Origin of the sequence: Xanthomonas sp. LMC-A-07 (assembly GCF_030208825.1) — a bacterium.
Taxonomy (GTDB): domain Bacteria; phylum Pseudomonadota; class Gammaproteobacteria; order Xanthomonadales; family Xanthomonadaceae; genus Xanthomonas; species Xanthomonas campestris.
Genome location: NZ_JARVTF010000002.1, coordinates 115344 through 157982 on the forward strand (window position 1 = coordinate 115344; position 42639 = coordinate 157982).

34 protein-coding genes, 1 other RNA gene and 1 pseudogene (1 of these 36 cut by a window edge) are annotated in these 42639 nt (G+C 62.0%); 15 read left to right on the forward strand and 21 right to left on the reverse strand.

Annotated features, from left to right (window positions below; all coding sequences use genetic code 11):
- A pseudogene (locus QRM89_RS01555) lies at nucleotides 1-945 on the forward strand (IS3 family transposase) (it extends 139 nt beyond the left edge of the window).
- A 38-nt stretch (nucleotides 946-983) separates the two neighbouring features.
- On the opposite strand, the gene QRM89_RS01560 reads toward QRM89_RS01555, so the two are convergent.
- From QRM89_RS01560 to QRM89_RS01605, 10 genes are all read right to left on the reverse strand, one after another.
- On the reverse strand, nucleotides 984-2930 hold the full coding sequence (locus QRM89_RS01560; protein ID WP_285447129.1) for an acyltransferase family protein: 1947 nt from the start codon (nucleotides 2928-2930) through the stop codon (nucleotides 984-986).
- A gap of 253 nt (nucleotides 2931-3183) precedes the next feature.
- Nucleotides 3184-4512, reverse strand: a complete 1329-nt coding sequence (locus tag QRM89_RS01565) for a glycosyltransferase (protein ID WP_343237665.1) — start codon at nucleotides 4510-4512, stop codon at nucleotides 3184-3186.
- 64 nt (nucleotides 4513-4576) lie between these two features.
- Nucleotides 4577-7480 carry a polysaccharide pyruvyl transferase family protein gene (locus QRM89_RS01570; protein WP_285447131.1) on the reverse strand — a complete coding sequence of 968 codons (2904 nt, stop codon included), beginning with the start codon at nucleotides 7478-7480 and terminating at the stop codon, nucleotides 4577-4579.
- Between the two features lie 25 nt (nucleotides 7481-7505).
- Entirely contained in the window at nucleotides 7506-8795 is a 1290-nt protein-coding gene (locus tag QRM89_RS01575; RefSeq protein WP_285447132.1) for an ABC transporter ATP-binding protein, read from the reverse strand.
- A complete protein-coding gene (locus QRM89_RS01580) occupies nucleotides 8785-9612 on the reverse strand; it encodes an ABC transporter permease (protein WP_343237666.1) in 828 nt (275 codons plus the stop codon). Before QRM89_RS01580 ends, QRM89_RS01575 begins: the two co-directional genes overlap by 11 nt.
- A gap of 87 nt (nucleotides 9613-9699) precedes the next feature.
- Nucleotides 9700-10884: a cystathionine gamma-synthase gene (locus QRM89_RS01585; protein ID WP_285447133.1), complete on the reverse strand. Its 1185-nt coding sequence runs from the start codon at nucleotides 10882-10884 to the stop codon at nucleotides 9700-9702.
- 90 nt (nucleotides 10885-10974) lie between these two features.
- Nucleotides 10975-12345, reverse strand: coding sequence for a pyridoxal-phosphate dependent enzyme (locus tag QRM89_RS01590; protein ID WP_058562715.1), 1371 nt, complete (start codon nucleotides 12343-12345; stop codon nucleotides 10975-10977).
- A 237-nt stretch (nucleotides 12346-12582) separates the two neighbouring features.
- The gene (locus QRM89_RS01595; RefSeq protein WP_019237985.1) at nucleotides 12583-12801 is read right to left on the reverse strand and encodes a YdcH family protein; all 219 of its coding nucleotides are present in this window, start codon (nucleotides 12799-12801) and stop codon (nucleotides 12583-12585) included.
- A gap of 341 nt (nucleotides 12802-13142) precedes the next feature.
- Nucleotides 13143-14033 (reverse strand): hypothetical protein, encoded by an 891-nt coding sequence (locus QRM89_RS01600; RefSeq protein ID WP_115003884.1) that lies wholly within the window; start codon nucleotides 14031-14033, stop codon nucleotides 13143-13145.
- Nucleotides 14030-14413 carry a DUF4398 domain-containing protein gene (locus QRM89_RS01605; RefSeq protein ID WP_011035838.1) on the reverse strand — a complete coding sequence of 128 codons (384 nt, stop codon included), beginning with the start codon at nucleotides 14411-14413 and terminating at the stop codon, nucleotides 14030-14032. The genes QRM89_RS01600 and QRM89_RS01605 overlap by 4 nt, the downstream gene beginning before the upstream one ends.
- A gap of 98 nt (nucleotides 14414-14511) precedes the next feature.
- Between QRM89_RS01605 and QRM89_RS01610 the strand changes: the two genes are divergently transcribed.
- The gene (locus QRM89_RS01610; RefSeq protein ID WP_115003883.1) at nucleotides 14512-15645 is read left to right on the forward strand and encodes a PilT/PilU family type 4a pilus ATPase; all 1134 of its coding nucleotides are present in this window, start codon (nucleotides 14512-14514) and stop codon (nucleotides 15643-15645) included.
- Nucleotides 15646-16166: 521 nt separating this feature from the next.
- Here the strand turns inward: QRM89_RS01610 and maiA are convergent.
- Nucleotides 16167-16829 carry a maleylacetoacetate isomerase gene (gene maiA, locus QRM89_RS01615; protein WP_285447134.1) on the reverse strand — a complete coding sequence of 221 codons (663 nt, stop codon included), beginning with the start codon at nucleotides 16827-16829 and terminating at the stop codon, nucleotides 16167-16169.
- A gap of 43 nt (nucleotides 16830-16872) precedes the next feature.
- Nucleotides 16873-17862, reverse strand: coding sequence for a fumarylacetoacetate hydrolase family protein (locus QRM89_RS01620; protein WP_076056696.1), 990 nt, complete (start codon nucleotides 17860-17862; stop codon nucleotides 16873-16875).
- A 379-nt stretch (nucleotides 17863-18241) separates the two neighbouring features.
- On the opposite strand from QRM89_RS01620, the gene QRM89_RS01625 reads away from it, so the two are divergent.
- The 3 genes from QRM89_RS01625 (at nucleotide 18242) to QRM89_RS01635 (ending at nucleotide 20624) form a co-directional block, all read left to right on the forward strand.
- Nucleotides 18242-19630 (forward strand): DEAD/DEAH box helicase, encoded by a 1389-nt coding sequence (locus tag QRM89_RS01625; protein ID WP_011035834.1) that lies wholly within the window; start codon nucleotides 18242-18244, stop codon nucleotides 19628-19630.
- A gap of 115 nt (nucleotides 19631-19745) precedes the next feature.
- Nucleotides 19746-20099: a 6-carboxytetrahydropterin synthase QueD gene (queD, locus tag QRM89_RS01630; RefSeq protein WP_008576903.1), complete on the forward strand. Its 354-nt coding sequence runs from the start codon at nucleotides 19746-19748 to the stop codon at nucleotides 20097-20099.
- 189 nt (nucleotides 20100-20288) lie between these two features.
- Entirely contained in the window at nucleotides 20289-20624 is a 336-nt protein-coding gene (locus tag QRM89_RS01635; RefSeq protein WP_285447135.1) for a phasin family protein, read from the forward strand.
- A 153-nt stretch (nucleotides 20625-20777) separates the two neighbouring features.
- On the opposite strand, the gene bioD is transcribed toward QRM89_RS01635, so the two are convergent.
- The gene (bioD, locus tag QRM89_RS01640) at nucleotides 20778-21452 is read right to left on the reverse strand and encodes a dethiobiotin synthase (protein WP_285447136.1); all 675 of its coding nucleotides are present in this window, start codon (nucleotides 21450-21452) and stop codon (nucleotides 20778-20780) included.
- A 271-nt stretch (nucleotides 21453-21723) separates the two neighbouring features.
- Between bioD and QRM89_RS01645 the strand changes: the two genes are divergently transcribed.
- Both QRM89_RS01645 and QRM89_RS01650 read left to right on the forward strand, forming a co-directional pair.
- A complete protein-coding gene (locus tag QRM89_RS01645) occupies nucleotides 21724-22206 on the forward strand; it encodes a GAF domain-containing protein (protein ID WP_285447137.1) in 483 nt (160 codons plus the stop codon).
- Entirely contained in the window at nucleotides 22203-22595 is a 393-nt protein-coding gene (locus QRM89_RS01650; protein ID WP_011035830.1) for a TfoX/Sxy family protein, read from the forward strand. The genes QRM89_RS01645 and QRM89_RS01650 overlap by 4 nt, the downstream gene beginning before the upstream one ends.
- A gap of 32 nt (nucleotides 22596-22627) precedes the next feature.
- Here QRM89_RS01650 and QRM89_RS01655 read toward each other — a convergent pair whose 3' ends face one another.
- From QRM89_RS01655 to dinB, 4 genes are all read right to left on the reverse strand, one after another.
- Entirely contained in the window at nucleotides 22628-23578 is a 951-nt protein-coding gene (locus QRM89_RS01655; protein ID WP_285447138.1) for an alpha/beta hydrolase-fold protein, read from the reverse strand.
- A gap of 71 nt (nucleotides 23579-23649) precedes the next feature.
- Nucleotides 23650-25908: a TonB-dependent siderophore receptor gene (locus tag QRM89_RS01660; protein WP_285447139.1), complete on the reverse strand. Its 2259-nt coding sequence runs from the start codon at nucleotides 25906-25908 to the stop codon at nucleotides 23650-23652.
- A gap of 264 nt (nucleotides 25909-26172) precedes the next feature.
- Complete coding sequence (gene gph, locus QRM89_RS01665) at nucleotides 26173-26823, reverse strand: phosphoglycolate phosphatase (protein ID WP_285447140.1); 651 nt, start codon at nucleotides 26821-26823, stop codon at nucleotides 26173-26175.
- A gap of 136 nt (nucleotides 26824-26959) precedes the next feature.
- Nucleotides 26960-28039, reverse strand: coding sequence for a DNA polymerase IV (gene dinB, locus QRM89_RS01670; protein WP_011035828.1), 1080 nt, complete (start codon nucleotides 28037-28039; stop codon nucleotides 26960-26962).
- Between the two features lie 206 nt (nucleotides 28040-28245).
- On the opposite strand from dinB, the gene fabA reads away from it, so the two are divergent.
- Entirely contained in the window at nucleotides 28246-28761 is a 516-nt protein-coding gene (fabA, locus tag QRM89_RS01675; RefSeq protein ID WP_042596506.1) for a 3-hydroxyacyl-[acyl-carrier-protein] dehydratase FabA, read from the forward strand.
- On the forward strand, nucleotides 28761-29969 hold the full coding sequence (gene fabB / locus QRM89_RS01680) for a beta-ketoacyl-ACP synthase I (RefSeq protein ID WP_285447141.1): 1209 nt from the start codon (nucleotides 28761-28763) through the stop codon (nucleotides 29967-29969). The genes fabA and fabB overlap by 1 nt, the downstream gene beginning before the upstream one ends.
- A gap of 270 nt (nucleotides 29970-30239) precedes the next feature.
- Here fabB and QRM89_RS01685 read toward each other — a convergent pair whose 3' ends face one another.
- From QRM89_RS01685 to QRM89_RS01700, 4 genes are all read right to left on the reverse strand, one after another.
- Nucleotides 30240-30932 carry an SH3 domain-containing protein gene (locus QRM89_RS01685; RefSeq protein WP_285447142.1) on the reverse strand — a complete coding sequence of 231 codons (693 nt, stop codon included), beginning with the start codon at nucleotides 30930-30932 and terminating at the stop codon, nucleotides 30240-30242.
- A 77-nt stretch (nucleotides 30933-31009) separates the two neighbouring features.
- Nucleotides 31010-31077, reverse strand: a non-coding RNA gene (locus QRM89_RS01690) — sX9 sRNA.
- A gap of 146 nt (nucleotides 31078-31223) precedes the next feature.
- Nucleotides 31224-33248 (reverse strand): M3 family metallopeptidase, encoded by a 2025-nt coding sequence (locus QRM89_RS01695; RefSeq protein WP_285447143.1) that lies wholly within the window; start codon nucleotides 33246-33248, stop codon nucleotides 31224-31226.
- Between the two features lie 186 nt (nucleotides 33249-33434).
- Nucleotides 33435-34538: a PLP-dependent cysteine synthase family protein gene (locus tag QRM89_RS01700; RefSeq protein ID WP_011035824.1), complete on the reverse strand. Its 1104-nt coding sequence runs from the start codon at nucleotides 34536-34538 to the stop codon at nucleotides 33435-33437.
- Between the two features lie 130 nt (nucleotides 34539-34668).
- On the opposite strand from QRM89_RS01700, the gene QRM89_RS01705 reads away from it, so the two are divergent.
- The 6 genes from QRM89_RS01705 (at nucleotide 34669) to QRM89_RS01730 (ending at nucleotide 42490) form a co-directional block, all read left to right on the forward strand.
- Entirely contained in the window at nucleotides 34669-35100 is a 432-nt protein-coding gene (locus QRM89_RS01705) for a CopL family metal-binding regulatory protein (RefSeq protein ID WP_285447151.1), read from the forward strand.
- A gap of 97 nt (nucleotides 35101-35197) precedes the next feature.
- Entirely contained in the window at nucleotides 35198-37006 is a 1809-nt protein-coding gene (locus QRM89_RS01710) for a copper resistance system multicopper oxidase (protein WP_285447144.1), read from the forward strand.
- Between the two features lie 290 nt (nucleotides 37007-37296).
- Nucleotides 37297-38487: a copper resistance protein B gene (locus QRM89_RS01715; protein WP_285447145.1), complete on the forward strand. Its 1191-nt coding sequence runs from the start codon at nucleotides 37297-37299 to the stop codon at nucleotides 38485-38487.
- Between the two features lie 400 nt (nucleotides 38488-38887).
- Complete coding sequence (gene gloA, locus QRM89_RS01720; protein ID WP_115003870.1) at nucleotides 38888-39412, forward strand: lactoylglutathione lyase; 525 nt, start codon at nucleotides 38888-38890, stop codon at nucleotides 39410-39412.
- A gap of 341 nt (nucleotides 39413-39753) precedes the next feature.
- Entirely contained in the window at nucleotides 39754-40512 is a 759-nt protein-coding gene (locus QRM89_RS01725) for a hypothetical protein (RefSeq protein WP_285447146.1), read from the forward strand.
- Nucleotides 40513-40618: 106 nt separating this feature from the next.
- Complete coding sequence (locus QRM89_RS01730; protein WP_285447147.1) at nucleotides 40619-42490, forward strand: peptidoglycan-binding protein; 1872 nt, start codon at nucleotides 40619-40621, stop codon at nucleotides 42488-42490.
- Nucleotides 42491-42639: the final 149 nt, after the last annotated feature.

Here is a 42639-nt window from a genome sequence, read left to right on the forward strand (position 1 = left end):
CATGGATGCGTCGCTGATGTCCAGCTCAAGGGGCTGCAGGATGAGAACCGGCGCCTGAAGAAGATGTACGCCGAATCGCAAATGACTGCCGAAGTCCTTCGTGAGGCGATGGCAAAAAAATGGTGAGGCCATCTCAATGCCGGGAAATGGCCCGATGGGCGGTGGCGAACTAGGCGATGAGCATCCGGCGCGCCTGCCAGGCGTTTGAGGTCAGCCAGACCTGCTACCGCTACCAAGCCAAGGCCAGCGAGGAGAACGTCCAGATTGCCGATGGCTTGTCCGGTTGACCACGACCTATCGTGAATGGGGGTTCGGCCTATGCTTTCTGCACCTGCGCAACGTGAAGGGCTTTGGCTGGAACCACAAGCGGGTGTACCGAATCTATCGGGAGCTGGAGTTGAACCTGCGGATCAAGCCGAAGAAGCGTCTGGTACGCGAACGGCCAGAGCCGTTGGCGGTGCCGGAGACGATCAACCAGGCCTAGTCGATGGACTTCATGCACGACCAGTTGGCTGATGGTCGCAGCTCCCGGTTATTCAACGTGCTCGACGACTTCAATCGCGAGGGTCTGGGCATCGAGGTCGATCTGTCGCTGCCATCGGCCCAGGTGATCCGCTCTTTGGAGCAGATCATCGACTGGCGCGGCAAGCCAAACGCCATTCGCTGCGACAACGGCTCGGAGTACATCAGCGGCGCGCTGCTAGCTTGGGCACAGCAGCGCGGCATTCGGATCGAGCACATCCAGCCGGGAAAACCGCAGCAAAATGCCTGCGTCGAACGTTACAACCGCACCGTCCGCTACGCTTGGCTGGCCACAACGTTGTTCGACACCATCGAGCAGGTTCAGCACAAGGCCACGCGCTGGCTATGGACGTAAACCATGAGCGCCCCAACATGGCGCTCGGCGGCATCACCCAGGTAATGAAATTGGCAATAGCCGCGTAGCTCCAATTTTGGCGAACCTTAAAAGCCGGGGGATTACCCTAGTCGCCAAGCCGCATGATGCTGACTGGGACCTTTTCCTCCTCTATCGCTGCTAAACCTAAGGCTCGCGACCCCACCATACTGAGATGCCCGCGATCAAAATAAATCAGTTTAGCGCTCTTCAATGCTGAACACGATCCGTCTATGCATATCTGATTTCGCACGCTAAAAAAAGAAACATTAGGATACTTGCTGGCCAGCCGCATCAGCTTTTTATTGACTTCCGTCTCACCCAGGTCTCGATAAGTCATCCTACCCGCGCAATTCATCAGTGGAATCCGTAAACTCTTCGATTCACACATGCGCTCCAGATCATTAAAAACCGGTATTTTCAATGCGATAACCACATTGACCCCAGCCTCCGCAAGTTCCTTTATGGTGCTTTCGAATCTCTCCTCGCCTTTGAAACTCGCGTAGGACTCCCAACTTGCACCGATGATAACATGCTTGTACGCCTTGGATGCTCTCAATGCCTCTGCATTAAATTTTTCGCATGATTCAATGAGCGTTGCCGGCACCAACCCGTTTAAGTTGCCTTTTAGAGGTGGACATGCCGAGAGAGAAATATTCCTGAACGAAAAATTGTATTTTCCAGCAATGGCATCCAGATAGCCAATGTAGTGAGCGGCATTAGAATCGCCCCACAGCAATGTATTGGGAGATTTCTCCAAGTCCCCTAGTACACATTCTTTCTTCGACCATAAGGTAGGGTCGTAACTGGACATTTGGCAATTATAGTAGAATTCGTATGCTGGTTTTGTATCGTAGCTCAATAGCTCCAAGCGCGACATGTAAGCTTTATTGCTTTTCGTGGGCAAAAGCCCGTTGCTATTAATCAAAAATAAAGCACACCCAAGGACGAGACAACCGCTCACAATTGGGATGTACGTACTCTTAATCCTTTTCATGAGGTAAAGGTGTCGGAAGGGAGTCTCGATCAACTGATAAGAGAACTCCGTTAGGATCAGTGTAACACCTACGCAAATGACGACACCCCCGGTTGTCAATTCGCCATATGCATAACGCCACAGCGCAAGTACCGGCCAATGCCACAAGTACAATGAATAAGAACGTAATCCTATATATCGAAAAATAGATCCTGAAAACAGGCATGATGTCCAGCTTGTTGAGTTTGCCCCCGACGCAATCAGTAATGCGGCGCCGATCGTTGGGAAAAGCGCAACAAAACCTGGAAATCCGTTAGTTTCCTTGAGATTAAACACAGCCCCTGCCAAGAGAATAAATCCGACAAAACCCAAGGCATTCGATATCGTGGTGGATTCTTTATGTCGCCAGTCTTGCCAGAAAAAAAGGAGGCTACCTATCAGGAATTCACCGCATCGGGCAGGGAGCATGTAATAGGCAAATGAAGGATCCCTCGCAATGTAGAATTCGCCTACTAAAAATGAAACTAGTGCCACAAATCCACATGTAATAACAACTAGCCTCTTTCCTCCTATCCTCAGAAGGAGAAGCATCAATACAGGCTGCACCAAGTAAAATTGCTCTTCAACCCCCAATGACCACATGTGTAACAAAGGGACTGTTTCCGAGGATGCGGCGAAATAGCTATTATCTAGGAACAGCCAAAAATAAACGTTTGCGGAATACAAAAGAGTGGCCGCAACCGACTCCGAAAGCCCTACGACGTCTGCGGGCAACAGAAAAAAATAGCCAAAGACCAATGTACTTCCTGCTACAAAGGTGGCTGCCGGCAATATTCGCCGAATCCGACGGGAATAGAAATCTAGAATTTTGAAATCACGCCAATCCCTGTATATAATGCCAGTGATCAAATATCCCGAAATAACAAAGAATATGTCGACCCCTACAAACCCCCCGGGGAGTACACTTTTCTCAAAGTGATAAATCACCACCGCCAGCACTGCCAAGGCTCTGAGTCCGTCGATATCACGACGATAGCGATCCGTTGCATTTCCTTGCATCTTTTTACCTTGACCGGTGCCGAGATTAGAATTTAGGCAGCGTAGAGTCTGCCTTCATAAATTCTATCACTGAATTAGTCACACCTGAAGCCTTCTGTTCAGTTAGTGATCTCTAAAAAGTCCTTTCAGTCGCTCTGTAATGGCTCTAAGACGGCGACAGCACGACCGATGTGGTTTGCCTCATCCTCCGATCGCATTGATCAGACCGCTTTCTAGCGCGGGCTGTTAGGGTCTCGCATCTGTATTCTATTATTCAGAGGTTAGCTAAACTGTTGACACACACATCCTCAAATTTCAGCGCGAGCTGGTCCCATCGATACTCTTGAAAGACCTCTGGCCCCAACCTCAAACCGGCTTCCAACTGACCTCGTTGCTTCAACACAGATAGCTCCTCAAGAGCGCTGGCAATGGATGCCACGTCATCCTGAGTGACAAAGCCGCACTTTTCCCGCCTGACTATTTCTGCGCCCGCGTCCATCACGTCGGGTTGCACATGAAAAACAGGCCGTCCTGTACCAAGGTATTCCATCAGCTTTCCGGGAACCTGCGTCATACCAGCATTACCGATGCTGACAAGCATGTCCGCGTCCAGCTGCAGGGCAACCGCGGCAGATTGGGAAAGCTGCCCGATATAATGCAAGCTATCGGGATGTTCTTGAAAGCTGGAGAGGACAGAAGCAGGTAATGCTGGACCGGCCACAGTTAACCGACATCCAGGCACTCGCAGCACCGCGCTAACCAGGTTACTCGGGTCGCGAAATGGGTAGAAGCGCCCTGTGTAGACCAAATGCACCCCAGCACCGCGCGCGTGTCTGCGGGCTGAGTTCAGGGCAGCCAACGCGAACCCCTGCGGAATCAGGTGATACTTCTCTGCCTGGCCATGCCTACAAGCCAGCAATCGCGCGGTTGCCTCTGATGTGATTACCACCGCGCGTGCATGTCCACAAACTTCTTGTTCTAGCTTGAATGCACGACGCCGCCAAAATTTAGGTGTGTAGGGCGCACAGATTGGATCTCCCAGTTCCGCGACTAACGGAATGCCCGACATTCTTGAAATCTCCAAACCCACCCTAACACTGGCCGCGGGCTCATGCGATACCAAAATGAGATCCGGCTTCCAGAGCAACTGACGTCTTCCCTCGATGAGAGCACCAGCGCACCATGCTGACCTCCCATCGGGAAACCAAAAAAAGTCAGCGAATCGCCTAACACGTTCAATCAAGCGCCCCTTCCAATTCAGTCCATTCGATGCAAAAAACTCACCTTCGCGTCTGACCTTGTCAGGATTTTCAACAGGCAGCACAGCCCTACGACGAGCAGAAATGCGATCGATTGTAGATTCCAGCTTACCCGGCGAAGTCCTGAGAATAGTGACTCCGCGAAGGTCTGGACTCCCGGTCATGGACCCAGATGCAACCGTGCGCGTCAATACTCTGATGTCATGTCCACGCCTGGCAAGTTCCTCCGTCAGTCGGGTGATTCGAAGCGCTTGCGGAGATGGATTGGGCCAGTAGTCGTGCGCACAGACCAAAATGCGCATTATCCGGCCTCTTTCAGAATTTGCCGCATTCACGAATCGCATAGCCTGCTTTATTCTGTAATTGGACTAACGTGCGCCGAAATTTCCGGCGCACGTCACGCGAATTTCATTTACGCACTAGGTTGAATGCGGCAGCCATGGCCTGTGCTCGACTCTCCCAACTATTCTCATCTGCCATTTGCGCCAGTCGCTTCCGGAGCGCCGCGTTATCTTTTTCTGCCAACGCCTGATTGATCGCTTCGCTCAACCCTCCCACGGAACCGCCACGGTAGACCTCCGGGTGAGCTACACATTCATCCATCCACTCTGTTACGACGACCGGCTTTTCCAACGCAAAGTACTCAAAAAGCTTCAAAGGCGACGTCGTTCTTGCGATTTCACCTTTCTCAAAAGGAATGAAACAAACGTCGAAAGTCTTCGCGTAAGCTGGCAATATCTTGTAATTAACCGCACCTAGATAAAGGACATTTTCGTACTGCGGCAACCGCTGCGCGCCGCCGTAATAATCCGGCCCGATAAACACAAAACCGCAGTCGGTACGCAATTTAACCAGCTCATCTATGCCTTCATACCACAACCAAGGCGCAAGCGCTCCGAAGTATCCCACGACGCTTTTGTACTTTTCCCGAAACAAGCTCAGCGCATCAGGTAACTTAGTTTGCAGATGCGAAGGGTTTCGGTAATGGAGCGTGTCCACACCATTTTGCGCCACGATCACACGTGATGTACCGACCGCATCGACGGCTTCCTTTGCAAGCGCTGCAGCAGACGCAACCACGACATCTGCCCCGCCGCCGAACGCCCAGTTCTTAAGATTGACCAAACGCGCGATATTTTCCGGCTCGCCGCTGATTTGGGGGTCAATATGATCGATGTACTCGTACATGATCACATTGGACCGGCCCAGCGCAGCAAATCGTTCCGGCGTATGGGCGTAAGCTGTACTGTATAGTGATCGAACCGCCCCAGTGATACGGTCTACCTCCTGACTATTAGTCAGCCAAAGATTTGGTAGCACCTCGCGAAAACCATCGACATTGTCACCAGCCCAATTATCAGTGCGGTAAATCACTAAATACCCTAGCCGGGCCATTGCTGCTGACACGTGCTGAGGACGCTGATACAGTGGCACATCCCAATCAATGACTAGTTCTTGAATGAACACTCCCCTGAATGTTTCGCGACGAGACAGCACGCGCTCAGAGAACTCAGCCCAGCTAACGTCCAAAGACATAGCAGCTGCTGCCACAGGACCCGTTGGCTGATCGATCTGGGGCGCACGTCGCATACGCCGCAGTTCGTTCCATTCCGCTCTAGGCGAACGCAGGAAGCGGCTCAATGAACGTAGCGGCCTTGTAACACGCCAAGACGAGGACTGGCGCAGCGCTGCAGCCTCATCAAGAGCTTTTCTTAGTTGAAGTTCGGCAGTGCGCATACGGCCTGCCTCGATTTCCAACTCGACCTTCAAGGCGGCAATTGTTTGTTCGCTGGCAGCACATTCAGTACGCGAACTCTCCAACGCATTCCGTATCGAGGATGACGTCGATGCGATCCATAGCTCGAACGGGTCTAGCTCCCCCTCCATATGGAGTTGGGCCGGCGAAACCTCGGCACAACGACCAATTTCCATCAGTTCGAAGTGGAGGCGACTGAGCACATGTTGCTTTTGCTCAAGCTGTCGCTCAAGCGCCTTGAGCGCGCCCGAAAAGCTGATTTGCTGGGATTGAAACTGCTCGGCCCTCACATTTTCCTGCTCAGCATGTAGCTGGATCAGGCCCCTATTCTGCTGATCTAGTACATCAAGCAAGCGTTGGTGCCGCTGCTGACTCCACCAGCCGAGCCAGTCAAATCGCTCGCCATGCCAACGCCTGTCCCGCGGCACGTCACGCATGCTTTCATGCAAAACTCGCCGATGCGCTTCAGCCCCTTGCCTAAGCAATAACAAGCGATCAATTGAAACCGTAGGCTCACCTCTTTCAGCCGATTTCCACCACTGGCAGAACACATGACTCCATCTATCAGGCTGGTCGGTGAGCTGCAACCGATGGTCTACAGGGACGCCGGCCTGCTCAGAAGCCGCGCTGAGTTTTGGATCGTATTCAATGCACAGCGTGGGAAGTTGCATTTGCAATCCCACTATCTGCGCATGCAGACGCATGCTGATAAGCGCATGGCAATCGCGCATCGCCTCTATTGCATCGTTGGGCGAATTAATACTCACGACCTCATGCGTAACACCAGACCCCACCGCGCCCGACAATGTCTGGATAAAGTGGACATCCGAGCTAGATCTACCAGGCACAGAGCGACTCTGATATGGCAGCCACACCAAAGTAACCTCTTGATCCAGCAGCGTGGCGCGAACTGAATCTACAAATTTTGACTGCCAACCAGATACGGGCTCCCAAGGCCGCATGACTACACCAACTCGAATGCCACGTGCAGGCGGCTTGCCAGCCGTTGGCAATGTCATTGGCAGAGCCCAGATCGGGTCTGGCGCGACTACGGGAACAAGATTTACCCCTAAGTCGGCAAGCAATTTCTTAGAGCCGTCATCGCGAACCGAAATCTGATCGGTTAGCGAAAACACTTCTGAAAGGAGAGAACGAGATTCGGCCTGTTCGATCGGCCCCACGCCTTGCGCGCATGCAAGAGTGCGCATACCGAACTGGCGCGCAAGCATAAGCAGCCTTGCGTACGTCGCCACATCCGGCTTATTGAAATCGTACATTCCTGTAATCGTGAGCGGCTGATACGTCTGAAACAAACCTCCGCCACCGAGTACAAAGAGGTCCGCATTGGAAAACTCTCTTGCAAGGCCTTCAACATCAGCGATATCAACAGCATCGATACCTAATAACTTACTCGTGTAAGCGGGATCCAGGCTAATGGCGACCACTTCGCCATTGGCTTCACGCACCCAGTCACGGAACGTTGAAAGCAACAGCTCGTCGCCCACATTTCCTGCCCCATACCAACCACATACGATAACTTTAACTACAGACGTCATGCGCTTACCTATAAAAATTTCAATGTCACAGCGTGGCGACCTGCACGCGCGGCTGCGGGGCTAGCCAACCTGCCCCACCCATTGGCTCGGAGACTACGTCAAAGTGACCTGCATATGGCAGCCTGTGCGTGCGTCTATATTCGCCGTTCTCGATTAGGCCGACACCTATGGCCAAGATGTATCGATTGCCCGAGAAATTCGCCTTTAGTGCCCAATTAACCTCATAGATGCCAGGCAGCATTGCATCAACTTGCACATTCATCGACTGAGTGGTGGCGCTCCATAGCGCAATGCCATCGGTACTAGTGATCTGAACGCCGAAGCAAGGCATCTCTACCTGCTCGTCCACCTTTACCCTGACTTTGACATGGAGCCAGTCATCTTGGTTGACCGCAGCAACTGCAGCGCCTTGCTCGTCGCAAAGCGCTACCGACTGAATGGAGATTCTAGACACCCCCTCCCCACCTGCACGATTGCTTAAATCGTGTTCAAACCGTTCTTCCGCGCTCGTGCCCACATCGGCCGGAAGGTCGAAGGTAATCCCCCCCTCTTCGGCAACTACGTCATCAGCATAAACCTTAACTACATCGCGACATGCGCCATCCATGACCATCTTGCCGCGACGAAGATAGATTCCGCGATCGCAGTATTCGATAAGCGCATTGGCTGAGTGTGTCACCAAAAGGATCGAGACACCTTCTCGCTGCATACTTCTTATCCGATTTAGACACTTCTGCTGAAAGGCCGTATCTCCTACCGACAGCGCCTCATCAACAACCAGAATATCCGGATCCACGTGGATGGCTGTAGCGAAAGCCAACCTGACCACCATACCACTTGAGTAAGTCTTAATCGGCTGATCAATAAAACGCCCTATGTCGGCAAATTTTTCAATATCCGAATACCGCGCATCAATTTCTTTCGGACTTAAGCCGAGAATTGCTGCATTGAGATAGACATTTTCTCGACCGGTAAAATCCGGATTAAATCCTGACCCTAGTTCCAGCAGTGCAGCAATTCGTCCGCGCGTGACAATTTTACCCTGCGTTGGAGTCAGAGTTCCGCACACCATCTGAAGGAGCGTGGATTTCCCGCACCCGTTACGACCAATGATGCCAACTGTCTCTCCGCGACCGACCTTGAAATTCACCGACTCAAGGGCATGAAAATCCGTGTAATAGCCACGCGCAGATAACCCGAGCAGCCGCCGAAGTCGCGGCAACAAGAATTGTTTGAGTCGATCCCGCGGCGTGTCATAGATGAAGTATGACTTACTGAGATTATCAACCTCTATGACTGGCATGTCAGAGGACATCAGCAAACCCCTTCCTGGTCTTCTGGAACCACGCATAGCCTAACCAAGCAAAAATTATCGTAGCCGGCACGAACCAGCTCCACAATTGCCAGTTAATGCCTCCCCTCCAGATCATCACAGCTCGAACCTGTTCCACGACCAGTGTCAGAGGATTGGCCAGGATGAAAGGCCTATATTTTTCCGGCATAGCTGCAACAGAGTAAAATATAGGAGACATAAACATTAGGACCGTAATCAATACACCCACCACCTGGGAAACGTCACGCATGTAAACGCCGATCGACCCAAGAAACCAAGTTAAACCAAGCGTAATGAAAACCAAAGGAAGCAGAGCTACCGGCGTCCAAATTATCTCCCAAGACGGAAGGCCAAATAGCACTAAATAAAAACACAACCAGACCGTCATGCTAATCAGCATATGAAACCCTGCGGACAAGACATTCACTACCGCAAGGATCTCAAGCGGAAAAACAACCTTCTTCACATAATTGGCATTACCGACAATCATCGTCGGCGCTCGCCCTAGACATTCCGCAAAAAAATTGAAAGCGAGCAAGCCTGTGAACAACACCAACGCAAACTCAGTCTTTGACCCGGTTCCACCTTGCCAGCGGGCGCCGAACACCACCGAGAAAACAAAGGTGTACACCGCCAGCATCATTAATGGAAAAAAGAACGACCACATTAATCCCAAAAAGGATCCACGATATCGACCAACAACATCACGCTTTGCCAGAGCGATGACCAAGCTTTTCTTGGCGACAAGGCTTTTCAGCAATGCGAACGGACTTACGCTGCCCACAGCAATTTCAGTCACAAAAAACTCCTATCTGCAAAACTACACATATCATTGACGTTCTGCCTTGAGCATATGTCCTATGCGACATCATCGACGCATTGCCACTCAAGCCAGTGCTGCCGACAGATCCCCACGCAAATCCTCCACATCCTCAACCCCCACGCTCAACCGCACCAACGCATCGCTGATGCCCAGCTGCTCGCGGCGGTCCACCGGGATGGAGGCGTGTGTCATGACCGCGGGATGGTTGACCAGGCTCTCCACGCCGCCGAGCGATTCGGCCAGGGTGAACAGTTCGGTCTTTTCGCAGAAGCGCTTGGCTGCCTCAAACCCGCCTTTGAGCACGATCGAGACGATGCCGCCGAAGCCGGACATCTGCCGTTGCGCCAGGGCGTGCTGCGGGTGCGAGGCCAAGCCGGGATAGATCACCTTTTCGATCGCGGGATGTGTTTCCAGCCATTGCGCCAGCGCCAGGGCGTTGTCGCAATGCGCGCGCATGCGCAGCGGCAAGGTCTTGAGGCCACGCAGGGCGAGGAAGCTGTCGAACGGGCCTTGCACGCCGCCAATGGAGTTCTGCAGGAAGGCCATCTGTTCGGCGAGTTCGGCGTTGTCGCCGACCACCGCGATGCCGCCGACCATGTCGGAGTGGCCGTTGAGGTACTTGGTGGCCGAATGCACGACGATGTCGGCGCCCAGGCTGAGCGGGCGCTGCAGCATCGGCGAGGCGAAGGTGTTGTCGACCACGATCAGCAGGCCGTGCTTGCGTGCGATGGTCGCAATGGCGGCGATGTCGACCAGCTTGAGCATCGGGTTGGTCGGGGTTTCGATCCAAACCATCTTGGTGTCGGGACGGATCGCCGCTTCGAACGCGGCCGGGTCGGTCAGGTCGACGAAGCTGAAATCCAGGCCCGCGGTGCGGCGGCGCACGCGCTCGAACAGGCGGAAGGTGCCGCCGTACAGGTCGTCCATCGCCACGACGTGGCTGTCGGCATCCAGCAGCTCCATCACCGTGGACGTGGCGGCCATGCCGGAGGCGAACGCGAATGCGCGCGTGCCGCCTTCCAGTGCGGCCACGCAGCGCTCGTAAGCAAAACGCGTCGGGTTGTGCGTGCGCGAATACTCAAAACCCTGGTGTTCGCCGGGGCTGGATTGTGCGTACGTGGACGTGGCGTAGATCGGCGGCATCACCGCGCCGGTGCTGGGATCCGGCGACTGCCCTCCATGGATCGCCAGCGTTGCAAGCGACAGCGCGCGCTCGCCGTCATGGCTATGAGTGGTGCGGTTGGACATGGAGGTTCCCGGAAAAAGTGGGCGATTGTAACAAGCGGGTCTGAATGGCCCGTGCCGCGCGTCTCATCGAAACGCGCGGCTGCACGGGGGTCACTGCACGCGGCGGCGCAGGTAGTTGAGCAGGTCGATACGGGTGATCAAGCCCAGGAACTGGTTGCCGTCCATGACGATGGCGACCTGGCCGCGGTCGAACACCGGCAGCAGCGCTTCGATCGGCGATGCGACATCCAGGCGATCGAGCTTGCTGACCATGGCGGTGGAGATCGGGTCGCGGAAGCGCGCTTCATCGCCGTACACATGCAGCAGCACGTCGCTCTCGTCGACGATGCCGACCAGCTCGCCGTCGTCGATCACCGGCAACTGCGAGACGTCGTACAGCTTCATGCGCTGATAGGCGGTGGTCAGCAGGTCCTTGGGGCCCACCACCACGGTGTCGCGCTTGTTGTACGGGCGCAGGATCAGGTCGCGCAGGTCACCGTGCTGCGGGCGCTCCAGAAAACCGTTGTCCAGCATCCAGTAGTCGTTGTACATCTTCGACAGGTACTTGTTGCCGGTATCGCAGACGAACACCAGCACGCGCTTGGGCGTGGTCTGCTCGCGGCAATACTTCAGCGCGGCGGCCAGCAAGGTGCCGGTGGACGAGCCGCCGAGGATGCCTTCTTTGGCCAGCAACTCGCGGGCGGTGTGGAAGCTTTCCGCGTCGCTGATCGAATACGCCTTCTTGACGCGGGTGAAGTCGGAGATATCCGGCAGAAAATCTTCGCCGATGCCTTCGACCAGCCAGCTGCCGGACTTTTCGCTGACCGTCCCCTCTTCGATGTACTGGGTCAGGATCGAGCCCACCGGGTCGGCCAGCACCAGCTCGGTCTGCGGCGAGGCGGTGGCGAAGGCGCGCGACAGGCCGGTCATGGTGCCGGAGCTGCCGCAGCCGAACACGATGGCATCCAGCTGGCCGTCCATCTGCGCCAGGATTTCCGGGCCGGTGCCGAATTCGTGCGCAGCCGGGTTGTCCGGGTTGCCGAACTGATTGATGAAGTAGGCGCCGGGGGTTTCGGCAGCGATCTTGGCGGCCAGGTCCTGGTAGTACTCCGGGTGGCCCTTGGCCACGTCCGAGCGGGTCAGCACCACGTTGGCGCCCATGGCCTTGAGATTGAAGATCTTCTCGCGGCTCATCTTGTCCGGCACCACCAGGATCAGCTGGTAGCCCTTCTGCTGCGCCACCAGGGCCAGGCCCAGGCCGGTATTGCCGGCGGTACCTTCCACCAGGGTTGCGCCAGGCTTGAGATCGCCGCGCTGCTCGGCTGCTTCGATCATCGACAAGCCGATACGATCCTTGATCGATCCGCCGGGATTGTTCGCCTCCAGCTTGAGGAACAGCTCGCAGACGCCGGTGTCCAGGCGCTGGGCCTTGACGATCGGCGTGTTGCCAATCAGTTCGAGTACGGAGGAATGAATCGCCATCGGGATATCGTCGCTGCGCCGCGCGGGCTAGACCGGTCATTATCCGACGAACGGCCGGGGAATGCTCATTCAGGCGGGAAAGGATCGTGCCCGCCTATGAACGAGCGTGCTCAACTGCCTGAAGCGCCCTGCATCGCGATGCAGGCATCGATCAAAACAAGGACGCGGACGGTGGCAAGCCGACGAGGAGGCCGCCACCGCCCGCGACGGTGAACTTGTTCTAACGGTGGGGAAGGATCAGTGCGTGAGCTGGTCGTACATCCGGGTGAGTTTTTCCTTGGCCTGCAATTTTTCGCGCTTCATCTGGCCCAAGGTCACGTCGTCGATGGGGAGTACCCCAAGTTCGGCATCCATGCATTTCTTGTTCAAGAGCTTGTGGCGTTGGTAGAGCTGCTTGAACTCGGGATCGGACTTCATCAATGCGTCGATTTCGGTCTGCGGTTGCCCTTCGAACATGGCGTTACCTCCTTCACTTAAAACAAGAACGCCCCGGCCAGCAAAGGCACGGGGCGCAGCTTGGGGATGGAAGACCAACGCGTTGCAAAGGCCGACACATGGGCGGAACCACCAACAACCATTCCACCGTGTTGCGTCGCTGCGTGCCTCTGCGTCACTGGCCCGGCCCTCCGTACTTTTCCAGGCAGCGGAGTTGCTGCCTGGAGGTACGACCCTACGCCGGTCGCGGGGGGCGTTCAAGGCCGAAACGGCTGCTTTTGCCGTTCCCCGCGTCAATCAGTGACCGCGGTTCAACCGGGCGTCATGCGCTGGTTAAAAGACCTTAACTTCAACCACTTGGCCTACGGCAGCACAACGACCTCAGCCGCACGCGACTTGCTGGCGGTGCCCTTGGTGCCACTGACCTGCAAGCGCGCGGCGGCAACGCCACCGGCGACCAGGGCATCGCGAAGCGCTTCGGCACGCTTCTTGGCCGTTGCCGCGTCGCTGTCGTAGCCGACGATGGTGACCCGGCCCTTCTTGCCAATCTGCAGGTACTCGGCCAGGGCTTTGGCCTGCCCGGACCCGGCACCGGCCAGAGCCGTCTTGCCGCCAAAAGCGTCGCTGCCGAGCGAGAACACTTCGCCGCGGCCATCGACCTTGGACGACGGCAGCTTGGCCCCGGCCACCAGTTCGGCCTCTTCGTGGGCGAGTTGCAGGGCCTTTTGCTGGGCCGCGTTGAGCTTGGCGGTCTGCTTGCCGGCCACGCTGGTCAGGGCCAGCTCGGCATCCTGGCGCGCCAGGGTTTCCTGCTCGGCCGCCTGGCGCATGCGCTCGGCTTCCTCGGCCTGGATCTGCGCCTGCACCCGCAGGCGTTCGGCCTCCTGCCGGGCGCGGGAGGCATCGCGACGGCTGGCTTCGATCAGCAAGTCGTTGCGGGTGCCTTCCAGACGGTCCAGCTCGCGCCGGGCCAGCGCGGTGCGGGCAGTGAGCTCGGCAATCTCGACCCGGCGGTCGGCCAGGAACACCAGCTCTTCGCGGTCGCGGCGCTTGGCCTCGGCCAGGGCCGCCACGGTCTGCTGTGCCTGCAGGCGCTCGTAGCGGGCCAGGTCACTGGTCTGCGGATCGTTCTGCAACAAGGCCAAGCGCCGATTAAGTGCATCGGCCTGCGGGTCGTCCTTGGCCGCCATCGCCAGCGACGGCAGCGTGGCCAGGCTCAGCACACCGATATAGAGGAAGGGGCGCAGTTTCATCGGCCGCCCTCCCCGGTGTTGAGGCTGTTCTGCAGTTGCGCCACTTCCTTGCGGCGTTGCTCCAGCTGGGCGCTGACCACCGCCTCTTCGCTGCGCGCCTTGGCCAGGTCGGCATCGGCGGCGGCGCGCAGGGCGATCTGTGGCACCTGCTTGCGCTGGCGCTTGTCCAGTTGCGCCTGCTGGGCCTGCATCAGTTCCTGGCGGGCCAGATTGACCAGATCAGGGGCGTATTGGTCGGCATCGGCCTGGGTGGCGCGTTGCACGGCCTGTTCGGCGGCAGTGAGCTCCGGCGCCACCTGGGCGGCGGCGGGAGCGGAGAGAACCATGAAACAGGCGATGCCATACAGGGATCGCCGCAAGTATGCGAAGCTAGCCGTCATTAGGGGAGCCGTAGCGAGAAGTCTCGAGCACGGCCATTGTCGGAAGCCTGCGGCGGACTTGCAACGAGACGCTGCTGTTTGTTGGGGAACCATTGCGCATGGATATCGGCTACTTCCTGAAGCTGATGACCGAAAAGAATGCCTCGGACATGTTCTTGACCACCGGCGCGCCGGTGTACATCAAGATCGAAGGCAAGCTTTACCCGCTCGGCAATACGGGGTTGCCGCCGGGGATGGTCAAGAAAATCGCTTACTCATTGATGGACGAAGGCCAGGTGCCGCAGTTCGAGCGCGAGCTGGAACTCAACATGGCCATCGCTCTGCCCGACGCCGGGCGCTTCCGCGTGAACGTGTTCAAGCAGCGCGGCGAAGTGGGCATGGTGATCCGTGCCATCCGCAGCCGGATCCCGAGCATCGAGGAGCTCAACCTGCCGCAGGTGCTCAAGGACGTCATCATGACCCCGCGCGGGCTGGTGCTGGTGGTCGGTTCGACCGGTTCCGGCAAGTCGACCTCGCTGGCCTCGATGATCGACCACCGCAACAGCACCACCACCGGGCACATCCTCACCATCGAGGACCCGATCGAATACCTGCACAAGCACAAGATGTCGATCGTGAACCAGCGCGAAGTCGGCCTGGACACCCACACCTTCCAGAGCGCGCTGAAGAACGCGATGCGCGAGGCGCCGGACGTGATCCTGATCGGCGAAATACTGGATGCCGAGACCATGGAGGCGGCGATTGCGTTTGCCGAAACCGGTCACCTGTGTCTGGCGACGCTGCACTCCAACAACGCCGACCAGACCATTGAGCGCATTCTCAATTTCTTCCCGGAAAGCGCGCACAAGAACGTGCTGATGAATCTGGCGCTGAATTTGCGTGCGGTGGTCTCCCAGCGCCTGGTCAAGGGCCAGGACGGACGCCGCCGTCCCGCCACCGAAGTGTTGCTCAACACGCCGATGATTCGCGACCTGCTGCGACGCGGCCAGGTGCACGAGGTCAAGGCGGCGATGGAAGAGTCGCTGGAAGAAGGCATGCAGACCTTCGACCAATGCCTGTTCCGGATGGTCAAGACCGGCGAGATCGAGCAGGAGGAAGCGCTGCGCGCGGCTGACTCGCGCGACGGCCTGGCGCTGAAATTCCGTCTTTCCGAAGGCGGCTCCGGCGAGCACGATCCGTATGCCGACTACGAGTCGGCCTCGGCGCCGAAGATCAGCCATGGGTTTATTTAGAACGACCAACAAAATGTAGCGTGCGCCTGCCTGGCGGTGAGCGCAGTGGTTTTATTGGTCGCATCTTGCCGGATGCAGTCAAAAGTCCTGAGCAAAACGCCTGGTCGGTCGAGGGCGCGGTGCCCTCACCGCTCGCGGGACACGCCGTGAATCCTTCCGTGGAGGCTCAGTGGCGGCATCCATGCCGCCACATGGTCCCGCGATCGACGAGGACACCGCACCAGAAAGTCTGCTGGTTGCTTTGGGAATAGTTACGCGCAACGACCATCTTGACTGGTCCTTGCCCGCCCACCGTCGCGGGACCTGACGCGGCATGGATGCCGCGTAAGCGCTTACAAGGACGTACTTGCGGCGTGTCCCGCGATGGTGGGTGGGCAAGGGCCCTGCAGCCAAGCCACAGATCAGCACCCTGCAGTAGACCGGCGTGAGCATCAGCGGCCGCACGCGCATCGATCGCTCTGCGCGCCCCCGCATTACGGGAGGCTGTCCGAAGGGCAGATGCGGCCGGCAACTCCCCGCGTCTACACTGCCGCGTCAGGCTGCGTTTCCGGCCGTGCCGCATCGAACGCCGGCAGTGCCAGGCAGGCCTGTTCGATCCGCTGCAGCGTCGGATACGGCGCCAACTCCACGGCGAACCGGCGCGCGTTGTAGAGCTGCGGCACCAGCACGCAATCGGCCAGGCCCGGCGTGTCGCCGTGGCAGAACTGCCCGGTTTGTGCGTCGCCAGCCAAATGGGTTTCCAGCGCTGCCAACCCCTGCTGCATCCAGTGCGCAGTCCAGTGATGGCGCTGCGCTGGCGAGACGTCCCAGGTGTGCTCCAGGAATTGGGTAACGCGCAGGTTGTTGAGCGGGTGCACATCGCAAGCAATCACCTGGGCCAGCGCCCGCACCCGCGCGCGCGCGGCGGCGCTGGCCGGCAACAGCGGCGCGCCGTCCGCAAACGCCTCGTCCAAGTATTCGAGGATGGCCAGGGACTGGGGGATCACCAGCTGCCCGTGCCGCAGGGTCGGCACAAGCTCCTGCGGATTGAGTTGCGCGTAGGCGGCGGCGTGTTGCTCGCCGCCATCGCGCACCAGATGCACCGGATGCGCGACATAGGCCAGCGCCTTCAACTGCAGGCCGATGCGTACGCGGTAGGCGGCGCTGGAGCGCCAGTACGAAAACAGCTCCAGGGGCGCGCTCATGCCTGCCCCTGCCCTGCCGCATGCGTGAGCATCGGCATCTGGTTCATGGCAGCGGCTGGCGCTCGACGCGCTGCTCGATCGCCCCGAAGATGCTGTGGCCCTGCGCGTCCATCATCTCGATGCGCACTACATCGCCGAAGGACATGAACGGGGTGCTCGGGCTGCCATCGCGCAGCGTCTCCACCACGCGCTGCTCGGCAAAACAGGAGGCGCCCAGGGATGTGTCCTGGTTGGCGATGGTGCCGGAGCCGACAATGGTGCCGGCCGACAGCGGCCGGGTCTTGGCGGCATGGGCAATCAGCTGGGCAAAGTCGAACTGCATGTCGTGGCCGGCCTCGGGCGCGCCAAACCAGGCGCCGTTGACGTGCGTCACCAGCGGCAGATGGACCTTGCAGTCGCGCCAGGCATCGCCCAGCTCGTCGGGGGTGACGAACACCGGCGACAACGCCGAGCGCGGCTTGGACTGCACAAAGCCAAAGCCCTTGGCGAGCTCGGCCGGGATCAGGTTGCGCAGAGAAACATCGTTGACCAGGCCGATCAGCTGGATATGCGCAGCCGCCTGCTCAGGCGAGGCGCCCATCGGCACATCGTCGGTGATGACCACCAATTCGGCTTCCAGATCGATGCCATGGTCTTCGCTGATCACCTTGATGGCGTCGCGCGGGCCGTAGAACCCGGCACTGGTGGCCTGGTACATCAGCGGGTCGGTGTAGAAGCTCTCGGGCACTTCAGCATTGCGCGCGCGGCGCACCCGCTCCACATGTGGGAGGTAGGCGCTGCCATCGACGAACTCGTAGGCGCGCGGCAGCGGCGCAGCCAGTGCCTGCATGTCCAGCGCAAACACGCCATCGGCGCTGCCATCGTCGAGGGAGTCCGCCAGGGCGTTCAACCGCGGCGCCACGTTGCTCCAGTCCTCCAGCGCGCGCTGCAGCGTCGGCGCGATGCCGGTAGCGCGCACCGCGCTGGTCAGGTCACGCGAGACCACGATCAAGCAGCCGTCGCGGCCGCCTTCCTTCAGGGAACCTAGCTTCATGACCGTCCTGCGGCTGTGGCTGAAGTGCCGATTGTACGACCTGCCGCGCCAGGTGGTTGCAGCTGAAACAACTGACCCGTTCCCCAACCGCGATCACACAGTTTTGTGCAGCGCGCCAATCGGGCGTACACTTGCCGGGTCTGCATGCGGCCGTCCGTTTCCCTTAGGGACCGCCGGCGAGGCCAGGATCGATCGATCCGCTCGCCCGCCCCACCCGACGCCTTTCGTGGTGCCGACAAACCCATCGCTCTTTGATTGGGTTGTTCCACCATCTCGCAGCGCGGTTCACGGGAACGCTCCGAGCCTCACTTTTTTGCATCTGCAATGCGTCTGCGCTCCGGGCTCTGCCTGGTGGCGACGCTTTACTTGGAGCTTCCTGATGTCTTTTGAATCCTTGGGCCTGGCGCCCTTCCTGCTGCGCGCATTGGCCGAGCAGGGCTATGAAACCCCCACCGCCATCCAGCAGCAGGCGATCCCGCTCGTGCTGGCCGGCCATGACCTGCTGGCTGGCGCACAGACCGGTACCGGCAAGACCGCCGCGTTCGGCCTGCCGCTGCTGCAGCACCTGGGCACCACCCCGCAGCCGGTCAACGGCCCGCGCAAGCCGCGCGCGCTGATCCTGACCCCCACCCGCGAGCTGGCCACCCAGGTGCACGACAGCCTGCGCGGCTACAGCAAGTACCTGCGCATTCCGAGCGCGGTGATCTACGGCGGCGTGGGCATGGGCAACCAGCTCGATGCGCTGCGTCGTGGCGTGGACCTGCTGATCGCCTGCCCGGGCCGGTTGATCGACCATATCGAGCGCCGCAGCGTGGACCTGTCCGGCATCGAAGTACTGATCCTGGACGAAGCCGACCGCATGCTCGACATGGGCTTCTTGCCGTCGATCAAGCGCATCCTGACCAAGCTGCCGCGCCAGGACCGTCAGACCCTGCTGTTTTCGGCGACGTTCGAAGAGAACATCAAGCAGCTGGCGCTGGAGTTCATGCGCAACCCGATGCAGATCCAGGTCACCCCGAGCAACACCGTGGCCGAGAGCATCACCCACCGCGTGCACCCGGTCGATGGCGCGCGCAAGCGCGACCTGCTGCTGCACCTGCTGGCGCAGGACAGCCGCGAGCAGACCCTGGTCTTCGCACGCACCAAGCACGGCAGCGACAAGCTGGCGCTGTTCCTGGAGAAGTCCGGCATCAAGACCGCGGCGATCCACGGCAACAAGAGCCAGGGCCAGCGCATGCGTGCCCTGAGCGACTTCAAGGCCGGCCGCGTAACCGTGCTGGTAGCCACCGACATCGCCGCGCGCGGTATCGATATCGACCAGCTGCCGAAGGTCATCAACTATGACCTGCCGATGGTGGCCGAGGACTACGTGCACCGCATCGGCCGCACCGGCCGTAACGGTTCGACCGGCGAGGCGATCTCGTTGGTGGCACAGGACGAAGCCAAGCTGCTGCGTCAGATCGTGCGCATGCTGGGCCGCGACGTGGAAATCCGCGACGTGCCGGGCTACGAGCCGCAGACCCCGATCCGCTGGGGCAACAGCGCCCCGGGCCGTGCCGAGCAGCCGGGTGGCGATCGCGCCCCGCGCAAGAGCCACGCCCGTCGCCCGCACGGTGACGCACCGCGTCAGGCGCACGCCCATGCCGGCCCGAAGAAGCCGGGTGGCCAGCGCAGCAGCGGGCCGCGTCAGGCCACTGCCGGCGCAGGTGCCGGCCGTCGCGACGGTGGTCGTGGTGGCAGTGGCCGGCCGGCCAGCCGCGGCGCCTAACGCCCGCGACTGACGGTAACGACAAGGGCCGCCATGCGGCCCTTGTCCTGTCAGCCACACCGACGCCGGCAACGTCCGGCCCACCTTCCTCTGCACGCGCTTGCCGATCAACGCCATGGATATCTTCAAAGTATTTACGCTCGAGGCCGCCCACCGGCTGCCCAACGTTCCGCCGGGCCATAAGTGCGCACGGCTGCATGGGCATTCGTTCCGGGTCGAGCTGCATGTCAGCGGCGAACCGGGTGCCGAGACTGGCTGGATCATGGACTTCGGCGACATCAAGGCTGCCTTCCAGCCGATCTACGACCGGCTCGATCACCACTACCTCAACGACATCGAGGGGCTTGAAAACCCCACCAGCGAACGCCTGGCCATCTGGATCTGGCAGCAGCTCAAGCCGGCCTTGCCGCAGTTGAGCGAAATCGTGGTGCACGAGACCTGCACTTCCGGCTGCCGCTATCGCGGTTGATTGGCGCAAATGGTGACCGAAGGCCGCCCACCGAGGCGGCCTTTTCCGTTTTAAGGGCAACGCAAGCGATTGATTTGAAAATACTTTTTAGGTCGGTTGGAAAATTTTCAGGAAAGATGTTGCATCGCAACAACATCCGCGTATGCTGCAACGCAACAAACGGTCACAGCATTCCCCAAGGGGTTCGCGATGTCGGCGCAGTTCGAAAACAGCTTCACCAGTCAGTTCGCTTCTGCCGCAGCACGTGCCAACCAGTTGGCATTGGACACGCTGGAACAGAACGTCAACGCGACCACCAGCTTCTTCGGTGAGTTTGCGCAGGCGCGCGATGTGCGCGCCTACCAGACGCTCTGGCCGAAAGGGCTGCAACTGGCACGCGACAACCTGGAACGTCTGGCGTCGGTCAACCAGGAAGTGGTTGGCATGGGGCTGAAGATGTCCAGCGAACTTGGGCAGTTTGCCAAGCAGCAGTTCGAGACCGGCAGCGATCAGACCGGCGCAACAGGCAAGACCCGGCGCAAGTAACGGCCACCAAAATTCAGCGTCTTTGCATGGGTCCCTCCCCCCATGCAATCCGGCCCGACAGATCCCTCCCTCTGTCGGGCTTTTTTATTGTCTGGTGACCGGCGCAGGCGTCGGCCGGCCCTTTCGATGCGGCCGCGCACAAGGCCGCTGCGCTCACTCCGGCAGGCAGATGTGCTGCGCCAGGCCCTCGGCCTGGGCGTTGGGGCGCCACGGAATGCGCCCCCAGCACGGCATCGCCAGACGCTGGCCGAGCATGCGGATGTTGTCCTCGATGCGCTCCATCTGCGGGTCGACCTCGTTGGCGATCCAGCCGATGCAGTGCAGGCCATCGGCGGCGATGGCCGCGGCGGTGAGGCGCGCATGGTTGATGCAGCCCAGGCGCACGCCCACCACCAGCACCACCGGCAGCTGCAATGTGCGCACCAGATCGGCCTGATCCAGCTGCGCACTCAGCGGCGCCGCCCAGCCGCCGACCCCTTCCACCACCACCACCTCGGCCTGCGCGCGCAGCTGCGCAAAGGCCTGCTGAAGCGGCACCAGCGACAAGCTCACGCCAACATCGGCGGCAGCCAGTTCCGGGGCCAACGCCGCAGGCAACGCATATGGATTGAGGGTGGCGTAGTCCGGCTGCGGCTGGCTGGCGGCTTGCAGCGCCAGCGCGTCTTCGTTGTGCCAACCCTGCGGGGTGGCGACGCAGCCACTGGCCACCGGCTTCATGCCCACTGCGGTGTGGCCGCGTGCTCGCACCGCATGCAACAAAGCCGTGCTGGCAACGGTCTTGCCGATGCCGGTATCGGTGCCAGTGACGTAGAAGGCGGGAAACTGCATGCACCTGTTCCTGCGGCCGCGCCGCCATTGCCGGAGAGGCCGCGGAGCATACCGTGCGGGCGTTTGCTGCACGCGCTTGCGTGGCATCTGCCATGCCTTCTGAAACGAACCAATGCATCGTGGGCCGCTTGGCTGGCCGGCACATGCGGCGCGCGGCCCGGGATGGTCGTGTGCGCGGCGCACCCCTTGGAGTCCTGCCGGCCTTGCAGCCCGCGCACCTGCTCCGTGGCGTCGCAACGACGCTGCGGATGGCCGCTGCTAGACTTTGCGCATGTTCGCCACCTCTTCGCTGACCGGCAGCAAGCCGGAACAATATGCCCAGCTCACCGCCCAGGCCCAGGCTCTGGTGCACGGCGAGCCGGACCGGATCGCCAATGCCGCCAACCTGGCCGCGCTGATGTTCAATTCATTGCCGTCGCTCAACTGGGCGGGGTTCTATTTCTATGACGGCCGCGAGCTGGTGGTGGGGCCCTTCCAGGGGCTGCCCGCCTGCGTGCGCATCCCGTTGGACAAGGGTGTGTGCGGTGCCGCCGCCAGTACCCGGCAGACCCAGCGCATCGCCGATGTGGACGCGTTCCCTGGGCATATCGCCTGTGATTCGGCGTCGCGCTCGGAGCTAGTGGTTCCGCTGGTACAAGGCGACACGCTGATCGGCGTGCTCGACCTGGACAGCCCGGAACTGGACCGCTTCGACGCGGACGACCAGCGCGGACTCGAAGCCATCGCGCAGGTCTTCGTCGGCGCGTTGACGTGACCACCGAACGGCTGCGCAACATCGGCCCCAAGAGCGCGGCCTGGCTACGCCAAGTTGGCCTGCGCACCCAGCAGGACCTGCAGGCCGTGGGCGCGGTTGGCGCGTTTGTAAAAGTGCGTCGTGCCGGATTCAAGCCCAGCCTCAATCTGCTGTATTCGCTGGAAGGTGCGCTTGCCGATTGCCATTGGCAGGAAGTGCCGGAAGCGCGCCGGCATGCCTTGCTGGCCGAATACGAAGCCGCCAGCGCACTGCTGCCGGCCGCACGTGGCCGCCCGGTCGGTGGCCCGGTGGAAACCGTGCATTACGCGCGCGCCGACAGCGATGCGTTGGCAGACGATGCCACCGACGTGGCCGGCGACGACGCGCAACCCGCCACGCACGACGAGTAACGCGGCCGCACGTAACGCACGTGCCTGCGTGACTAACGCCCCGCTGCGGCCTGCAAGGTCGGCGCGAGCGAGGCGCCTAAGGTTTGCCCGTGGCTCAGTCCCGGCAGCGGCCGATAGGTGGCGGTTATCCCCGGCCGTGTGGACAGCAGCGTTACCAACTGACGCGCAGCTTGCGGGTCCACGCGCGGACGGCCGGGCCGATCCGCCGCCGGCGGGTTGGCCTCGCCATTGGGTTCGCCGGCCATCAGCATGAACTGGATCGGTGCGGCGTCTGCCTGCGATGTGCCAGCCGCTTGCTTCACCACCCGCTGCGCTTGCTGGACGATGAAGCCATCGCCCCACCACAACGACGGATCCACCGCGACATAGCGCTGAAACGCCTGCGGCCTGGCCAGCAGGGCGTGCAGCACGAACAGGCCGCCGTACGAATGGCCCCACAGCGTCTGCCGCTGGCGATCCACCGCCGCACGGGCCTGCACCTGCGGGCGGATGCGTGTTTCGATCAGTTGCAGGAACGCCGCTGCGCCGCCGGTACGGCGTTGCAGCGCGAGCGGATCGGTTTCCACACGCCCATCGCCGTAACGCGCCGGGGTGTAGTCCAGGCTGCGCCCCATCGCATCGATGCGCAGCGCGCTGTCATCGCCGATGAACACCAGCACCGGCGCATCGCCGTGCGCGGACAGCCCATCGAGCAAGGGCGCATCCAGCTCCATCAAGGCCGCATTGCCGTCCAGCAGATAGACCACCGGGTACCCGGCCGGCGGTGGCGGTGTTTTGGGCACGGCGATGCGCACACGGTAATAGCGCTGCCCATCGGGCGCCGCCAACCGCAGCTGCGAGAACCGGTATGAGTCGCTCGGGCGATCGGCCACCGTGGTGCCGATGGTGCGCGACAGATCCGGCTGCGCGCAGAGCGGCGACAACCCGGCGCACCACAGCAGTGCAGCGATGCTCAGGCATTGGACGTTGCGAGACAGCTGCATGAAATTCTCCTGCGTCACGATGCCGATGCACCCCGCACACGATCAGCCGCGCGGCGCATGCCTGAGCGCGCTTAGAAGCCGAAGCGCAGCGTGGCCCAGTAGGCACGACCGGGTTCGTTATAGGTGGCAGCACCCGCCGCACCGGCAGTGTTGTTGGTGGCCTCCCGGAACAGGCGCGTGTCGAATAGGTTGTCTACGCCAACCCCGACGCTCACGGTGCGGGTGATGCGGTAACGCGCGCTGATGCCCCACAGGTCGTAGGGGTCGCGCGTGTCCGGTGCGATGGCGCCGCCACTGGTACTCGACTGCGTGGCCGACTCCTGCTTGCCGTAGAAGGTGCCGGTGAGCAGCAGCGACAGCGCTTGGGTCGGTTGCCAGTCCAGCGTCGTGTTGACGGTGTATTCGGGGATCACCGACAGCGGCTGATCGGTGGCGGTATTTTTGTTCTCGATCATGTAGGTGACGTTGGTGTTCCACTTCAACACACGGCCGTGTTCTCCCAGCAGCGGCAGCGTGAGATTGCCTTCCAAGCCCTGCACGATCGCCTCGGAGGCGTTGGTCCACTGGAAAATGCGCCCACGCCCATCGGCAGTGACAGCCACCGGAATCATACCGGCCACGATCTTGTTGTCGTAGGCATTATGGAAGTACGTCAGCGAGGCGTGGTAGCCGTCTTGCGGCGCCCATTCGATGCCGATTTCCTTGTTGATGCTGGTTTCCGGATCGAGCGCATCGTTGCCCTGGATGTAGCAACCCGAGCCCAGGTTGGGAAACAGCACCGGGCAGCCATTGCCACGCGTGTAGTACAGATAATTGTCGTTGGACTGGTACAGGTTTGGTGCCTTGAACGCGCGCGCAATGCCGCCTTTGAGCAGCCAGTTGTCGCTGAGCGTGTACTGCACGTTGAGGCTGGGGCTGAGGTTGTTGCCGAACTGGCTGTGGTGGTCCAGGCGCAGGCCGGGCGTAAGCGTCAGGCGCTCGGTGGCGTACACGTTGTCTTCCAGGTACACCGCGCTCAAGGTTGCCTCGCTGCGTGGGCTGCGCACGCCCATGGCAAGCCCGGGAAAGCCGCCACCGGCGGTGACCGTCTGCGACATCGAATACGCATCGCTGAGCCGGCTCTGACGGCGCTCGAAGCCGACCGTGAGCACCTGCTCGGCCCAGGCCTGCACCGGCATGTTGAATTCGCCGTCGATGTTGAGGTTGTCCAGGCTGGCGGTGGAATCGACCAAGCCAGCAGCAATGGAGCCTTCCGGCCCGCCGGCGAGGCCTTCGTTGAGGCGCGTGTTGTCGGTGCCTTCATAGGCGGCCGTGAGCCGCGAGGTGCCCAGCGCCCAGGTGCCGCGATGGGTGAGTGAAGCGGTGCGGCGGAGCATGGTGTTGGTTTCGCTGCCGAACAAGGCGGTGAGATCCGCGCCGGCCTGGCCATCAGCGCTCACCGCGCGGTCGCCGGCATACAGATTGCCCTGGCGGCTGAAGCCGGCATCAAGTTCGATCACCTGCCCTTCCATCGGATCCCAGCGCAGCAGGCCATTGATGTCCTTGTTGCGCACGCCTTCGCGGCCAGCTGGCGGCACCGCACCGGCAGCGGTGGCGTGACGCCGGTTGAGGTCCAAGCTGTCCGGGTCGGTCTTGTTGAGGTTGCCGTAGATGCGGAACGACAACGTGTCCGATAGCGGGCCGCTCAGCTGGAATCCGGCGCGTTGCCCGCCACCTTCGGCGCTGTGCTCGGGCACCAGCCCGAACAGTGTCATCGACCCGCTCAGATCGCCGGTGGGTTTCTTGGTGACGATGTTGACCACGCCGCCGGATGCACCGGAGCCGTAGCGCGCCGCGGCTGGGCCGCGCAGCACTTCGATACGCTCCACCGCTTCGGCCGGCACCCAGTTGGTGTCGCCGCGCGTATTGCGCTCGCCGCTGCGGCCCATGCGCACCGAATCGCGCGCGCCCACCGGTTTGCCATCGACCAGGATCAAGGTGTTTTCCGGGCCCATGCCGCGCAGATCGATCTGGCGGTTGTTGCCGTACTGGCCGGAGGCACTGTTGCCGGTGAGATTGACGCCGGGCATGGTGCGCAACAACTGCGACAGGTCATTGACCGGCGGGCGGCGCTCGATGTCTTCGGCGGTGATCACCGATGACCCCAGCGCCTGGCGGGCGATCTGCGCGGCGGTGACGTGCACGGTCTCGAGTGATTGCGGTGCATCTGCCGCATCTGCTGCTGCATTCTCCGCTGCACAGGCGATGCTTGCCCAGTTGCCGCAACTCAATGCAATGGCCAGCGCAAGCGGGCGGCGAAACGACACGGGACGACGCGCAGGCGCAGACATCCATGACCGGCGTAATGCGGACATTCTCAAACCTCTCGACAAGGGAATGACCTCTGGCGACGGCTTGAGGCAGACAACGGTGGGGTGATGCGGACGAAGCACTGCAGGCACGGCCATGCAGTCACTCTGGCGATCCGTGCATTCTACACGGATGCGATTCATTCTCAACGACGACCACGCACTGCAGGCCGCGCGCGCAGCGGTAACCGACGCATCCATTACCGCTGATTTGCCGCGTTACGCGTCACTCACCAACGCGCGTGCTCAGTGCAACATGAGCAGCGCGCGCATGTCGTCGATCACCGCAACCGCGCCGGCGTGCTCCACATCGAAGCCACGCAGATAGCCATACCGCACCATCGCCAACGGCATGCCGGCGGCCTGCGCAGCGGCGGCATCGGTGGCCGAGTCGCCCACCATCAGGCACTGCGCGGGCGCGTACTGGAACTGCTGCGCCAGATGCAGCAAGGGCGCTGCACTAGGCTTGCGTTGCGGCAACGAATCGCCGCCGAGCACCGTCGCAAACTGCGCCGCAATGCACAGGTGTTCGAGCAAGGGTTGGATGAAACGCGCCGGCTTGTTGGTGCATAACGCCAGCGTGGCGCCTGCGCTGCGCAACGCAGGCAAGGCCTCGGCAACGCCTGGATACAAGCGCGGATGATGCAGCAGGCTGGCTTCGTAGTGGCGCATCATCACCGGCATTTCGGCGTCCACATCGCGGTCGCTGCCTGCTTCGCGCAACGCGGTGGCCAGCAGCGTGTGCACACCCTCGCCGATCCAGCTGCGCACGGTGGCTTCGGGAAACTGCTGCAGGCCAAGTTCCTGCAAGGTGCCGTTGAGGGCCTCGGCAATATCCGATGCGCTGTCCACCAGCGTGCCATCCAGGTCGAAGATCACCAGCGGATACGGAAACATCGCGTCGCCTTTGCGTGGGGGTGCGCGCAGTGTACGAAGCGGCTGATTCAGGACGTGTCAGTGCAGTGCTGCAATCAACGCGATGCGTGCGGGTGCGTCCGCGGCATCGGTCGTTGCCGCAGGCTGCGTCAGCGCGTTACTGCTGCGGCACCTCGCCGAACAATTCGCCCTGCACCGCGGCCTGCAGCTCGGGGTCGGAAAAACCGCTCAGCCCCACGCCGACCAGGCGGTAGCGCGTTTCCGGCGGCAACTCCACGCGCCGGGTCAGCCCCAGCGCGATATCGACCAGCCCCTGCAACGACGCCGGCGGCTGCTCGGGCGTATACGAGCGGGTGAGGATGCGAAAGTTGGAGGTCTTCAGCTTGAGCACCACCGTGCGGCCGATCCGCTCGGTGCGCCGCGTCGCATGCCAGGTTTTCTCGGCCAGCCGCTGGATGTGCGGGTCAAGCGCATCGAGTGCCAGATCTTCACTGAAGGTGTCCTCGGACGACACCGATTGCACTTCCTGGTCGGGCTCCACCGGCCGCTCATCGATGCCGCGCGCGCGCCGGTACAGGCTTTGCCCGAAACTGCCGAAATGCGCCTGCAGTTCTTCCAGTGGCCGCAAGCGGAGATCACTCACGGTGACGATGCCCAACGCCGCCAGCTTGCCATCCATGACCTTGCCCACCCCGGGAATACGGTTGACCGGCAGCGGCAGCAGGAAGGCATCCACGCGACTGGGCGCGATCACGAACTGGCCATCTGGCTTGCGCCAGTCCGAGGCGATCTTGGCCAGAAACTTGTTGGGCGCGATGCCTGCCGACGCGGTGAGCTGGGTTTCTTCGCGGATCTGGGTCCGGATGAGCTGCGCGATTTCCGTGGCCAACTGCATGCCGGTCTTGGCTTCGGTGACGTCCAGATACGCTTCGTCCAGCGATAGCGGCTCGACCAGGTCGGTGTGCCGATGAAAGATCTCGCGCACCTGCCGCGACACCGCCTTGTAGCGTGCAAAATCCGGCGGCACGAAGACCGCATCCGGGCACAAGCGCTCGGCGCGCACGGCCGGCATCGCCGAGCGGATGCCGAAAGTGCGTGCTTCATACGAGGCAGCACACACCACCGAGCGCGCGCCGCGCCAGGCCACCACCACCGGCTTGCCGCGCAGCGACGGATCATCACGTTGTTCCACGGACGCGTAGAACGCATCCATGTCCACGTGAACGATCTTGCGCATCAAGCCAGATTCCCCAGCACAGTCTTGCTACGCATGATAAATCAGCCGCGTCTCATGCCTTGCGCCAGTTATTGGCCTACACGTGCTGCAGTGCGCAACTGCTTGAAAACACTACGCATGCGTACGGATAAAACGTTTGATTGAACCGTACGGGCTCATGCACGCTTGCCGCCCTCGCCTTTTGCTCTTGCAGGAAACCGTTCGTGATGACTCGTCAAAATGCGTACTCGCGTGACCAATTGCTGGCCAGCGCGCGCGGGGAATTGTTCGGCCCCAACAGCGGCCGTCTGCCGAACGACCCGATGCTGATGTTCGACCGCATCACCGAGATCAACGACAACGGCGGCAGCCACGGCAAGGGCATGATCCGCGCCGAGCTCGATATCCGCCCGGACCTGTGGTTCTTCAATTGCCATTTCATCGGCGACCCGGTGATGCCCGGCTGCCTCGGCCTGGATGCGATGTGGCAGCTGACTGGCTTCTTTCTCACCTGGATCGGTGCACCGGGCCGCGGCCGCGCGCTGGGCTGTGGCGAGGTGAAATTCACCGGCCAAGTGCTGCCCACCGCAACGCTGGTGACCTACGAGATCGAGATCAGCCGGGTCATCAACCGCAAGCTGGTGATGGCACAGAGCGATGCGCGCATGTTGGTGGATGGGCGTGAAATCTACGCCGCCAAGGATCTGCGCGTGGGCATGTTCACTTCGACGGAGAATTTCTGATGCGCCGTGTTGTCGTCACCGGAATGGGCATCAATTCGTGCCTGGGCAATGACCTGGACACGGTCTCCAGCGCGCTGCGCGAAAGCCGCTCGGGCATCACCGCATTACCCGACCATGCCGAAGCGGGTCTGCGCAGCCAGGTGGGCGGCGCGGTGGACATCGACCTGGACGGGTTAATCGACCGCAAGCTCAAGCGCTTCATGGGCGATGCCTCGGCGTACGCCTACCTGGCGATGCGCGATGCCATTGCCGATGCCGGCCTGTCGCCCGAGCAGGTCAGCGACCTGCGCACCGGCGTGATTGCCGGCTCCGGCGGCGGCTCCAGCCAGTGGCAGGTGGAAACAGCCGATCTGCTGCGCGCGCGCGGCGTGCGCAAGGTAGGCCCGTACATGGTGCCGCGCACGATGTGTTCGGCAGTCTCGGCCTCGCTTGCCACTGCCTTCAAGATCCGCGGCCTGAGCTATTCGCTATCGGCCGCCTGCGCGACCTCGGCGCATTGCATTGGCGCGGCTGCGGATCTGATCCGGCATGGTGCGCAGGATGTGATGTTTGCCGGCGGCGGTGAAGAACTGCATTGGACCATGAGCGTGATGTTCGATGCGATGGGCGCGTTGTCCACCGGCTTCAACGATCGCCCGGCGGTGGCCTCGCGTCCCTACGATGCGCAACGCGATGGGTTCGTCATCGGCAGCGGTGGCGGCATGCTGGTGCTGGAAGACTACGACCACGCCATCGCGCGCGGCGCCCGCATCCATGCCGAACTGCTGGGCTACGGCGTGACCTCCGATGGCGCGGACATGGTCGCGCCCAGCGGCGAGGGCGCGGTGCGCTGCATGCACATGGCGATGCAGGGGCTCGACCGCCCCATCGACTATCTCAACACGCACGGCACCTCCACCCCGCTGGGCGATGTCACCGAGCTGGGCGCGGTGCGCGAGGTGTTCGGCGACAACGTGCCGCCGCTGTCGTCGACCAAGGCGTTGTCCGGTCACTCACTGGGTGCGGCAAGCGTGCACGAGGCGATCTACAGCCTGCTGATGCTGCGCGATGGCTTCATGGCCGGCTCGGCGCATATCGACGAACTCGATCCGCGTGCGGAAGGCTTCCCGATCCTGCGCGCCACACGCAAGGCGACGTTGAACACGGTGATGTCCAACAGCTTCGGCTTCGGCGGCACCAACGGCGCGCTGGTGTTCGGCCGGGTGTAATGGCTCGCGGCCACCGCCGCGATCATGCTGCGGTGGCCTGAATGCGGTGATGAGGAAGACGGTGGCGCGCCAATGACGCAGTGACGGGCATGGCCCTACCTGCAATTGGCCGATGCCGTGGGCCAGGCGCGGCAAAAGCAGGCGTGAGTGATTGGGCGCTCCCACGCGCCGACCGCACACGTCGGGAAGAGGCACGCCAGACCTCCTTCGACGAGCGAGCGGCTAGCGCTCGTTCTGGTCGCGACGATTGCGTTCCCGAATCGCTTGATCCTAGTCGATGCTCGACTGCGAGATACAACGCTGCAGGCCACCATCCTGGCTGGGCGAGCTTTCACATCGGCTCCTGACCGATTGGTCGTAGTCGCTGCGTGCTTGGGAAACACAACTCTGCACGGCACTGTCCTGGCTTCCCGAGCGCTCGCACCTTTTTATCTGGTCGTCCCGTCTGTCGGCATCTATCCGATTCAGCGCGGCGCGATCGATTTCGGCCCTGTCCCGCTGGACACGCTCGTTCTCCGAACGCGTGTATTCCTTGAGGCGCTTGGCGATGGTGGGCGGGCCAACCTGCGGATTGTTACTGGGTGCCATCATGTCCAGGCTCGGGAAATCGCCGGGCGCATGGTCGCGCCAGAGCGCCCGTTCGCTTTCGACGGTCCATTCTCGGCCTTGATAATGCGCGTCCCAATACGCATCAAGCGCGAACGTGACCTTCGGTACCGCCTTTGCCACGGGGCCCCGACCGGACACGATTGCCTGCGCCGGCATCCAGCCGCGCGCATCGGGTCCGCGCACGTCGCACCACCTGGCATTCTGCAGGCAGCAATACACAGTGACCGGGTTGCCGGCATGGGCCTCACCCACCAGTCGGTATTCATCGCCCGGGCCGGCGCGCAAACGGACCAGCTTCTCGACATGTCCTGCGTGCTGCGCCACCACCGGTGTGGCGACCGCGACCAGCACCATCAAGCTCCATGACAAAGGTCGCCGCATTGCACTCTCCTTGATGTGCCGATCCACGAAGCAATCGATCACTTCGGAACGTCCAACACAACCTAGCGCGCAGTCGTCAGGTGGGTGTGAACGGCGCGCTCAGAACCGAAGCGTGCGTGGTTGATGTCGCACCGAGCATCGGCTGCGCCCGCCGACGGACGCAGCCGCTTTGTCGGCTGCTGTTAGTGACCACACGACTGCGCTTATCGCCCAGACCGCCACATTGCGGTGCGAACGCAGCGCCGACCGACAACGGCAGCAGGTTTAGCCCGCCATGCCGTTGTGCCGCAGTAGGGCGTCGATCTTGGGTGCGCGCCCACGGAAGGCGCGGAAGTTGTCTGCCGCGCTACGGCTGCCGCCACGCGCCAGCACTTCATGCCGGAACCGCGCGCCGGTGTCGGCCACCCGCTCGGGCGCTTCTTCGAACGCCGCGTAAGCATCGGCGCTGAGTACCTCGGCCCACTTGTAGCTGTAATACCCGGCCGCGTAGCCGCCTGCGAAAATGTGGCTGAACTGATGCGGGAAGCGATTCCACGCCGGCGGGCGATTCACCGCCACTTCGTCGCGCACGCGCTCGATCAACTCCAGCACACTGTCCTGGGCCGGATCGAAACTGCTGTGCAATTGCATGTCGAACAACGCGAATTCCAGCTGACGCACGGTGAACATGCCGCTCTGGAAATTGCGCGCGGCCAGCAGCCGGTCGAACAGATTGCGCGGCAGCGGCTCGCCGGTTTGCACGTGCGCGGTCATCGCCTGCACACGCTTCCATTCCCAGCAGAAGTTCTCCATGAACTGGCTGGGCAGCTCCACTGCATCCCATTCCACGCCGTTGATGCCGGCCACCCCGAGCTCGCCGATACGGGTGAGCAACTGATGCAGGCCGTGGCCCATTTCATGGAACAGCGTGGTGACTTCGCCGTGCCGGAACGTGGCCGGCGCATCGCCGCTGCCACGGCCGAAGTTGCACACCAGATACACCAGCGGCGTCTGCACACCCTGACTGGTCTCGCGGCGATTGCGGCAGTCGTCCATCCATGCGCCGCCACGCTTGCCTTCGCGCGCGTACAGATCCAGATAGAACTGCCCCACCAGTGCGCCCTGCGCATCTTCCAGCCGATAGAAGCGCACGTCCGGGTGCCAGACCGGCGCGCTATCGGGTTTGACAGTCAGGCCGTACAGGCTATGGATCACATCGAACAGACCGGCCAGCACCTTGGGCTCGGTGAAGTACTGCTTCACTTCCTGTTCGGAGAAGCTGTAACGCGCCTGCTTGAGCTTTTCACCGGCATACGCCAGGTCCCAGGCCTCCAGCTGCTCCAGGCCGAGTTCGTCGCGCGCGAAGGCTTCCAGCTCGGCACGATCCTGTTGTGCATACGGCTTGGCGCGCACGGCGAGATCGCGCAGAAATCCCATCACCTCGTCCGGGCTCTGCGCCATCTTGGTGGCGATGGAATAGTCCGCGTAGCTGGCAAAGCCCAGCAGCTGTGCCAGCTCGGCGCGCAGGGCCAGGATGCGCTGCATGGTGGCGCTGTTGTCCAGCGCGGCGTCGCCGAATTCGGAGGCGCGCTCGGCATTGGCGCGGTACAACCGCGCGCGCAGTGCGCGGCTGTCGGCATCGCTCTGCACCGGAAGATAACACGGCATCTGCAAGGTGAATTTCCAGCCGGCAACTCCGTCCTTTTCCGCTGCCGCGCGTGCGGCGGCAACCACTTCGGACGGCAGGCCCGACAACTGGGTCTCGTCCTGCGTCACGTGTGCCCACGCGTCGGTGGCGTCGAGCACGTTCTGCGAAAACTTGGCGGCCAGCCCGGACAACTCTTCCTGGATCTGTGCAAAGCGCGCCTTGGAGGCGTCGTCCAGTTCGGCGCCGCCCAGGCGGAAATCGCGCAGCGCGTTGTCGAGCACCTTGCGCCGGGCTTCGTCGTAGTGCGCAGCTTCCGGCGAGGCGGCCAGCGCCTTGTATTGCGCGTACAGGGCCAGGTTCTGCGCCAGTGCACTGCCGAAGCGGCTGACCTTGGGCAGATTGCTATTGTAGGCCTCGCGCAGCTCGGGAGTATTCATCACCGCCTGCAGGTGGCCGACCTGGCCCCAGGCGCGCCACAGGCGCTCGGTGGCATCATCCAGCGGCACCACGAAACTGTCCCAGCTGACCGGGCTGACCTGTTCGGCCGCCTTCACCGCTGCCTCGGCATCGGCCAGCAGCTGATCGATCGCCGGGCCCACATGGTCGGGGCGGATCGCATCGAAGGACGGCAGTCCGGAAAAGTCGAGCAGCGGGTTGGTCATGGGAGCTCCGGCAATAAGGTGGATCAGGGGGCATCGGAGGACGCGCAGCACCGCGCGTGGCCTCGTCAGGATGCGGCTGTTGTGTCGGTCACTACGTGTGCGTGAAGCACCGCCGATCCCGACACCGAGCGGCGCACGCCTGGTGGCGCGCAGCGCGTTGCGAGAGCCGCACCTAGCAGATGGCGATCATTCCAGCGCAGCACAAGGCAGGGCGGGCAATGCGGCGCCGGCCACGGCCGCGGCAATGGCCGCGTCGCTGGCGTCCACGTCGATCTCGCGCGCCACATACCAGGCCGGGTCGTAATAGCTGTGCGCATAGCGCTCGCCGGCATCGCACAGGATGGTGACGATGGAGCCCTGCCGGCCCTCGTCACGCATGCGCTGGGCCGCCTGCAGCACGCCGACGAAGTTGGTGCCGGTGGAGCCGCCGACGCGCTTGCCCAGCGTGGCGCTTACATGCCGCATGGCCGCCAGGCTCAGTGCGTCGGGCACCTTGATCATCACATCCACGCAGCTGGCGATGAAGCTGGACTCCACCCGCGGGCGGCCGATGCCTTCGATGCGCGAGCCACCGGTGATGGCCAGTTCCTTGGGGCACTGCCCGTCCACGGCGCGGCAATAGCCGTCGAAGAACACCGACACTTCCGGGTCCGCGCACAGAATGCGGGTGTCGTGGCGCCGGTAGCGCACATAGCGGCCCAGCGTGGCGCTGGTGCCGCCGGTGCCGGGGCTGCAGACGATCCACTCCGGAATGGGGTGCGGCTCTTCGGAAAGCTGCTTGAAGATCGACTCGGCGATGTTGTTGTTGGCGCGCCAGTCGGTGGCGCGCTCGGCGTAGGTGAACTGGTCCATGAAGTGCCCGCCGGTCTCGCGCGCCAGCTGGTGCGAGGCGCTGTCCAGGTCGCAGGCACGCTCGACCAGATGGCAGCGCCCGCCCTGGAATGCGATGGCGGCGATCTTCTCCGGCGAGGTCGAGGCCGGCATCACCGCGATGAAGGGCACCCCCAGCAGGCGCGCGAAATAAGCCTCGGACACTGCGGTGGAGCCGCTGGAGGCCTCGATCACCGGCCGGCCTTCGCGCAGCCAGCCGTTGGCCAGCGCGTACAGGAACAGCGAGCGCGCCAGCCGGTGCTTGAGGCTGCCGGTGGGGTGGCTGGACTCGTCCTTGAAGTACAGGTCGATGCCCGGATACCCCGGCAGGTCCATCGGAATCAGGTGGGTATCGGCCGAGCGGTTGAAATCGGCTTCGATCTTCTGGATGGCGGCGGCCACCCACTGGCGCTGCGACATGGCAAGGCTGTGCTGCGAGAGAAGCGTTGATTCTACCGCCGCCGCGCATATGCCATGGGCGGCGGGTCATCCGGGCGGCCACGGCGCCGATGGTATGCTCGACGCACCTGCCCGCTCGCTCGATTTACCCGTGCCGCATTGCCTGCTTCGCCTGCTGCTGTGCCTGTGCCTGGTTGCCAATACGGCCACCGGCGCGTGGGCGTCGGTGGGCATGGCGATGCCGGCCATGGGCTCGGCCGCGATGGGGCCGGCGGCGATGGCCGCGACAGCGCGTGGCATGCACGCGGCCGCGCCGGACGCACTGCCGTGTCATGAAGACATGGCCTCGCCCGCTGCGATGCCGCAGCCCGACCCGGATCACGCGGCGCATGCGGCGCATGCGGGCAAAGGCGACTGCTGCAAATTGGGCAGCTGCGACTGCCTGCAGCACTGCAGCCTGGCCCTGCTGACACTGCCGGCGGTGCCTGCGGCGCTGGCCGGCCGCCCCGCAATGCCGGGCGCCTTGGCCGAGGGGCGCGCCAACCCGGTGCCCGAGCAACCGGTCCGACCTCCCATCGCCTGAGCCTCGACGGCAGCAGCCGTCGTCGCCCCTGCGCGCGTGCGCAGGGCCCATTGCGATGCGCGTGGCCCGCACCCTGTGGGCCGCGCCTGGAGGCTTCATGTCATTCGATCCCTTGTCCAACGGCGGGCTGGCCCGCCGCCGCTTCGTGCACGGCCTGGCGCTGGGCGGCGTTGCCGCGGCCACCGGCCTGTGGCGCAGCGAGGCACGCGCCACCCCTACTTACGCCACGCCCGCCGTCCTGCGTGGCAGCGCCGCGGCGCTGCAGATCGGCCGCATGCCGGTCAACCTCACCGGCCGCGCGCGCAGCGCCATCACCGTCAACCAGTCGCTGCCGGCGCCCACGCTGCGCTGGCGCGAGGGCGACACCGTCAGCGTGCGGGTGCGTAACGCACTGGCCGACCAGTTCACCTCCGTGCATTGGCACGGCCTGCTGCTGCCGGCCAACATGGACGGCGTGCCCGGCATGAGTTTCGACGGTATCGCGCCGGGCCAGGAGTACCTGTACCGCTTCGCGCTGCGCCAATCCGGCACCTACTGGTATCACAGCCATTCGATGTTCCAGGAGCAGGCCGGGCTGTACGGCGCGATCGTGATCGACCCGCTGGCACCGCCGCCCTATCGGTTTGATCGCGAGCACGTGGTGCTGCTGTCGGACTGGACCGATCTGGACCCGGCCGCGCTGTTCCGCCGGCTCAAGCAGATGCCCAGCCACGACAACTACGCCCAGCGCACCGTGGGCGACTTCGTGCGTGATGCGCGCGAAGACGGGCTGCGCGCCACCCTGGCCGACCGCGGCATGTGGGGGCGCATGCGCATGACCCCGACCGACCTGTCCGACGTCAACGCCAACACTTACACCTACCTGCTCAATGGCGTGGCGCCGGCCGGCAACTGGACTGGACTATTCAAGCCTGGCGAAAAGGTGCTGCTGCGTTTCATCAATGGTTCGTCGATGACCTATTTCGATCTCCGTATCCCCGGGCTGCGCATGACCGTGGTCGCCGCCGACGGCCAATATGTGCATCCGGTCAGCGTGGATGAATTGCGCATTGCCGCCGCCGAAACCTTCGATGTCCTCGTCGAACCCATCGGCCAGGATGCCTTTACGCTGTTCGCACAGGACATGGGCCGCACCGGATTTGCCTGCGGCACGCTGGCGGTGCGCCACGGCTTGCAGGCGCCGATTCCGGCACAGGATCCGCGCCCCATCCTGACCATGCATGACATGGGGCACGGCGATGGCATGGCGCATGGCGCAATGCATGACATGCCGGCACAGCACGGCGCATCGCCGGCGGATGTACATGCGGGCCACACCGTGCAGCACGATCCATCTGCGCACGCCATGCAACAGCATGGCCACGCCAGTGCATCCTCGCCCGCGCCACACCACCCCGCCAGCGAAGACCACAACCCACTCATCGACATGCGCAGCAATGCCAGCGCACCGCGGCTGGACGACCCCGGCATTGGTTTGCGCAACAACGGCCGCCGCGTGCTCTGTTACGGCGATCTGCACAGCCTGTTCGACGACCCGGACGGCCGCGCACCGGGCCGCGAAATCGAGTTGCACCTGACCGGCCATATGGAAAAGTTTGCCTGGTCCTTCGACGGCGTCGCCTTCGCCTCGGCCGAGCCTTTGCGGCTGCAGTACGGCGAGCGGCTGCGTATCGTGCTGGTCAACGACACCATGATGCAGCACCCCATCCACCTGCACGGCATGTGGAGCGACCTGGAAGATGCCGATGGCAACTTCCAGGTGCGCAAGCACACCATCGACATGCCGCCCGGCACACGCCGCAGCTACCGCGTACGCGCCGATGCGCTGGGCCGCTGGGCCTACCACTGCCATCTGCTCTACCACATGGAAGCGGGCATGATGCGCGAAGTGCGGGTGGAGGCATGAACGCCATGCAGGCCCGTCATGTTCTATTAGCCGCCGTCATCGCCAGCGCGACCGCAACTGCGCAAGATCATGCGCATCACCAGATGCATGCTGCAACAGCGGTGCAGGTGGACAGTGCGCAGGCGGTGGAGATGCCTGCGCCAACGCGCGTGGATGATGCGGATGAAGCTACGGTGGGAGCTGTTGCATCCGCGCCCACTTCAGTCTCTGACGCTGCTTCTGTGTCTGCTTCAACGTCGACATCAGCGTCTTCTCTGCAGCGGGCCACGCAGGCCGCGCCACCAGTGGAAATGGATCACGCGCACATGCAGCACACAGAGCAGGCCGCGAATGTGCACGACATGCAGCATTCCGATGACGCGGCGGCAGTGCATGCACACGCCGCAGCGCCTGCAACCGATGCCGCTTCGGCAGTGGACTCGGCACATCAAACGCAACCGCACGTGCACGGTGCCGGCGGCACACAGCCACACGCCACGCCAGCTACGCAGACGCAGACAATGGACAACGCCGGCAGGCAGCACCACGCCATGCACGACATGCCGCACGCCGATCCAGCGGACTCGGCATACCCAACGCAAGAGCACGCCCGCAGTGCCGACGGCACGCCGCCACGCGCCGCGCCAGCGACGCAGGCAATGGACCACGCCGGCATGCAACATCACGACATGCACGACATGCACGACATGCACGACATGTTGCACGCTGATCCAGCATCCACCGCACAGCAAGCAGCACATCAACACACCGCGCCGGCCGCAACCACATCGCCACGCGAGCCGATCCCTGCTCCCACCGCAGACGACATTGCCGCGGCGTTCGCACCGCTGCGCAGTCATGCCATGCATGGAGCAGGCATCAATCACTATGTGTTGCTCGACCGACTGGAAGCCTCCGACAACCACACCGGCAGCGGCCAGGACTGGGAAGCGCGCGCCTGGCTCGGCGGTGACATCGACCGGCTGTGGCTGCGCAGCGAAGGCGAGCGCCGGCGTGGCCAGACCCACGACGCCTCGTTGGAAGCCTTCTACGGCCATGCCATCTCGCCGTGGTGGGATGTCTTGCTCGGCGCGCGCCAGGATCTCGCGCCCGGCCAGCGGCAGAGCTGGGCCGCCATCGGTGTGCAGGGGCTGGCCCCATACAAGTTCGAAACCGAGGCCACGCTCTATCTGGGCAGCGGCGGCCGCGCGGCGTTTCGGCTGGAAGCCGAGTACGACGTGCTGCTCACCAATCGCTTGATCCTGCAGCCGCGCATAGAAGCCGACGTCGCACTCACCGACGATGACCGGCGCGGCATCGGCAGCGGGCTGGAAGAGGTCGAAGCAGGCCTGCGGCTGCGCTACGAGATCACCCGCAAATTCGCGCCGTATATCGGCTGGGTGCACAGCCGCCGTTTCGGCGATAGCGCACCACGTGGCGACGGTGATGACACTCCCGCCCGCGAATCGCGCTTCGTCGCCGGCGTGCGGGTGTGGTTCTAGCCGGCGCTGCGGAGGGGCCGGCATGTCTGGCCCCAAAATATTGGCAGCAGTCATTGGCGACCGCTTCCGTCTGTCGCCCTCATGGCCAGCCTCTGCTTGGCTTTGGCTTTGGCTTTGGCTTTGGCTTTGGACTTGGCTCTGGCCTTTGCCCTGCGCTTGCTGTGGTTTTGGCTGTGGCTGTGCCCATAGGTATGGGTGTGGGTGTGTAGCTTCGACTTCGGATCCGGCTTTGGGCCGCACATGACTGTGGCCTCGGTCCTACCTGCCTGTGCCCTTAGCTTTTGCCGAAAATCCAGCGCGCAGCTGGCAATGAAAACAGACATCCCCGCCACTGCCTGCCCAGTACCATGACAGTCACTGCAGCACCGCTGCCTCCCCCCATGCTTCTCAGGAGAGCCCCATGCCCTTGACCGACCTGCAACACGTCCCCGGCGCCACCGCCGCACCGGCAGACACCCAAAGATTCGTGTTCAACCACACCATGCTGCGCGTCAAGGACGCCCCGCGTTCGCTGGACTTCTACACCCGCGTACTCGGCTTCCGCCTGCTCGATGCACGCGACTTCCCCGACGCAAAATTCAGCTTGTATTTCCTCGCGCTGCTGGCCGAAGGCACTGCAGTGCCCGACGATGACGCCGCACGCCGCCTGTGGATGGCCGGCATCCCCGGCGTGCTCGAGCTCACCCACAACCACGGCACCGAAACCCAGGACGGTGCGGTCTACCACGACGGCAACAGCGACCCACGCGGCTTCGGCCACATCTGCATCTCGGTGCCGGATATCCACGCAGCCTGCGCACGCTTCGACAGCCTCGGCGTGCCGTATCAGAAACGCCTGGAAGACGGCCGCATGAAGCACCTGGCCTTCATCAAGGACCCGGACGGCTATTGGGTGGAGATCATCTCGAACACGCCGCTGGCGTAAGCGCGCAGGCGTTTTGCCGGCGGCTGTCCTGTCGCTGGCAGTGATCGCATGCAGACATGCCACATCACCCTGTTGCAAACGTTGAAACAAGAGGCAGGAAAGGCCCTGTCCAGCCGCCGCGCCGGCATGGTTCGGCGGCTGGACAGGCAGCCGGGCTGGAGTAGACTTTCCGCGCCCTCCGCAATGGATGCACCCCAATGCTCGTCAGGAAGATTCCACTGATCCTTGCGCTAGCAACGATCGCCGCATGCAAGCCGGCGCCACCGGATGCCGCGGCTTCAAAGGCGACTCCCCCCGCAGCCAGTACCGCCACAAAGCCTTCAGATAAGGATGCTTCTCCCATGCAGGACGCAACCCAGGGATCCACCCAGCAACTACAGCCGCCCCGTCCGGACAGCGTGCTGTACTTCATCAGCAATGTTGATGGCGACGGCGCCCTTTCCTACGAGGTGGCCAACGGCAGCTGGATTAATTACTGGTACGGCTTTCAGTTCGAACTTGGCGGTACACGTTATTACACCGGCTTCGCATGGGAAACGCCCGAGCTCTTCGGCGCAGAGCGCGAGAACCACTATCCCGCGCCGGGCACCAAGGTGACCTTGGCACACGCCACCTTCGTCACCAGCGAACCGGGTAGCAAGTCGCCATGGAAGCTTCTTGGCGCAGAGCCCTATATCGGCGAATTCGGTGGAATGGAACAAGGCAACACCGTCGACACGACACGCAAGCCACAGACATTTGTCACCGACGACGGCCGACTAGTCCTGACCGTGCCGACGTGGAGCCTGCAGTCGGGCGTACGGATCCTTTCCTACGAGGCACTCGTGTTCAACCCGAAGGAAACCGATGACGTCAACGACAAGCATTGGACGTATATCGGCAATATCCCGGCCGGGGAGGACAACAGTGCAAATTGCGACGAGGATGCGCCTGGGAAGATTCCTTGCGTCAAGAACAGCAGCACGCTTACGTTTGTCCAGCAACAAGGCCTGCCAGCACTACGGGTAACTGTTTCGGCTGACCCGCCGACGAGCGGGGGTGACGAAACGGTTGAATACCGCTACGATGCGGCCCAGAAATCGTATTTGCCGGCCCCTTAATACAGAACCAAAGGAATTGGTTCGGGCGGCGTACCGCTGCAGCCACGTGGCTGCAGCACTCAATCAAGGACCTTGAGCGATGCCGACGAACTACTCACGAGCCCAAGTGCTCGACATCATCGAACGCGAAGCAACCGAGCGGAATATTCCGCTTGACGACTTCATGCGCTTTGCCCACGTAGAGACTGGCGGCAACTTCGACGAGTTGGCCAGTCGCGGAGCCGCTGGTGCGAAGGGGCTCTTTCAGTTCACTCCTCGGACCGCCGAGCAATACGGCATCGCTGGACGTGAGTTGGACGCAGTGGTCAATACCGATGCAGCAGCGCGGCTATATCTGGATAACCGGACGAGCCTGGTTGACCGGCATGAACGTGATGGCCGGCCTTACCTATCAGGCAAACCGGCGCCTGACGGCCTGGACATGTACATGGCCCATCAGCAAGGCGCTGCAGGTTACCGCTCTCTTCAGACTGCGATCGCCACAGGATCTTTCGGGCTTGAAAGCACTCGCGCCAACATCCTCAACAATGTCGGCGAAAAAGAACTGAAGTCTTTGACGGGCGTCGATGCGGCGACGTTCCAGCGCATGTCCGACAAGGACATGGCACAGACGTTCGTGCAGTACTGGGATACGAAGATGGACCGTATCCGTATCCATGAAAAAGGTATTGAGCCCATTTCGACCACGCAGCAGGCGCCGTCGCAAGCTGCGCCATCGCAGCCCGCACCTGCACAGCCGGAGAAAGCTGCAGCGCAAGGCATCGCGCTCCATGCCGCCTATGACCTCACCAACAAATACGACCACGTCAAGTACGGCCTGGGAGCAAAAGATCCGGACAAAGGCAAGGTCGATTGTTCTGGCTGGGTGGTCGAGATGCAGAACGCGACCATGGGCGAAATCAACGAGGGCGCCGGCAAGGTCATCTTTACCAAAGACGAAAAGTTCAGCCCTGGTTTCGATAGTGCATCAGAACTGCTGCGCAAGGCCGAACAACGCTCTGGGGTCCTGATCCAAGGCAAAGACGTCACTGCCCATAATCTCAAAGAGGGCATGATCATTGGCGAGGACAATGGCCCTCAGAGCTGGGACAAGGGGCGCTACAAGGGCATTGACCACATCACCATGGTGGTGCGCGACCCCAAGGATGGCGAACTCAAGATCAGCCAGTCGCGTGGTAGTGAAGGCGTCGAGCTCAGCTCGCTGGATACCTATCTTGAACGCAAGCACGCCAAGGGCGTCAAGCTCTATGCCAGCGACCCGCTATTCGAGGCGCGCGAGTTGCTGCAGGACCGCAGTCAGAGCAAGCAGCAGTCTCACGACGGCAACACGCATAAACCGGCGCATGCGCAAACTGCTGCAGAAACATCCGGCTTGCTGCGCGAGAAGGCGCATGGCGCTGAGGTTCTGAAGTTGCAACAGACCTTGCAGCAGTTGGGCTACAAGGACGCAAAGGGCAATGAGCTCAACGCCGACAGCGCCTACGGCCAGCGAACAGGTGAGGCGGTCAAGGCGTTTCAGCGTGCACACGGACTGCAGGAAGATGGCGTCGTTGGCGGCGATACGCTCAAGGCGCTGAAGCAGGCCGAGAAAACGCCATTGCTGTCGGAAAAAACCAACCCCGATAATCCGTTGTACAACCAGGCCGTGAGCAAGCTGGAACAGTTGGGTCCGACTGCATTCACCGACCGTCGCGCATTGGAAAATGCGGCTGGCTCATTGGCGTTCGAAGCCAAGGTCAGCGGCCTGCAGCGCATCGACGCGGTGATGCAGAGCAAGGACGGCAGTGGACTGTTCGCGGTACAGGGTCAGCCAAGCGACCCCGCGCACCAGCGGATCTACACGGATAAGGCAGCCGCTGCAGAGCGCCCATTAGCACAAAGCAGCAACGCGGTTCGCCAGGAAGCACAATCCCTGCAAACTCTGCAGGTACAAGACCAGCAAGAACAACAGCGTACTCAGTCACGCGCGGCTGTTTAATAGCTCTGTTCTTGATTGTGCAAAACAGAATGGGCGTGGGCCGAATAGGCTTGCGCCCATTTTGCTAAGTGGCACCAGTACAAAGCCCTGCGCTTTAGAACCTGTTCACGATCTTTCCTAATCAGTGCAGACTATGCGGATGCGCCAAA

Coding starts and splice junctions, on each gene's coding strand:
- QRM89_RS01560 (WP_285447129.1), bottom strand. CDS start 2,930: ATGCAAGGAAATGCAACGGATCGCTATCGTCGTGATATCGACGGACTC.
- QRM89_RS01565 (WP_343237665.1), bottom strand. CDS start 4,512: ATGCGATTCGTGAATGCGGCAAATTCTGAAAGAGGCCGGATAATGCGC.
- QRM89_RS01570 (WP_285447131.1), bottom strand. CDS start 7,480: ATGACGTCTGTAGTTAAAGTTATCGTATGTGGTTGGTATGGGGCAGGA.
- QRM89_RS01575 (WP_285447132.1), bottom strand. CDS start 8,795: ATGTCCTCTGACATGCCAGTCATAGAGGTTGATAATCTCAGTAAGTCA.
- QRM89_RS01585 (WP_285447133.1), bottom strand. CDS start 10,884: ATGTCCAACCGCACCACTCATAGCCATGACGGCGAGCGCGCGCTGTCG.
- QRM89_RS01590 (WP_058562715.1), bottom strand. CDS start 12,345: ATGGCGATTCATTCCTCCGTACTCGAACTGATTGGCAACACGCCGATC.
- QRM89_RS01595 (WP_019237985.1), bottom strand. CDS start 12,801: ATGTTCGAAGGGCAACCGCAGACCGAAATCGACGCATTGATGAAGTCC.
- QRM89_RS01600 (WP_115003884.1), bottom strand. CDS start 14,033: ATGAAACTGCGCCCCTTCCTCTATATCGGTGTGCTGAGCCTGGCCACG.
- QRM89_RS01605 (WP_011035838.1), bottom strand. CDS start 14,413: ATGACGGCTAGCTTCGCATACTTGCGGCGATCCCTGTATGGCATCGCC.
- QRM89_RS01610 (WP_115003883.1), top strand. CDS start 14,512: ATGGATATCGGCTACTTCCTGAAGCTGATGACCGAAAAGAATGCCTCG.
- maiA (WP_285447134.1), bottom strand. CDS start 16,829: ATGAGCGCGCCCCTGGAGCTGTTTTCGTACTGGCGCTCCAGCGCCGCC.
- QRM89_RS01620 (WP_076056696.1), bottom strand. CDS start 17,862: ATGAAGCTAGGTTCCCTGAAGGAAGGCGGCCGCGACGGCTGCTTGATC.
- QRM89_RS01625 (WP_011035834.1), top strand. CDS start 18,242: ATGTCTTTTGAATCCTTGGGCCTGGCGCCCTTCCTGCTGCGCGCATTG.
- queD (WP_008576903.1), top strand. CDS start 19,746: ATGGATATCTTCAAAGTATTTACGCTCGAGGCCGCCCACCGGCTGCCC.
- QRM89_RS01635 (WP_285447135.1), top strand. CDS start 20,289: ATGTCGGCGCAGTTCGAAAACAGCTTCACCAGTCAGTTCGCTTCTGCC.
- bioD (WP_285447136.1), bottom strand. CDS start 21,452: ATGCAGTTTCCCGCCTTCTACGTCACTGGCACCGATACCGGCATCGGC.
- QRM89_RS01645 (WP_285447137.1), top strand. CDS start 21,724: ATGTTCGCCACCTCTTCGCTGACCGGCAGCAAGCCGGAACAATATGCC.
- QRM89_RS01655 (WP_285447138.1), bottom strand. CDS start 23,578: ATGCAGCTGTCTCGCAACGTCCAATGCCTGAGCATCGCTGCACTGCTG.
- QRM89_RS01660 (WP_285447139.1), bottom strand. CDS start 25,908: ATGTCTGCGCCTGCGCGTCGTCCCGTGTCGTTTCGCCGCCCGCTTGCG.
- gph (WP_285447140.1), bottom strand. CDS start 26,823: ATGTTTCCGTATCCGCTGGTGATCTTCGACCTGGATGGCACGCTGGTG.
- dinB (WP_011035828.1), bottom strand. CDS start 28,039: ATGCGCAAGATCGTTCACGTGGACATGGATGCGTTCTACGCGTCCGTG.
- fabA (WP_042596506.1), top strand. CDS start 28,246: ATGACTCGTCAAAATGCGTACTCGCGTGACCAATTGCTGGCCAGCGCG.
- fabB (WP_285447141.1), top strand. CDS start 28,761: ATGCGCCGTGTTGTCGTCACCGGAATGGGCATCAATTCGTGCCTGGGC.
- QRM89_RS01685 (WP_285447142.1), bottom strand. CDS start 30,932: ATGGTGCTGGTCGCGGTCGCCACACCGGTGGTGGCGCAGCACGCAGGA.
- QRM89_RS01695 (WP_285447143.1), bottom strand. CDS start 33,248: ATGACCAACCCGCTGCTCGACTTTTCCGGACTGCCGTCCTTCGATGCG.
- QRM89_RS01700 (WP_011035824.1), bottom strand. CDS start 34,538: ATGTCGCAGCGCCAGTGGGTGGCCGCCGCCATCCAGAAGATCGAAGCC.
- QRM89_RS01710 (WP_285447144.1), top strand. CDS start 35,198: ATGTCATTCGATCCCTTGTCCAACGGCGGGCTGGCCCGCCGCCGCTTC.
- QRM89_RS01715 (WP_285447145.1), top strand. CDS start 37,297: ATGGATCACGCGCACATGCAGCACACAGAGCAGGCCGCGAATGTGCAC.
- gloA (WP_115003870.1), top strand. CDS start 38,888: ATGCCCTTGACCGACCTGCAACACGTCCCCGGCGCCACCGCCGCACCG.
- QRM89_RS01725 (WP_285447146.1), top strand. CDS start 39,754: ATGCAGGACGCAACCCAGGGATCCACCCAGCAACTACAGCCGCCCCGT.